Source organism: Rhizobium sp. Rhizsp82, from assembly GCF_047325115.1.
Lineage (GTDB): Bacteria > Pseudomonadota > Alphaproteobacteria > Rhizobiales > Rhizobiaceae > Rhizobium.
In genome coordinates this window covers 796014-853684 of sequence record NZ_CP168569.1, presented here as the reverse complement: position 1 = coordinate 853684, position 57671 = coordinate 796014, and the positions used below count along the sequence as shown (strand labels likewise).

At 58.2% G+C, this 57671-nt stretch carries 51 protein-coding genes and 10 pseudogenes (2 of these 61 cut by a window edge); 25 read left to right on the top strand and 36 right to left on the bottom strand.

The window, feature by feature from the left end; all coding sequences use genetic code 11:
- A protein-coding gene (locus tag ACEN84_RS04325; protein ID WP_413708725.1) for a putative bifunctional diguanylate cyclase/phosphodiesterase crosses the window boundary here: on the bottom strand, window positions 1-557 show its start. The gene continues 1618 nt to the left of window position 1, outside the view; the window shows 557 of its 2175 coding nt (coding positions 1-557); it begins with the start codon at window positions 555-557; the stop codon falls past the left edge of the window.
- A 526-nt stretch (window positions 558-1083) separates the two neighbouring features.
- On the opposite strand from ACEN84_RS04325, the gene ACEN84_RS04320 reads away from it, so the two are divergent.
- The 4 genes from ACEN84_RS04320 (at window position 1084) to ACEN84_RS04305 (ending at window position 4731) form a co-directional block, all read left to right on the top strand.
- Window positions 1084-1428, top strand: coding sequence for a DUF2147 domain-containing protein (locus ACEN84_RS04320; protein ID WP_413708724.1), 345 nt, complete (start codon window positions 1084-1086; stop codon window positions 1426-1428).
- 189 nt (window positions 1429-1617) lie between these two features.
- Entirely contained in the window at window positions 1618-2670 is a 1053-nt protein-coding gene (locus ACEN84_RS04315) for a type III polyketide synthase (RefSeq protein WP_413708723.1), read from the top strand.
- Window positions 2667-3173: an isoprenylcysteine carboxyl methyltransferase family protein gene (locus tag ACEN84_RS04310; RefSeq protein ID WP_413708722.1), complete on the top strand. Its 507-nt coding sequence runs from the start codon at window positions 2667-2669 to the stop codon at window positions 3171-3173. Before ACEN84_RS04315 ends, ACEN84_RS04310 begins: the two co-directional genes overlap by 4 nt.
- Window positions 3133-4731, top strand: coding sequence for a DHA2 family efflux MFS transporter permease subunit (locus ACEN84_RS04305; RefSeq protein ID WP_413708721.1), 1599 nt, complete (start codon window positions 3133-3135; stop codon window positions 4729-4731). The genes ACEN84_RS04310 and ACEN84_RS04305 overlap by 41 nt, the downstream gene beginning before the upstream one ends.
- 636 nt (window positions 4732-5367) lie before the next feature.
- Here ACEN84_RS04305 and ACEN84_RS04300 read toward each other — a convergent pair.
- From ACEN84_RS04300 to ACEN84_RS04285, 4 genes and pseudogenes are all read right to left on the bottom strand, one after another.
- Entirely contained in the window at window positions 5368-5658 is a 291-nt protein-coding gene (locus ACEN84_RS04300) for a DUF1778 domain-containing protein (RefSeq protein WP_199629807.1), read from the bottom strand.
- Entirely contained in the window at window positions 5648-5788 is a 141-nt protein-coding gene (locus ACEN84_RS04295) for a hypothetical protein (RefSeq protein WP_413709046.1), read from the bottom strand. Before ACEN84_RS04295 ends, ACEN84_RS04300 begins: the two co-directional genes overlap by 11 nt.
- Window positions 5789-5929: 141 nt before the next feature.
- Window positions 5930-6100: pseudogene (locus tag ACEN84_RS04290) on the bottom strand (AraC family transcriptional regulator); the annotation flags it as partial.
- Window positions 6101-6152: 52 nt separating this feature from the next.
- Window positions 6153-6662: pseudogene (locus ACEN84_RS04285) on the bottom strand (alpha/beta fold hydrolase); the annotation flags it as partial.
- Window positions 6663-6772: 110 nt separating this feature from the next.
- On the opposite strand from ACEN84_RS04285, the gene ACEN84_RS04280 reads away from it, so the two are divergent.
- From ACEN84_RS04280 to ACEN84_RS04265, 4 genes and pseudogenes are all read left to right on the top strand, one after another.
- Complete coding sequence (locus ACEN84_RS04280; protein ID WP_112720112.1) at window positions 6773-7003, top strand: hypothetical protein; 231 nt, start codon at window positions 6773-6775, stop codon at window positions 7001-7003.
- A gap of 160 nt (window positions 7004-7163) precedes the next feature.
- Window positions 7164-7379: a hypothetical protein gene (locus ACEN84_RS04275; protein WP_199629787.1), complete on the top strand. Its 216-nt coding sequence runs from the start codon at window positions 7164-7166 to the stop codon at window positions 7377-7379.
- Window positions 7380-7630: 251 nt separating this feature from the next.
- On the top strand, window positions 7631-8182 hold the full coding sequence (locus ACEN84_RS04270) for a transcriptional regulator (RefSeq protein WP_413708720.1): 552 nt from the start codon (window positions 7631-7633) through the stop codon (window positions 8180-8182).
- Between the two features lie 130 nt (window positions 8183-8312).
- A pseudogene (locus ACEN84_RS04265) lies at window positions 8313-9835 on the top strand (aldehyde dehydrogenase (NADP(+))).
- Between the two features lie 416 nt (window positions 9836-10251).
- Here ACEN84_RS04265 and ACEN84_RS04260 read toward each other — a convergent pair.
- The 3 genes and pseudogenes from ACEN84_RS04260 to ACEN84_RS04250 form a co-directional block, all read right to left on the bottom strand.
- The gene (locus ACEN84_RS04260) at window positions 10252-10443 is read right to left on the bottom strand and encodes a hypothetical protein (RefSeq protein WP_199629809.1); all 192 of its coding nucleotides are present in this window, start codon (window positions 10441-10443) and stop codon (window positions 10252-10254) included.
- A 157-nt stretch (window positions 10444-10600) separates the two neighbouring features.
- Window positions 10601-11467, bottom strand: a pseudogene (locus ACEN84_RS04255) (nucleotidyl transferase AbiEii/AbiGii toxin family protein).
- A complete protein-coding gene (locus ACEN84_RS04250; protein WP_199629790.1) occupies window positions 11454-12245 on the bottom strand; it encodes a type IV toxin-antitoxin system AbiEi family antitoxin domain-containing protein in 792 nt (263 codons plus the stop codon). The pseudogene ACEN84_RS04255 and the gene ACEN84_RS04250 overlap by 14 nt, the downstream one beginning before the upstream one ends.
- Before the next feature lie 501 nt (window positions 12246-12746).
- Here ACEN84_RS04250 and ACEN84_RS04245 point away from each other — a divergent pair.
- Together ACEN84_RS04245 and ACEN84_RS04240 are read left to right on the top strand one after the other, a co-directional pair.
- Window positions 12747-13106 carry a hypothetical protein gene (locus ACEN84_RS04245; RefSeq protein ID WP_413708719.1) on the top strand — a complete coding sequence of 120 codons (360 nt, stop codon included), beginning with the start codon at window positions 12747-12749 and terminating at the stop codon, window positions 13104-13106.
- A complete protein-coding gene (locus tag ACEN84_RS04240; RefSeq protein WP_112720119.1) occupies window positions 13103-13438 on the top strand; it encodes a hypothetical protein in 336 nt (111 codons plus the stop codon). Before ACEN84_RS04245 ends, ACEN84_RS04240 begins: the two co-directional genes overlap by 4 nt.
- Window positions 13439-13540: 102 nt before the next feature.
- On the opposite strand, the gene ACEN84_RS04235 is transcribed toward ACEN84_RS04240, so the two are convergent.
- Entirely contained in the window at window positions 13541-14272 is a 732-nt protein-coding gene (locus tag ACEN84_RS04235) for a GntR family transcriptional regulator (RefSeq protein WP_112720120.1), read from the bottom strand.
- Between the two features lie 225 nt (window positions 14273-14497).
- On the opposite strand from ACEN84_RS04235, the gene ACEN84_RS04230 reads away from it, so the two are divergent.
- Window positions 14498-15511, top strand: coding sequence for an SIS domain-containing protein (locus ACEN84_RS04230; protein WP_413708718.1), 1014 nt, complete (start codon window positions 14498-14500; stop codon window positions 15509-15511).
- A gap of 84 nt (window positions 15512-15595) precedes the next feature.
- Window positions 15596-16408, top strand: a complete 813-nt coding sequence (locus ACEN84_RS04225) for a PfkB family carbohydrate kinase (protein ID WP_413708717.1) — start codon at window positions 15596-15598, stop codon at window positions 16406-16408.
- Window positions 16409-16474: 66 nt separating this feature from the next.
- On the opposite strand, the gene ACEN84_RS04220 is transcribed toward ACEN84_RS04225, so the two are convergent.
- The 7 genes from ACEN84_RS04220 to ACEN84_RS04190 form a co-directional block, all read right to left on the bottom strand.
- Entirely contained in the window at window positions 16475-17221 is a 747-nt protein-coding gene (locus ACEN84_RS04220; protein ID WP_148195220.1) for an amino acid ABC transporter ATP-binding protein, read from the bottom strand.
- Between the two features lie 17 nt (window positions 17222-17238).
- Window positions 17239-18123, bottom strand: a complete 885-nt coding sequence (locus tag ACEN84_RS04215) for a DMT family transporter (RefSeq protein ID WP_413708716.1) — start codon at window positions 18121-18123, stop codon at window positions 17239-17241.
- Window positions 18113-19084, bottom strand: coding sequence for an amino acid ABC transporter permease (locus ACEN84_RS04210; RefSeq protein ID WP_112720125.1), 972 nt, complete (start codon window positions 19082-19084; stop codon window positions 18113-18115). Before ACEN84_RS04210 ends, ACEN84_RS04215 begins: the two co-directional genes overlap by 11 nt.
- Window positions 19085-19110: 26 nt before the next feature.
- Window positions 19111-20391, bottom strand: coding sequence for an NAD(P)/FAD-dependent oxidoreductase (locus tag ACEN84_RS04205; protein ID WP_112720126.1), 1281 nt, complete (start codon window positions 20389-20391; stop codon window positions 19111-19113).
- Between the two features lie 69 nt (window positions 20392-20460).
- A complete protein-coding gene (locus tag ACEN84_RS04200) occupies window positions 20461-21288 on the bottom strand; it encodes a transporter substrate-binding domain-containing protein (RefSeq protein ID WP_112720127.1) in 828 nt (275 codons plus the stop codon).
- A 1125-nt stretch (window positions 21289-22413) separates the two neighbouring features.
- A complete protein-coding gene (locus ACEN84_RS04195) occupies window positions 22414-23448 on the bottom strand; it encodes a hypothetical protein (protein ID WP_413708715.1) in 1035 nt (344 codons plus the stop codon).
- Window positions 23449-23642: 194 nt separating this feature from the next.
- On the bottom strand, window positions 23643-24053 hold the full coding sequence (locus ACEN84_RS04190) for a GFA family protein (protein WP_203431301.1): 411 nt from the start codon (window positions 24051-24053) through the stop codon (window positions 23643-23645).
- A 245-nt stretch (window positions 24054-24298) separates the two neighbouring features.
- On the opposite strand from ACEN84_RS04190, the gene ACEN84_RS04185 reads away from it, so the two are divergent.
- Window positions 24299-25999, top strand: coding sequence for an adenylate/guanylate cyclase domain-containing protein (locus ACEN84_RS04185; RefSeq protein ID WP_413708714.1), 1701 nt, complete (start codon window positions 24299-24301; stop codon window positions 25997-25999).
- 456 nt (window positions 26000-26455) lie between these two features.
- Here the strand turns inward: ACEN84_RS04185 and ligD are convergent, their stop codons facing one another.
- Window positions 26456-27493: a non-homologous end-joining DNA ligase gene (ligD, locus tag ACEN84_RS04180; protein ID WP_413708713.1), complete on the bottom strand. Its 1038-nt coding sequence runs from the start codon at window positions 27491-27493 to the stop codon at window positions 26456-26458.
- Between the two features lie 1173 nt (window positions 27494-28666).
- Here ligD and ACEN84_RS04175 point away from each other — a divergent pair.
- From ACEN84_RS04175 to ACEN84_RS04150, 6 genes are all read left to right on the top strand, one after another.
- On the top strand, window positions 28667-29386 hold the full coding sequence (locus tag ACEN84_RS04175; RefSeq protein WP_413708712.1) for a Fic family protein: 720 nt from the start codon (window positions 28667-28669) through the stop codon (window positions 29384-29386).
- 157 nt (window positions 29387-29543) lie between these two features.
- Window positions 29544-29741 (top strand): hypothetical protein, encoded by a 198-nt coding sequence (locus ACEN84_RS04170; RefSeq protein WP_413709045.1) that lies wholly within the window; start codon window positions 29544-29546, stop codon window positions 29739-29741.
- 1726 nt (window positions 29742-31467) lie between these two features.
- Window positions 31468-31665, top strand: coding sequence for a hypothetical protein (locus ACEN84_RS04165; RefSeq protein WP_130279666.1), 198 nt, complete (start codon window positions 31468-31470; stop codon window positions 31663-31665).
- A gap of 629 nt (window positions 31666-32294) precedes the next feature.
- Window positions 32295-32417, top strand: coding sequence for a hypothetical protein (locus ACEN84_RS04160; RefSeq protein WP_413708711.1), 123 nt, complete (start codon window positions 32295-32297; stop codon window positions 32415-32417).
- A gap of 648 nt (window positions 32418-33065) precedes the next feature.
- Window positions 33066-33842: an SOS response-associated peptidase gene (locus tag ACEN84_RS04155; protein ID WP_413709041.1), complete on the top strand. Its 777-nt coding sequence runs from the start codon at window positions 33066-33068 to the stop codon at window positions 33840-33842.
- Window positions 33843-33870: 28 nt separating this feature from the next.
- Complete coding sequence (locus ACEN84_RS04150; protein WP_413708710.1) at window positions 33871-34185, top strand: hypothetical protein; 315 nt, start codon at window positions 33871-33873, stop codon at window positions 34183-34185.
- A gap of 1056 nt (window positions 34186-35241) precedes the next feature.
- On the opposite strand, the gene ACEN84_RS04145 is transcribed toward ACEN84_RS04150, so the two are convergent.
- Window positions 35242-35475, bottom strand: coding sequence for a hypothetical protein (locus tag ACEN84_RS04145; RefSeq protein WP_413708709.1), 234 nt, complete (start codon window positions 35473-35475; stop codon window positions 35242-35244).
- A gap of 563 nt (window positions 35476-36038) precedes the next feature.
- Between ACEN84_RS04145 and ACEN84_RS04140 the strand changes: the two genes are divergently transcribed.
- Both ACEN84_RS04140 and ACEN84_RS04135 read left to right on the top strand, forming a co-directional pair.
- Window positions 36039-36956, top strand: coding sequence for a Ku protein (locus ACEN84_RS04140; RefSeq protein ID WP_413708708.1), 918 nt, complete (start codon window positions 36039-36041; stop codon window positions 36954-36956).
- Between the two features lie 11 nt (window positions 36957-36967).
- Window positions 36968-37777: a Ku protein gene (locus tag ACEN84_RS04135; RefSeq protein ID WP_413708707.1), complete on the top strand. Its 810-nt coding sequence runs from the start codon at window positions 36968-36970 to the stop codon at window positions 37775-37777.
- 272 nt (window positions 37778-38049) lie between these two features.
- Here ACEN84_RS04135 and ACEN84_RS04130 read toward each other — a convergent pair whose 3' ends face one another.
- On the bottom strand, window positions 38050-38466 hold the full coding sequence (locus ACEN84_RS04130; RefSeq protein WP_112716942.1) for a low affinity iron permease family protein: 417 nt from the start codon (window positions 38464-38466) through the stop codon (window positions 38050-38052).
- Between the two features lie 378 nt (window positions 38467-38844).
- Between ACEN84_RS04130 and ACEN84_RS04125 the strand changes: the two are divergent.
- Window positions 38845-39180, top strand: a pseudogene (locus ACEN84_RS04125) (Na+/H+ antiporter NhaA); the annotation flags it as partial.
- A 94-nt stretch (window positions 39181-39274) separates the two neighbouring features.
- Window positions 39275-39733: pseudogene (locus tag ACEN84_RS04120) on the top strand (hypothetical protein); the annotation flags it as partial.
- Between the two features lie 202 nt (window positions 39734-39935).
- Here the strand turns inward: ACEN84_RS04120 and ACEN84_RS04115 are convergent.
- Both ACEN84_RS04115 and ACEN84_RS04110 read right to left on the bottom strand, forming a co-directional pair.
- On the bottom strand, window positions 39936-40994 hold the full coding sequence (locus ACEN84_RS04115) for a GSU2403 family nucleotidyltransferase fold protein (protein WP_413709040.1): 1059 nt from the start codon (window positions 40992-40994) through the stop codon (window positions 39936-39938).
- A 230-nt stretch (window positions 40995-41224) separates the two neighbouring features.
- Complete coding sequence (locus ACEN84_RS04110; protein ID WP_112716944.1) at window positions 41225-42331, bottom strand: Fic family protein; 1107 nt, start codon at window positions 42329-42331, stop codon at window positions 41225-41227.
- Window positions 42332-42538: 207 nt separating this feature from the next.
- On the opposite strand from ACEN84_RS04110, the pseudogene ACEN84_RS04105 reads away from it, so the two are divergent.
- Together ACEN84_RS04105 and ACEN84_RS04100 are read left to right on the top strand one after the other, a co-directional pair.
- Window positions 42539-44897 (top strand): annotated as a pseudogene (locus tag ACEN84_RS04105) (hypothetical protein).
- 660 nt (window positions 44898-45557) lie between these two features.
- Window positions 45558-46178: a hypothetical protein gene (locus tag ACEN84_RS04100; protein ID WP_413708706.1), complete on the top strand. Its 621-nt coding sequence runs from the start codon at window positions 45558-45560 to the stop codon at window positions 46176-46178.
- A 297-nt stretch (window positions 46179-46475) separates the two neighbouring features.
- Here the strand turns inward: ACEN84_RS04100 and ACEN84_RS04095 are convergent, their stop codons facing one another.
- The 15 genes and pseudogenes from ACEN84_RS04095 to ACEN84_RS04025 form a co-directional block, all read right to left on the bottom strand.
- Window positions 46476-47738: a type II toxin-antitoxin system HipA family toxin gene (locus ACEN84_RS04095; RefSeq protein ID WP_112716948.1), complete on the bottom strand. Its 1263-nt coding sequence runs from the start codon at window positions 47736-47738 to the stop codon at window positions 46476-46478.
- The gene (locus ACEN84_RS04090; RefSeq protein WP_112717548.1) at window positions 47735-47962 is read right to left on the bottom strand and encodes a helix-turn-helix domain-containing protein; all 228 of its coding nucleotides are present in this window, start codon (window positions 47960-47962) and stop codon (window positions 47735-47737) included. Before ACEN84_RS04090 ends, ACEN84_RS04095 begins: the two co-directional genes overlap by 4 nt.
- 150 nt (window positions 47963-48112) lie before the next feature.
- A pseudogene (locus ACEN84_RS04085) lies at window positions 48113-48666 on the bottom strand (HNH endonuclease); the annotation flags it as partial.
- Between the two features lie 95 nt (window positions 48667-48761).
- A pseudogene (locus ACEN84_RS04080) lies at window positions 48762-49256 on the bottom strand (intradiol ring-cleavage dioxygenase); the annotation flags it as partial.
- Window positions 49257-49309: 53 nt separating this feature from the next.
- Window positions 49310-49546: pseudogene (locus tag ACEN84_RS04075) on the bottom strand (aldo/keto reductase); the annotation flags it as partial.
- Window positions 49547-49698: 152 nt separating this feature from the next.
- Window positions 49699-50196, bottom strand: a complete 498-nt coding sequence (locus ACEN84_RS04070; protein ID WP_413708705.1) for a GNAT family N-acetyltransferase — start codon at window positions 50194-50196, stop codon at window positions 49699-49701.
- A complete protein-coding gene (locus tag ACEN84_RS04065; protein WP_413708704.1) occupies window positions 50193-50483 on the bottom strand; it encodes a DUF1778 domain-containing protein in 291 nt (96 codons plus the stop codon). Before ACEN84_RS04065 ends, ACEN84_RS04070 begins: the two co-directional genes overlap by 4 nt.
- 568 nt (window positions 50484-51051) lie before the next feature.
- The gene (locus ACEN84_RS04060; protein ID WP_413708703.1) at window positions 51052-51999 is read right to left on the bottom strand and encodes an ABC transporter permease; all 948 of its coding nucleotides are present in this window, start codon (window positions 51997-51999) and stop codon (window positions 51052-51054) included.
- A 1-nt stretch (window position 52000) separates the two neighbouring features.
- Window positions 52001-52978: an ABC transporter permease gene (locus ACEN84_RS04055; RefSeq protein WP_162708696.1), complete on the bottom strand. Its 978-nt coding sequence runs from the start codon at window positions 52976-52978 to the stop codon at window positions 52001-52003.
- Window position 52979: 1 nt separating this feature from the next.
- A complete protein-coding gene (locus ACEN84_RS04050) occupies window positions 52980-54461 on the bottom strand; it encodes a sugar ABC transporter ATP-binding protein (protein WP_413709039.1) in 1482 nt (493 codons plus the stop codon).
- The gene (locus ACEN84_RS04045) at window positions 54461-55474 is read right to left on the bottom strand and encodes an ABC transporter substrate-binding protein (RefSeq protein ID WP_130279691.1); all 1014 of its coding nucleotides are present in this window, start codon (window positions 55472-55474) and stop codon (window positions 54461-54463) included. The genes ACEN84_RS04050 and ACEN84_RS04045 overlap by 1 nt, the downstream gene beginning before the upstream one ends.
- Before the next feature lie 142 nt (window positions 55475-55616).
- Window positions 55617-56501 carry an SMP-30/gluconolactonase/LRE family protein gene (locus tag ACEN84_RS04040; RefSeq protein ID WP_413708702.1) on the bottom strand — a complete coding sequence of 295 codons (885 nt, stop codon included), beginning with the start codon at window positions 56499-56501 and terminating at the stop codon, window positions 55617-55619.
- A gap of 3 nt (window positions 56502-56504) precedes the next feature.
- Entirely contained in the window at window positions 56505-56696 is a 192-nt protein-coding gene (locus tag ACEN84_RS04035) for a tautomerase family protein (RefSeq protein ID WP_112716998.1), read from the bottom strand.
- A 111-nt stretch (window positions 56697-56807) separates the two neighbouring features.
- Window positions 56808-57548: a response regulator gene (locus ACEN84_RS04030; protein WP_413708701.1), complete on the bottom strand. Its 741-nt coding sequence runs from the start codon at window positions 57546-57548 to the stop codon at window positions 56808-56810.
- Window positions 57549-57671, bottom strand: the 3' end of a protein-coding gene (locus ACEN84_RS04025; protein WP_130279694.1) for a GAF domain-containing protein. It continues 1155 nt past the right edge of the window; only the last 123 of its 1278 coding nucleotides appear in the window; the start codon falls outside the window, past its right edge; the stop codon is at window positions 57549-57551.

Sequence of the window (57671 nt, the reverse complement as noted above, 5' to 3'; positions counted from 1 at the left end):
ATTTCACCACTGTCCGAGACTATAGGCTTGACGCTCAATATCGCAGGCCGGTTGCTGATCCTGACAATGTCGCTTTCGCCGATGCTCAGACTTCTGTCGGACGTTCCGGCTGTATCCCCGTCCGCCAGCCGCTTTCGCAGCTTCTTCACGAGTTTAAGCGCATCCGGGGCGACTGAGGCGAAAGCAACGTCTTCGTTCGCCTCGATCGCGGAATACCCATACGCCAGCTGGTCTGTCGGACCCAACACGAACGCGGCGTCGTGACCGAAGTAGCTGTTCATCCATCGCCCAAGGTTGGCAGCCATCCACTCTCGATCACCCTCAGCAACATGCGTGACAGCGTCGTCCCAGACGGTCGCACTCTCCTGGTCATGTGCGATCGAGTCCTGCATCTTACCGACGACAAGGGCAAGCAAGCTGTCTTGCCGCTCAACGGTTGACCGATCCGACTGCACCACAGCGTACATCATGGTCCCGTAAACGGTGCCGATGATGATCGCTGCGAACAGGGTCGCTAAGATGATCTTGAACGGGAGAGAAGGCTTCAGGTACGGCATTTAATGTTCCAGCACGATGGGTACGACCCAGATTGATAGCCTGCGCGGGTTAAAACATGAAAAAAGCCGCATGTATGATACCGTACCCAAAGCCCGCAACCGGTCACCCAATTGACGTGGTGCGTAGCCTCAAAACAATTGCTCTCCTGCCGACTTTCGAACCCGAATTGATCGACGTATCGCCCATAAGCTCCTCGCGGATGGCGATGTTCGGTGGGGGCGGACCATTCTTAGCGGGGGTCGCTTATCCCTTGGAGTGCTAAGTGTCCAACCAAGCTGGCTTTCCCATTCTCGTGATGGGGTGCCTGTGATCCTGATGCTCGTTGCCCCGTACGATACCCACCGTGCGGCGACGAGGTCATGAATCTGATCAATAAGCTGACTGTTTGCTGTCCAACCAAGCAATGAAGATGATCACGCCTGACTGCGCTCGCCGTGTCGGACGGGACTGAGGGCCTTGACAATTCGGCCTTGCTTAAGATCGTCGCCGCTACATACTTGATTGGTTGAAAACAAGGAGCGTACTATGTTTCGCGCGTTTACGGTCGCAGCGGTATCTTTAGCTCTTTCCGGTGCGGCAATGGGCGCCGACCCAATAGTGGGCAGCTGGAAAACGCAGAATGGCGAACTCTCCGTCATCGACCGTTGCGGCTCCCAATACTGCATCGTCGCCAAATCGGGCAAGTATGCCGGTCAAAAGCTGGGGTCGTTTCAGCCCGATGGCGGTTCGTACAAGGGTCGACTTACGGACCCGCGAAACAACGCGACCTACAGCGGCAAACTCGCAGTCTCGGGCGATAGGTTGAAACTCCAAGGCTGTGCAACGAGCGTCCTCTGCAAGACTGAGACTTGGACGCGCGCTTCCCAATAGTGCCCCGAGCGTAAGTGCTCCTCCGCGCTCCGTCCTAGTTCTCGCGTGAAGGCCCGCCTTCGATCGTCTCTGACATCTGATTGTGAAATGATGGGGCCGCCACGAAACTAATTCTTCCTTAGAATCGTTGTAAATCGTGGCTCGACCCGTGGTGGAGAGGGCTTTCGCTGTCAAATTTTGAAAGCCTTCATGTCTGAAACCGCTAAGCTGATATCCATTGGAACAGCTGTTCCTCCTCATGTCATCGACCAGCACGAAGCCGCTGTCGCCTCACACAGAGCTTTTGCCGCACGCTTCGGCGACTTCGATCGGCTTTCGAAAGTCTTCAAGAGCGCCGGGATAAAACGCCGCTACGGAGTTCGGCCGATAGATTGGTATCTGAAAACGTCCGGTTGGCAGGACAGAAACGCGGCCTACATCGAGGGTGCCAGCGAGCTCTTCTTTGACGCGGCCGGCAAGGCCTTAGAGGCCGCGAACCTGGCCGCATCGCAGGTCGATTTTGTCGTAACAGTCTCATCGACCGGTATTGCCACACCCAGTCTCGATGCTCGCGTCAGCACCAGGCTCGGTTTTCGTGATGATATCGTGAGGGTGCCGGTATTTGGGCTGGGCTGCGCCGGTGGTGTGTCGGGTTTTGCGATAGCGGCGCAGCTGGCGTCTTCAAAGCCGGGCTGCATCGTCCTGATGGTGGCCGTAGAGACCTGCACGCTCGCTTTTCGGTTGGATAAGTTGACCAAGGCCAATATCGTGGCAACCGCTCTCTTCGGTGATGGCGCAGCAGCCTGTGTCATCAGCGCCACCAGCGATGGTATCGCCGAGGTCGAAATGAGTGGGCAGCACAGCTGGCCCGACACGCTCGACATCATGGGATGGAGCGTCGACGCCGAAGGCTTGGGCGTCATCTTCGACAGAGCTATCCCGCCCTTTGCCGAGGCTAATATTCGACCGGCGATCAGCGCTATTCTAGCTCGATCAGGTCTATCGCTGTCGGACATCGATCGGTTCGCGTGCCATCCCGGCGGCGCCAAGGTCATCGACGCTCTCGAATCCGCCCTTGCACTGGGTCAGGGGACACTCAATCACGAACGAGAAGTATTGTCTGACTACGGCAACATGTCCGCACCGACGGCCATATTTGTCCTCGAACGCTTGATTGGCGCGGGACTTCCCGCTCGCACTGTACTGACAGCTATGGGACCCGGTTTTACGGCAAGCTGCGTATCTCTGAAGGCGGCCGCATGATCCTTTCCATCCTTCTGCTAGCGGCGGTCACGTTGGAGCGGCTTGGTGAACTATGGCTGGCAAGGCGCAATACGAAGCGGCTGTTGGCGAAGGGCGCCAGCGAGGTCGCAGGCGAGCATTACCCACTGATCGTACTGCTGCATGGACTCTGGCTTGTCGGATTGTGGATGCTCGCGTGGGATGAGCAATTGTCCATTGCTTGGTTGAGCGTCTTCGCTTTTCTGCAAATCCTTCGGTTCTGGACACTTGCGACGCTTGGCTGGCGGTGGACGACGCGCATCATCGTCGTCCCCGGAGAACCGCTCGTATCCGCGGGCCCATATCGCTTCCTGCGACACCCCAACTATGTCGTCGTGATCGGGGAAATCGCGGTCCTGCCTTTATGTTTCGGCATGCCACTTTACGCATTGGTATTTTCGGTCGCCAATGTCATCGTTCTGAATATCCGTATCAAGGCGGAAAATGCCGCCCTCAGAGGGTTGCCGCGTGCCGATACAATCTGATGCCGATCCCATCAAAGCTCGCCCGCGCTTGGTCTGGGCAGGTTTCATCGCCATGTGCGTGGGCATGTTCATGGCTATCTTGGACGTGCAGGTCGTGGCGACCTCTTTGCCGTCCATTCAGTCCGCGCTCGATATTGATCCGGATCAGATGAGCTGGATCCAGACTGCCTATCTCATTGCGGAGGTCATCGCGATCCCTCTGACTGGCTTTCTGACACGGGTTCTGACCATGCGCTGGTTGTTTGCGCTCTCCCTGGTGGTTTTCGTGATCGCCTCGGCAGGATGTGCGGCGAGCATCAGCTTTGGCCAACTCGTCGGGTGGCGGGTCCTCCAGGGCTTTGCAGGCGGCACGCTGATCCCGTCCGTGTTCTCCGCGGTGTTCCTGCTCTTCCCGGACAATCGGCAGGCGCTGGCGACGACAATCGCTGGCGTGCTGGCGGTGCTTGCACCAACGGTCGGGCCGATCGTCGGGGGCTGGCTGACTGAAAGCTATTCCTGGCACTGGCTTTTCCTCATCAACGTCATCCCCGGCATCCTCGCTGCCGGTGTGGCTGCCAGATCGCTTCCCCGCGAGCGCACCTCCGTTGCGCCAATAAAAGGGTTTGACGCTCCGGGACTGGCTTCCATGGCTACAGCGCTGATCTGTCTGGAAATCGGATTAAAGGAAGCGCCTACCAGTGGATGGCTCTCATTAACCAGCGGCGGGCTGTTTGTTGTCGCTTCGATTTCTGCCGCGTTTTTTATCTGGCGGTCGCTCCGCATTGCCTCTCCCTTGGTAGAGCTACGGAATTTTGAGGATCGAAACTTTTTAATCGGTTCGGCGCTGAGCTTCGTGCTCGGCATCGGACTTTTTGGGTCCGTGTATCTGATGCCTGTCTTTCTTGCCTTTGTCAGGGGACACAATTCTCTGGAGATCGGTATGACGATGCTGGTAACCGGTATTGCGCAGCTTTTCACCGCCCCAATCGCAGTCGCCCTGGAAAAACGAATGGATCCGAGGCTGCTTTCCGCTGCAGGCTTCACCCTCTTTGCCGTCGGAATAGGTGCGAGCGCATTTCAGGATCCGACATCGGACTTCGATGCGATGTTCTGGCCTCAGGTGGTGAGAGGAGTCTCCATCATGTTCTGCCTTTTACCCCCCACCAGGCTAGCACTCGGCAACCTTTCAGCGGACCACGTCCCAGACGCCAGCGGACTATTCAACCTCATGCGCAACCTTGGCGGCGCGATCGGTATCGCGCTGATAGACACCGTAATTTACACCCGATCGGAACTGCTCGGTCAGAAGATCTGGAACGGTCTGGAGAAAGGAAATCTCTCAGTTGCGCAATTCGTCGGCGTACCGACCGCCATGATAGCGGGCCATAACGGGTCCTTTGACGAACAGGCGACATCAACGCTCGATCCGCTCGTTCAAACCGCCGCGACGGTCGAAGCGCTCAACGAAGCTTGGGCAATGATTGCCCTGATTACTGTCGTAGCTATTTTGATTATACCCTTCGCGAGAAGCGTTGCATCACATCCTGATGCAAGCTCGAACCACCTTGAGAGGGTTTGATCATGGTGGTCAGAGCCAGATTGGGAGCATTACTCCGAGGTCGCCGGCTCATCCACCTCGGTTCGCGGCTTGTGAGGTGGCATTTCGTTTTGAACAGAATGACGGCTGAGCAGTCCTGAACGCGGCAATCGGGTCGTTCATTTCGCCGGAATGGCTGATGAAGGCCGCTTCGGCCTTTTCCTCTCTAGCCGGGCCTCCGCAGGCGCCGGCTCCTTATATGTTCCCTGGTGGTATAGCTCATCCTGAAGATGATCAATGGAAGCCCCCGCCCTCTCCTGTAAGACACGGGCAGCAAAGCGCTGCGGGGGGAAGAACCCGGCCTCTCAGTCCCTGTCCAGCAACCGCGCGATCGGTAGCCAACTCGAGCAAGTCTGAAGCCAGCACACCATGGCTCGCAAGACCGCGTGTCAGTGCATCAGGCACAGCCGCATGCTCGACTGCCGAAGGCGCGATCGTATAGAATGTAAGAATATGGTCGGCACCGCATCGTCGGTAGCACAGAAGGTTTTTGAGGCATTCTGTCCGTGGCTCTGTCGGGCAAAACGGAGCAGAAACTCGTTCATCTGACGGTCGCCGCAATCGAAGACTGCCCGACCCTGTCACTTAGCGATCGGTTCCCATGCCATGCAGGTAAAGTCATCGGTTGCCAGGCAAACCGGCAATCGCCGCGCGCAGCTTGGCGTTAGGTTTAGGCGGATTTTCCAGAAGCTCAAGGATGCAAACATGATCGCGCTTCGACACTTTTATCGTCTCGGCTTCCTCGATCACAGCCTCTGCTTCTCGCAGGGCGGATTGCGTCACGAAATCCCTCAGATCGGTATTACGAAGCGCCGCAGCACGCAAGAGTTTAGCCTTGGCCGTGGCAGCCACCCTCAAACTCATACGCTCACTGTTCTCGTTTGCTATGCTAGGCACGTCAGCCTCCATCTTTCGACGGAATATAGGCGAAAATCTTCTCGTCGCCAATGCTGTGCGCCTTCAAGGCGTACAGGTCACCCAGGCGCATTTCTATATCTTCTTGGCTTACCTCAGGGCGTGAAGTCTGCAGATAGTCCAAGCGTTGGATTCGACCAAGCAAGGTCGAACGGCATTCGCTGGGCAAGAACAGGACCCCCAATCAAGGAATACTTGCTGAGTTGCGTAGAACCTGCCCAGCTCCTTGCATTTTTGCACTTGATCTTCGAATAGGCCAAGGGCCTTAGACGCTGTCGGCACCCAAAAATCGACTGGCATGGTCGCGCGCAGGCGTGATACCTAGCGCCTTCTTGAACACGACGATGAAGGCCGTCGTCGATTCATACCCCAGGTCGCCTGCCACCCGATGAACCGTCGCACGCCGGAGCCCGATGACGAGATGGAGGTGGCGTCGTCAACGGCTGAAGCTCGACATAAGCCCCCTCTGGCCTCGGGCCATTATTGTGCCTGATGAACGAGAGCAGGTCGGGGTTGAGAACATCCGCATGCCTGGTTAGCATGCCGTGGGGGTAGCCTGGATAGGTTTTTAGCGAGCCGTTCTTGAGCAGGTTGACGGCGCGCGGCACTGAACTCGCGAACGGGACGACCTCATCAGCCTCGCCATGCATCACCAGCACCGGCACGGTGATCTTTTTAAGATCCTCGGAATAGTCTTCGAGCCAGGAGTCGACTGTCGCGTAATGGGCAAGAGCGCCGCCAGCCATGCTCTGGCGCCACCAGTTCGCAATGACGGCTTCCGAGGGTTTGGTACCATTGAGTTTATAGCCGTAGAACGGATTCTCAGCGACGAAACGGTAGAATTGCGACCGGTTGCCCAATACGCCTGCCCGGATCGCTTCGAACCATTCCGGCGCCTGGCCCGTCGGGTTTTCCTCGCTCCGGTACATGTTTGGCGTCAATGATGCGACCAGTACCGCTTTGGCGACACGTTCCTGGTGACGAGCCACATAACGAGCATCTGCATTGAACGGGCGTGTTGTGATCGTAAACAAGAATGAAGCACAACGACGCCGTCACCGGGAACTTGCTCCGCGCCTGCGAGTTCCGTTCCATAAGGAGTAAGAGCATGACCAACAATTCAATCCCAAGCTCTGCAAAGCTTCCGCCGAAGTCTTTGAGCGAAGACACCCAGGACAACGAGCTGCCGGAGACAAACGCCGACGACCGCCGCGCGCCGCCGGTAAATATGGGCAGCAGCCGCGAGGCCGGTGACGGCGTGACGGACGCCGATCCCACCACAGGCCGTGCTGATGCGAAGGACCGCATCCCTGCCCCGCAGACCGCCAACCGGGAATAGTCTCGTGTAGTTGCGTAAGCGTTACACGAACACCAACGACGGCAGGCGGACCATCATATCTACCCGAGGCCGTCCTTAGGGAAATGACGTTCGTCCACCGGCATGGGGAGACGTATCCTCTGACGGATTCCGTTCCGCGATGTACGAATAGGAGAAAGAGATGTCTAAGATCGATCCCAACGGCGCCCCGAAGGATGCGGCGATCAAACGAAGCAGCGCAGGCCGTCCTGATGATTCCGACCAGCCTATCGGAGTTACAGAGGGGGAGGCGTTCCGAATAAGGGCTAAGCTTGACCGCTCGGACGACGAAGAATGCAAGGATGACGTCCGCGAAACTGCGGCGCAGCTTGCCCCACCTAAACACGGCACCGCATGATGCCGGGGACGTTTTCTGCATTGAGCATATTCGCCTACGATCTCGATGACCGAGGCGAGCCCATACAAGCATGGGAGACCGTCGTCAGCGGCACAGAAGAAGAGGCCATTGCCGAGGCAAAAGAAGCTGCGAGCCGCCACGCTGGAGTGTTAGTCGTGCGGCGAGACGGCCGTCCCGCAGTCGGAGAAGAGGGCGACCCCGTGGTCGTCTTCCGGGCTGGGAGAACTGGCGACTTCGACTAGAGATCGACCATGATCGTATTCCTGGATTTCGAAGCTTCCTCGCTCAGCAAGCATAGCTATCCGATCGAAATTGCTTGGGTGTTCGAGGACGGCCGGTCGCGGTCTCTGCTCATCGCTCCGGAGCCGAACTGGACGGACTGGTCGGAAACCGCAGAAGGCATTCATGGCATTTCCCGAGAAAAGCTTGCTGATCAAGGCGTCCCGGTTTCGTTGGTGGTCCAAGAGATGATGGCAACGCTGTCCGATCATGATCTCTACGCGAGTTCGCCGTCATGGGACGGAAAATGGCTCAGCGTCCTGCTTCGCGCCGGAGGGGTTCCGAGACACAGTCTGCGGGTGCGAAAGTCCGACGATCTCTTCGTGGAGGTTGCCTTGATGCTGATTGAAGACAGAAATGTGCGTGGCGTTGACGCCGCTGCGCTCGTCGCAAAAGTCATTGCGCGGAGCGAGCCTGCTAGACCGGCCCACCGCGCGCTTCAGGACGCCGCCCTAGAACTTGAAAGATTGCGTCTGATGCGGGAGGCTATCGAGAGCTTGGCTATCGCGCAGGCGCGCACCTGAAACGCCTTGACATGGAAAAAACCGGATACCGCAAATTCCCGGAAAACACCCTCCAATGATCGAAGCGGGTCGAAATGTCCAATGAGCAAGACTATATGAAAAGTCATACTTTTCATCGGAGGTGTTTACAATGGCAATTAAAGGGAACCTTTTGATCGCAGGATCAGAAGAGCGCGGCTCGAACGGCGAGTTTTCGGGGATCGAAGCTGCGACCGGAAGGTCCCTGGCCGTTTCTTTCGGGGGCGCCGCGCCTGCCGACGTCGAGGATGCTACCCGTCTGGCGTGGGAGGCCTTCAGCATCTATCGCGAAACGGACCTCGAAGCGCGAGCCTCATTCCTCGAGACGATAGCGACCGAGATCGAAGGCGTCGGCGATGAGCTGGTCGAGCGCGCTATGGCCGAGACTGGCCTTCCGCGCGGGAGGCTGGAGGGGGAGCGAGCCCGTACGACCGCCCAGCTTCGGCTGTTCGCAAAGGAGTTCCCGAAGGCCGGTTTCAGGAGCTCCGCTTCGACGCGGGCGATGCCTCGCGAAAGCCGGTGCCCAAGCCGGACCTTCGCCTGCGCAACATTCCCATCGGGCCTGTCGCCGTCTTCGGCGCCTCGAACTTCCCTTTGGCCTTTTCGGTTGCGGGCGGCGACACAGCCTCAGCCTTGGCCGCCGGCTGCCCGGTCGTCGTAAAGGCCCACTCGGCGCATCCAGGGACGTCCGAACTCGTGGGGCGCGCAGTACAGCGTGCCGTCCAGAAAGCCAACCTGCCCGTTGGTACGTTCGCTCTTCTGTTCGACACGGGCTTCGACGTGGGGCAGCAGCTGGTCGCCGACCCGAGGATCCGCGCGGTCGGCTTTACCGGCTCCCGCAAAGGTGGGACCGCACTTATGAAGATCGCATCCGAACGCAAGCAGCCGATCCCCGTCTACGCCGAGATGAGCAGCATCAACCCGGTCATCCTGTTTCCGGGAGCGCTTGCTAATCGCGCCGAGGAGATCGCGACATCTTTTGTCTCGTCACTGGCGCTCGGCGCCGGCCAATTCTGCACGAACCCCGGTCTCATCCTGGCCGTACACGGTAAGGGGCTCGACGCCTTTATCGCGAGGGCCAGGGAACTGCTGCCGGAGACCGGGGCGCAGACGATGCTGACACCGGCCATCGCCAAGGCGTTTCGAGAGGGCGTCGGCCGCCTCGAACGACATGCCGAGGTTTCCATGCTCGCCAAGGGAAAGTCCGGCGGCAAATACGACGGAGTGGCCGCGCTCTTTGAAACGTCGGCCGCCTCGCTCCTCGCACATCACGAACTGCAGGACGAAGTCTTCGGCGCGGCCGGGCTAGTCGTGCGCTGCAAGGATTTCGATGAGCTGGAGAAGGTGATTGACGCTCTCGAGGGCCAGCTCACCGTCGCGTTGCATGTCGACGATAGCGATATCGACGACGCTCGACGTCTTGTTCCGAAGCTTGAGATGCTGGCGGGGCGGCTGCTCGTCAATGGCTTCGGCACCGGGGTTGAGGTGTCGCCTGCCATGGTGCACGGCGGCCCCTATCCGGCGACGGCCGATGGCCGTTCTACCTCGGTCGGAACACTCGCAATTTATCGGTTTCTGCGACCGGTGTCCTATCAAGACTTTCCAGAAGCGATCCGCCCGATCGCCTTGCGGTAACGATCTGCGCGCGGTCCCCGTGGGACCGCGCGCCAACCTTCTGAAGCGCTCTGCTGTGGCGCGGGACGCGCAGACAAATTATCGTGACCCATGGTTAAGAATGCGCAGTCCATCGTCGTGGAGACTTCACCAAGGTCGGCGCGGTACCATTCTGCTTGCCCTGGGGAAGATCTGCTTTAAGAGAGGACGGGATCGAAAAGCGTAGAAGGACGAGGCTGCGCTCGACAGGTCGAGATCCGCGGTTAATTGCAATTGCCCACCATGCAGAGGTATGGCCCGAAGGTGATTAAGCTCGGTCGAGTTTGCCAATGAACGACCGCAAGGCCGCGGAGTGATCGTGCAGCACATAGCGGAGTTCTTGCTCGGGCGAGGAGTTCGCTACCTATTCGCAAATATCAGATCGCGCAAACCATCTGTCATTTCCGGGCTAGGACTCTAGCCGCCGCACTAAGTATTTCGCTGAACGAAAGCTTTGAAACGTTGTCAGCGAGATTGAGGGAGGCAATCAACGGATCTTCAACCGCTTGTCCGACTTCGTCATGCGGAACAGAGGCGCTCAACTGATCGAACCAGGCCTTGTCCGTAACGCCGACGAAGAGACGGACCAAGGATTATCCTCTCATCTCGGCTGTGTTTGCAAGCTATGACGTTCTGGCAATCCACATCGTCAGTGCTGCAGCCCGAGAGCCAGCTACTGCAGAGCATAGCTTGCAGATCGTGGTCTTGTTCCTTTTCACTTCGGCGTCCCCATCCCTCCTCCGTATCTCATGTCGCAAGCACCCGCCCGAGATCAGACAACAGCTTTTCGCGTCGGCCCCCCGAAAGTTTGGCCAAGTTGTCGACTTTCCAGCGCACCGCCGGCAAGTCCGCGGCTCCAGGCACGCCTAGCAAGTCCCACTCTGGCTCGCGGGCCTTGAAGGAGAGAAGAAAGCGCCGGTGCTCGGCAGCCATCTTGCCAACGACCTCTGCGATTAGAGCTTAACGAGCATCGTATAGCGCCTCCAGGGTCACGGGCTCTTCCGTCATGCCGGCAAACCCCGCGTCAAACTCGTGGCGCAAATCCTTGCGCGTCGGCGCCAAGACCTCGCCCATCGGCCTGTTGTGGCTCAGGATGTAGACAATGAAGGCACGCCGCAGCTCATCGGATATTCCCTCATTCGCGAGCAGACGCCTGATATCGAACAGATCTCGTGGATGCTGCCGATCCAAGGCTGCGACGATCTTGCCGGCGTAGAGGTCCGGGAAGGACACAACAGGCACCTCGGCATATCCGAACAGCTCTTCGACCCGGTCGCAAACCGCCCGTGTCTCGGGAGAGTAGACGCAGCCACGAATGACAGACGTCACCTCGATTTTGATCTGTACGCCGTCGGAGGTAACCAGCACCTTTGTTGCATCGGATATTCTGGCAGCAATCCGCCGTATGGCGGCATCGATATTGGCGAGAGAAGTCGCGCGATCTTCGACCGGCAGATAGGTCAGATCGATATCGACCGACAGACGTGGAAGGTCTCTAACGAAAAGATTGATGGCCGTGCCACCCTTCACTGCGAAGACGTTCTCCTCTGCAACGAGCGGAAGAACTCGAACAAGGAGGCAGACTTGCGCGCGATCGGCTTCAGACGCCGGCATCGAGTGTCTCCGGCACAGTGATCTGATACTTGCTGTCCAGCCGCCCGCCGACCACGATCTGGCGCTTGCCACGACCGAGGTCGATACGTTTGAGATCGAGCCGGCCGAGCCATGGATGGGCGTGCCGCTCGGCAAACCAGAGGAACAGCCGCTTCACCTTTACGCTGCGGCACGCTTCCAGCACGGCCTGAACCCGCTTCGGGCTTAGAGTGCGAACCGACTCCATTAGGACGTCCGCTTGATGAAACGTCTCCCGGGATGGGAGCAGGTCGAGAAGCTCGCAAAATGCTCGCTCCGGCGCGGAGACATGAAGCTCCCACCCCCAGTGTCCCCATGCCAGGCGCGTCCTTCCAGGTGCGTCGGCATCAAAGAGCTTGTCTGCCTTATGTTCGACGAACTGAGCGTCGGTCGGTATCCGCTCTACCCAGCCAGGCAGACTGCCATAGGCATAGAGGTGGATTTCTGGCTTGCCTGAAAAGCGGAGGTAGTGCGTCAGGCCTTGTAGCTCGAGGGCACTGCGGCCGCCTACGTGCACGGATTTGCCCAGAAGTCGCTGGAGCGAGATGATCACGCGCTGCCAGGCTATCGCCTGATCAACGTTGCCTGTCGGTCGCTGATAGACGCCACGAACGACACCTTCCAGCCAGCCCTGCGCCACGTATTTTTCGCGCCACTGCCGACGGTATCCGTGTTTTTCCAGCCACGCGGTGTCAACCACCAGCCCCTCGGGGACCAGGCGGCGAAGTTGGTTTATCTTTTCGTTTTTTTGACCTACCATTAGTAGGTAAAATTAGCATGAGTCCAAACTGCGGGCAAGTTCGAAGTTTCGCATTTTCGACCCATCAACGGTAGGCAAAAAAACCTAATATTCAAACTAGCAATGCACGGCCGACGAGAAACAAGCGAGCCGACCGACGCGGGCCGCTTACAAGCCGTTATACGCGAGGAGAGCAAAATCAACTAAAGGTTCTCTCAAGACCCGTTAACCTCTGCATCTTACCGACCGAGTGCCCGCTGTCACGAGCCAACTGCGATTGCTGTTAGCGGGTTCTGAGGCACGGGATGAAGTCGTGTAACCATTTCGGTCGTAGCCGCTTGGTGCCGAAGACGTGGACCACTCGGGGGCGTCCGAATGAAACATATGAGCGCTCACGGTCATGGGTGACCCTGAGGGCCTTTCCTTGTTTCTTGCCCGTGGAAATTGTTTTCATCGGAACCATGTCGGCTCATCGACATTCCCCTCTCCGAGCGCGGGCCGTGTCAATCGGACGTGACAGGGATGGTGAACATCACGGTTTTTCCGATTTCCCGTGATGGCCAACGAAATGGCAGACGAGCGCCCCACCTGTCCGGCATCGCCTCACCTCTGCTTGCCGGAGTTCACATGATCGACGATCGTCTACACGTCGGGCCCGTTGAGTTCTGCTGCCAGGACGTGGTTCTTGTCCGTTCAGACGGCATACCGCGCACGTGGGATGACGCCAATGCTTTCACCGCACATAGAAACTGGCGCGATGGTCTGCGAACGCAGTCTAGCGTCGACCGTTTCAGGCGCGCCGACGAAACCGAAGTCTTCGGAACGATGGTCACTGGAGGCTACCGGCTGCGCTGCGTCGATCTTCGCGGACAAGACGGATGACGGCAAAACAGGTTCATGAGAAGGCGTTCCTTGAGACGCCCGACGGCCGTTACATCATCGTTCGCGGACGCCTCTGGAGAAAGACAAATCCCCGTCTGCCTGAAGAAGAGCGAAAGCTCCTCGTGTCAAAACTGATGTCGGCAAGGAGGGCCGTTAAGGAAGCCGTCGGACGAGCCGATGAGCTTCACACCGCAAGGACAGCAGTTAACGCCGCAAAGATTGCGCTAGGGGAGCGCGGACCCGTCTGGTGGACAGATGGAGCGCCGGACTTAAATCGACATTTGGTCAAGAACACCCCTTACGCCGACTGGTTCGAAGGCGCGAGAGGCTGAAACATTTGCCGCGCGCAAGGTCTGGGAAACCCTTGCAGGAGACAAAGCAAAAAACCGGCTGGACGATGTCGACATGCCCGGGTGATCTTCGAAAGAGCTTGTCTACTTTCGCACGAGGCTAAAGGAAAAGTGGCTGCCCCGGTGATAGTCAATCGCGTAGATCACCGGCACGCCGGAAGCGTTGAAGCAGGTCTCGGTGATCAGCAGCGCAGGCCCGAAATCCCTCAGATCGTGGCGTTCGATGACATGTTCGGGAAGCATGACGGCACTAACCGAAGCCGAGGACATGCGGGGACGCTGCTTGTATTGATCGAGCAGCGAAAGCAACGAGCCGCTCCAGTCGATGTCATAGAGACGCATCGGAATGATGCTGCGAGGCACGTAGTCGACGCAGTACATGATGGGCTCATCGTTTTCGAGGCGCAGGCGTTCGATACGGATGACGCGATCCTTGTCGCCAATTTGCAGGTGCTTTGCGGTTGTCGCTTGCGGCTCCTCCTCCGAAATCGACAGGACCTTATTGATCGTCTTATAGCCATAGGCTCGCGTCATGTCGGTGACGCTTTCAAAGACCGTGATCGGACGGTCAACCTGAACTGCGGAGATCGCTGAAACGAAGCGGCCGCGGCCATGCTCGACGTATATCTCCCCTTCCTGTTCGAGCAGCTTTAAAGCTTCCCGAAGGGCTGGCCGTGAGACATTGAAACGCGCCGTCAGCTGGGCTTCGGTCGGCAATCTGTCACCGGGCTTCAAGCCCTTGTCACGTATAAGCTCGGCGATGCGGTCGCGCAGCTGGATGACAATGGTGCGCGTGTCGCGAATGGAATCGTCCAATCCAGTGCCTCACTAGGTTCCATTATGGTCCTTTTTCTTGTCTGACGAATTTTGCCAGGTCAAGGCGTTCCTGTCGAGCCGCGCGGGCTGCCAATCACTTTAATGCGGCTGACCTGACCCTGGAGCTCGCTTGACACCCGCAACGGAAGATGTCAGTTGTCTTACAACATTGAAAGCGTGCTTCCGAAACGACGCCATACGGCGTCATCAACCGATGAGAGTTACATGTTAAATTTCGACGAGCAGCGGTTCCTGCGTATCCAGTCTGGCGCTGTAGGCCTGGCCCACCGCATCGACGATGTGATCGCCTCCTGCCTTGAGGCCGGAGCCGACAACATCTTCTTCCTGGGCACTGGGGGCGCGGGCATCCTGATGCAACCGGCTGCCCAGCTGCTACAGCGCAGGTCGCGCTTCCCGGCATTCCTGGATCTCACCGCCGAACTCTTCGTCGGCGGGTCGGCAAATCTCACCAAACAGTCTATCGTCGTCATGCCTTCGCTTTCGGGTACCACGAAGGAAAGTGTCGCGCTGCTGGCCAAACTGAAGGAGGTGGGTGCGACGGTGCTGACGATGGTCGGCCACGAGGAGACGCCTCTCGGCAAGGGTGGGGACCATGTTTTCGTGAACTTCGCCGAGGACGATACTTCCTGCGAATCCTTTTATCTGCAGTCGCTCTTCATCGCGCTATCAATCATGAAACACCGTGGCGAGATCGCCAATTATGATCAGCTCAAAGCAGAACTGACGCAGCTGCCGGCCTTGCTTCTGGAAGTGAAGCGGACCTTCGAGAGCAAGGCGGAGGCTTACGCCAAAGCCTTCGCCGGCTCGGACTACCACATCGTCACCGGCGCAGGAAATGTCTGGCCTGAAGCCTTCTATTACGGCATGTGCATTCTGGAAGAAATGCAGTGGATCCGTACCCGCCCGGTCCACGCCTCCGATTTCTTCCACGGAACGCTGGAGCTGGTCGAGAAGGATGTCAGTGTCATCCTCTTCAAGGGCGAGGATGCCTATCGTGCGTTGGCTGAACGCGTCGAAAATTTCGTGCCGAACTACACGGATAAACTGACGGTTCTGGATACGGCCGAATTCGAGCTCCCGGGCATATCGGCGGATGTCAGGGCGCTCGTATCGCCGATCCTGCTTGCAACCGTTTTGGAACGGATTAGCGCGCATCTTGAAGTCATGCGCAATCATCCGTTGACGACGCGCCGCTACTACAAGCGCGTCGCTTATTGATCTGCTAAGCTCAGCGCAAGCCGCGACACGATCGTGTTCGCGGCTTTCGTCGGCGTAAAGCCCAGCATCAAAGGTAGACCTAGAATGGCGCATTTTCGTTTCGCAGCCGTTGGCGACAATTGCGTGGACCGTTTCCAGGCGCCGATCAACCAGTCGCTGATCGGCGGTAATGCCGTGAACGTCGCAGTACAGCTTGCTCGTCTTGGACACAGTTCCTTTTATTTTGGAGCGGTTGGCAAAGACGTTGATGGTGAGCGCACGACGAGGGCATTGAAAGATAATGGTGTCGAAACGTCGTGTTTGCAGCTGCGTCCAGGTAACACTGCCTATACCAACATCGAGCAAACCGCCTCTGGCGACCGGATCATTGCCTATGAAGATTTCGGCACATGCGCCGGTTACAGGCCGAGCGAGGAGGACATCGCTGTCCTCAAGACCATGGACCACGTGCATCTCGGCTGGCTGGATGACGCCGGTGAACTGCGGCGCAGGCTTTCGGGCGAAGGTGTGAGCCTGTCCCAAGATATTTCCGTCAACGCTAACCCGGAGAACCTCGGCGTCGCTGGCCTGACCGTGGCCTTTGCCTCGGCTGGCGCACGCGGCGCGCCGGCCGACAGCTTGCTCTCCTATCTGCTTGCGAATGGCGCCGCTTGTGCGGTCGTCACCTGCGGGAGCGACGGTGCGCTGGCGCGTCGCGGAGAGGAATTCGGGGAATCCTCAATCGCGCCGGTCACGGTCGTGGATACGACCGGCGCGGGCGACAGCTTCATCGCCGGATTTCTGGCGGCCTTCGTGGCACAGCAGCCGCTGGTCGCCTGCCTGGAGCAAGGCCGCGACTGCGCGGCCATCACCTGCACCCATGTTGGCGGATTTCCCCAGCAACCGCTGCCGCTATAGCTTCTCCGCAAACAGCGACAACAACAAGAAGGCGGCAGGTCATTCGATCTGCCGCACCTTTCAGGTTCAGTGCAGGATCTGGCTGAGGAAGAGCTTGCTGCGGTCGTTTTGCGGGTTGTCGAAGAACTCGGCAGGCGCTGCCTCCTCCACGATCGCACCGCGGTCCATGAAGATCACTCTGTCGGCGACCTGACGGGCAAAACCCATCTCGTGGGTGACGCAGACCATGGTCATTCCCGTTTCGGCGAGTGACACCATGGTCTCAAGCACTTCCTTGACCATCTCCGGATCAAGCGCCGAGGTCGGCTCGTCGAACAACATGACCTTCGGCTGCATGCAGAGAGCCCGGGCAATGGCGACGCGCTGCTGTTGACCGCCGGAAAGCTGGCCCGGATATTTGCCCGCCTGCTCGGGAATGCGCACACGCTCGAGATAGTGCATGGCGATTTCCGTCGCCCTCCTCTTGTCCATCTTCCGAACCCAGACGGGAGCCAGAACGCAGTTCTCAAGTATCGTGAGGTGGGGGAAGAGGTTGAAGTGTTGGAATACCATCCCGACTTCGCGGCGGATGTCGCCGATATTCCTCTCGTTTTCCGAAAGCTCGGTACCTGCGACGACGATACAGCCTCGCTGATGCACCTCAAGACGATTGATGCAGCGGATCAGCGTCGACTTGCCCGACCCCGAGGGGCCACAGATAACGACGCGCTCACCCTTGCGGATCGTCAGGTTGATCTCGTTCAGAGCGTGGTATTCGCCGTACCATTTGTTGACACCGGTAAGCTCGATTTCAGGCCGCGGATTGAACGTCAAGTCATATTCTCCCTAGACTATTTGAGCACAAGCCAGCCGGAGAAGATGATGATGACACCTCCGACGATTGTGTAAGTTTCAATCGGAGCACCAAACAGCACTGCTCCGTAGAGGCAGCCCCAGACAATGTGGCTGTATTGGAAGGCTGCAACGACCGACGCGTCGCCGATACGGAAGGCCCGCACCAACAGAGCATGGCCGACGTAAAGCAGGGTTCCAGCGAGAACAGCGACCAGCAGCGCGCCCGGTCCGATGGCATCGAACCCGCCTGTCGCCATCGCAACGATGAAGGCCGTGACGGTCAGCATCACCAGCATTGTTGCAACGAGCGCATCGTCGGATTCCTCGGATTTCGTCTTCCGCAACAACGCGAGCGAGAGCGCAAAGAGAAGAGCGGAGCCGATTGCCGCCATGTGGCCCAAATTGAGCGCAACGGCACCCGGTCGCAGCGCCACCGCGACGCCTGCAAAGCCGAGCCCCACACCAAGCCATCCGATCAGCGACAGCCGTTCGCCAAGAGAGACGAAGGCCAGAATGGCAACAAGAACCGGAGAGAGGAAAGCAAGGACATAAGCTTCAGCTAGAGGCAGCGCTGCAAACGCGTAGTGGATCAGCAGCGTATCACCAGCAAGCAACAGCGCGCGTATCAGCGCCAGTCCCGGCTGCCGGGGTACGAGTTCGCCCAGCCGGCGGGTGAATACTGCGCGGCCGCTGACGAGGAGGAGCGCCGCCAGGGTGATGAGGAAGGTGACTTGCGGGACCCGGAACTCGGCGCTCAAAAGTTTGACGAGCGCGTCGGTGCCGGAAAAGGCTGCAAAGGCGGTGATGACAATGGCTGCGGCCCGCAAATTGGCGTTGGCGCCGGTCCCAACTGCCGACGCCGACCGGATGCTATCGGACATTGAAGCGGCCAAAACGTTCTTCGATCCTGGCCTGGAGGAACTCAAGGCTAATCGACAGGAGCCAGTAGATCATCGAGGCGGTGATCAGCATTTCGATGTGGCGGAATTCCGTTTGGCCTTGGGTGCGGGCGAGATACATGATTTCCCACACACCAACGACGGAAACCAGCGACGAGTCCTTCAGCATGGCGATGAACTGGTTGCCCGTCGGCGGAATGATGACGCGCATCGCCTGCGGCAGGATAACGAGAAACATCGTCTGGTTGGGACTTAGGCCAAGGGCGGTAGCACCTTCCGACTGGCCGCGCGGAATGCTCTCGATGCCGGCGCGGAAGATCTCCGTCATATAGGCGCCGTAGCAAAGCGAGAGCGCCAGAATGCCGGCTGGAACGGCGCCGATGACATATCCGACCTGCGGCAGGCCGAGATAGATGATATAGATCTGCATCAGGAGCGGCAGGCCGCGAAAGAGTGAGGTGTAGAAGGTCGCAAGACCATAGACAACGCCGTTCTTCGAGAGTTTTGCGATCGCACCGGCAAGCGCAATGACCGTAGCGATAACGATCGAGATCGCCGAGATGTAGAGTGTTGTCGTGACGCCCTGGGTGATCAGGAAGCCAATCTTCTTGGCGATGAAAGCAAAGGACAGATCGAAGGAGTAAAAGAACATCATCAGCAAAGCGAAAAGCTCTACCCAGACACCGACGATCTGGTGGCGCCGAGAAAGAAGCCGCAGAAGCCTGACGTTGACGGCGATAATGAGCGAGAGCAGGACTGCCGAAACGACACGGCTTGTCTGAGGGCTGTCAGAGACCCAGCCGATGGCGACCGGAAGGAGCTTGCCGATCCAAGCCGAGCTGACGCCGAGCGCATAGAAAAGTGCTGACAGCAGCGCCAGCATGAGAAGGATGCCCGTGCGTCTCGTGGCATCCGGATAGTTCAGTATCAATCTTCCAAACATTCGGATTTTCTCCCGCGGCGTTTTCTTCAGGCGGCTCTCTCTCGCCACCAGTCCTGCGCCTGCAATTTCCAATAGGTAAGCTGTGCCGCCGCCAGCCCCGCAACGCCGCCGGCCCAGACGAGTCCGAAGGGCTGGAAGAGGCGGTACCGGTCGGATTGCCCGAGAATGCCCTCGGCGACCACCTTGCCGCCGATTGCCGTGGTGTTGAGGCCATGGCCCCCAAACGCGGTACAATGCCAGACCCCTGGCATCATCTCGCCGATCTGGGGCATCAGGTGGCGGGCATAGGACATCAGGCCCGACCAGGCGAGCTCTGTCTTCAGTCCGCTCAGCTGCGGATAGGTGCCGACCATCTCGTGGCGCAATTGACGCGCGAGGGCGCCAGGCGATGCGGCGCGCGTTGTGATGCGACCGCCCCACAGCAGACGCTTGCCTCCGTCCACGAGCCGGTAGTAGTCTCCAGCGCGGCGATTGTCGCCCACTGCGCAGGACGTGGCGATTGCCGTGGAGATCAGTTCCGGGTTTTCCTCGGAGATCATCACGTAGGTTGCAATCGGCAGGAATGAGCGCTTGAGCCTGCCCACGAGGCGACCCGTATAGCCGCCGGTGGTCAGAACGGTCCGACGCGCCCTGACCCGCCCGCCGGCGGTCGTTACAATCTTTTCGGCGCTGGCAAGCTGACAGTCAATTGCGGCCGAGTTCTCATAAATGCGCCCGCCCAGCCGCTCGATTTCCGCCGCCACGGCCCTCAGATAATTGAGCGGATGCATGTGGAAGGATTTCTCGCTGCGCAATGCCTGGAAGTAACGCTCAGACTTCAGCATGGTGCGAACCTGATCGCGATCCATGAATTCCAGTTCGCTGCCGTAGTCGCGGTTCATTTCCTCGGCATACAGCTTGAGGCTTTCGCCGCCGTCGTAGCGCAGTGCGCTGATGATGCCGCGCTGCGGGTTGGCATCGATGATGTCGAGATCGCAGATGGTGTCACGAACGAACTCGACGCCTTCGACAGATAGACGATGGATATTCTTGGCGGCCTCGTCGCCGACGACGCGCGCAATCGCTGAATTGTCTGTGGCAAACCCGGCGCTGACGAAACCACCGTTGCGGCCGGAAGCACCGAAGCCCACGGATTCAGCTTCGAGCACCAGGACAGAAACGCCAGCGCGCGCAAGCTGCAGCGCCGTGGTGAGGCCGGCAAGGCCCGCGCCTACGATCACCGTGTCGCACTCTGTCGGGCCGCTCAGCGCAGGGCGAACGGTGGTGTCTGTCATGGTGCGGCGGTAGTAGGTGTCAGGGTAGGACATGGTGGCTCTTTCAGGACGAACGGCAAATGGAAGGGCCCGGGCAGTAAGATCGCCCAGGCCCAGTCTCGCTTAGTCAGCACTGTAGTCGGCGCCGTACCACTTCTTGGTCAAGGTGCCGAGCGTGCCGTCGGCCTTCATCGCCTTGATGATTTCGCCTATCTTGGCGGTCCATTCGGCGTCGCCCTTTTCGGCAATCACGACGAGCGGCTCGCGGAACGCGTACTCGCCTTCAATGACGCGCAGTGGGTAGCCGTTCTTGATGGCGTTCTTCGCCGTCTGCTCCGGCGCTACCACGGCGTCGATACGTACGCCAGGTCCAAGGCGCAGGTCATCGAAGGGCAGCATGGAATCGGCGAACGTGCGGATCTCGCCAGCAGTGACCTTGTACTCGATCGGCGGCAAGCCGGGGGCATCGATCTGCAACTGGTGACGCATGAAGTCTTCGGAAGTGGTGGCGGTCTCGACACCGATCACCTTGCCATTGAGGTCAGACACGGTCTTGACCGGACTGTCCTTGTGGACAACGTAGACATAGGGGCTGTAGTAGTAGATGCCGGCAAAGTCGATGACCTGGGCGCGTGCCTTGGTCGGGGTAACGGAGCCAACGCCGACGTCATACCTCCCCTGCCAATGTCCACCGGTAAGCGTCGCCCAATCAGGCGTCTCAAAACTGACCTCGACGCCAAGGCGCTTGGCAATTTCGTGCGACACGTCGATGTCGAAGCCAACCATCTGATTGTTATCATCAAGATAGCTTTGCGGGGGCCAGCCGCTGTTAGTGGCAACGACCATGGCCTTCTTCGACATAACGCGGTCGAGCGTCGCACCGGCATGAGCAACGGAAGCAATGGCGAGCGCGACCGCGCCGATCGCCATGCTCTTCAACGATTTTTTCATATTTCCTCCAAGACGTCAGCCCTCGTTCCGTTTATGTAAGATGTCTGACAACACCACTAGATGGCATCGGTTATGGGGTGTCAAGACCTCCCCTTCCCCGAGTTGATGAATCTTGAGCACTACCCCATGTCGCTTACGAATGGGAATGCACACCCCGATGTTGGTCACCGGGGCCATATATCCGGTCATCGGACAACCGCCGCCTTCTGCAGATTACCTCGACGGCTAATGTCGATATGCGGCCGTAGTCCGCCTGGCCCAGGCCTCATCGTAATGCATTCGATCGGATGTTGCTCGCCGGCGACAATTAACGGGTTCCTCGACAATTCGAGCAACCGTAAGATTGTAGCGAGGTAGGACCTTGTAGCTCAAAAGCGCAAAACACCCTCGAGAGAAGGTCCACATGTGCCGGCGTCTGACGCGGATTTTTTGCATGACCTTGAGTGTCTTCCATATTTCGGACAAACACTTCTTGCAGCAAAAGGCGTAACCTGAGCCAATCGGCGCTCGGGGATGTTGTCCTCCGAGAGTGTGTCCGTGTACGGTGACGCGGTCGGTGTGCTTGGCGCCTTTCAGGGGGCCAGCCGTTTATGACGATGCCCGGCAAATCGTCGATATGAGGTGGGCCTATTGGAGAAGGTCTGAGCCGGTTCTGCTGCAGGTTGGCGCGTACGCTTGACCCTCACGTGGGGTTTTGTTGAGCCATAGAACTGCGCCGCATTTTTTGAGAACCCGCCGGCTAACTGCGCAGGCTTGATAACGAGGCAGTGATCACCACCCGAAATACGGCTACCACCCAAGAAACGCGGCCTTCGTTTGCGCTTGACCGGCGAACAGATGCGATGCCGTCATTTCATCGCGGCGACGATAAAACGAACCCGATTACAGTCTCGTTCTTATCGACATCCTCAGCAACCTGAACCTCGCCGTCCTCAGGCGCTGCTTCTCGGCCAGGTCCTCGGAGACTGTCGCGACGCCAGCGCCACATTGTGCCGTCACAAGGCATCGACTGTCTCCGGAAGCCAAGTTCGCCGCGCGACAGTGGAGCCAGAAAGCAACGTCTATCGGAGCCGTGCTAGAGTTCGCGGTCTTCATGCGGCAATAGCAGCGTAGCCTGCCTGGGCGTTACTTACCGCCACCCTTTCCCCCGTTCCCGTTACCACCGCCATTGCCGCCGTTACCATTGCCACCACCGTTGCCATTTCCACCGCCACTGCCCTTGCCACCACCATTCCCATTTCCGCCGCCATTCCCATTTCCGCCGCCGTTGCCGTTTCCACCGCCATTGCCCTTGCCACCACCATTGCCATTTCCATTGCCGTTTCCGCCGCCATTGCCGTTGCCGTTTCCACCGCCGTTTCCTTTTCCACCGCCGTTGCCGTTTCCGCCGCCATCTCCATTCCCGTTGGAGTTGCCACCCTTGCCAGAATTGCCCTTGCCCTTGCTGTCATCGGCAGTGTTTGCACTGGTGTCGTCAGCGCCCTTTTTCGATTTGCCCTTGTCGTCAGGCGCGGCATCCGGTTGGCCGGACAGCTTCGTGGCCCCGATAGCTGGGACAACCGCAACGGATGGCGCGACGGACGTTATGGATGGCTTCGATACCGCTCCTGCGACGTCCATACCGGCTTTCCTGTCCACAGTCGCGCTCTGTCGGGGTCCAACATTGGCTTGTTGGCCGCTTGCGAAAGACGTGACCTGTACAAGCCCGCGGTCGACGGCGACCGATGCCTTGCTCTTGCCAACCGTGACATGGAAGATCGTACCCTTCACGACGGCAGCCAGGTATGGCGTCTGAACTGTTGTATGCGGCTGGCTCCGCTTTTCAATCTCAAGATCGAGCGCGCCGACCTGCTGGAAGATCTCGGTTTTACGAGGTGACAGGAAGCCGCCCGGCTTGGTCGTGATCGCAGCCATTGTGTTCGGCTGGAACCCGATACTCTCGACCCCACGCACGAGCTGAGCACGCCCGCGGGGGCCTGTGGAGATCCAAGCTTTATTCGGCACCACATCACCAGCACGCAGGTCGGTCCACTGTTTCTGGTCAATGGTATACCGAACCTGGCTCGTGGCCTTGGCAACCTGCCAGTCATCCCCGGACGCATGGGCGCCAAACGGTGCCAGAAGAAAGACGAAGAGTAGCATTCGAGCGAAGAAAGACATGGAGACCCCCCAGATATTGAGGGTACCTAATCACGACCGAACTTAAGAATGGTTTTAAATCGCCATGTCATTTGGAGGAATGTTGACCCTTGGTACGATACCAGACAGAGCATAGGCGAGAGCCGCGGTCAGCCGAAACATCGACGACAGCCCAGGCGCTCACCCAGTCCTCGATGACGGAAAAGCTGCAAACTCTAAGGCTGCCCGACAAAGATTTCGGCATCATGGCCAAATAAAGCCCACGAAGGCGCAGACGCTGTCCATATCACGATGTTTGAGCCCAAATTATCCCGATCATCGAGCGCCCCGACGCGGATGACCCGGTAATCTGGCTCTCCAACGGCTTCGCAAAACATGGGCGTCCCGCAGTTTGGACAGAAACTACGCCGGATCACGTTTCCACTGTCGCTTCTGCTCTCGTAGGTGGCAAGATCACCTTCGACCGCAATACCAACCGCTTCGACGATGATGTTGACGGACGCATTACCGCACGCGAGATACTGGCAATCCCGGCACCAGCATGATCGACGCGCCAGAACCTGTCCGCTCGACTTGAACCTCACTGTTCCGCAGAGGCAGCGCCCACTTATGTCGTTTTGCTCCATGGCGATCTCACGACGCGCTTCTGTTAAAAACGCCGCCTCACTAGGAGGCTGACGGTGGGGACACAGTAACCTCCGCGGCCGCGTCATTCAAACGTCCTCAATCCGGTTGACACGACTTATGAGCGGCCTATCGGCCTTTAGTCTTGGATCGCTCGCAGGCCTGGGGCCTGCACGGCAGCTTCAATTGACCGGGTCCTCTTTGCCGCCCCTCGCACTGTTGGTAACATAGCGCCGCGGAGGCAACCGTGGAACGTCGTTTAGCAGCAGTGTTGGCAGTGGACGTGGTCGGCTACAGCAGAAAGATTAGCGAGGCCGAGACGGCAACGCTGACCTCCCTGCGGGAGTGCCGCGAGAAGCTGAGGAGCGGCCTGGATGCCATATCCGGTCGCATCATCAATACCGCAGGCGACAGCGTGCTGGCAGAAGTGCCGAGCACGGTGGAGGCCGTGCTTTGCGCCCATCAGTTTCAGGAATGGGTCCGCGATAGAAACGCCGGACGGTCGCTCGCGGAGCAGATCGAGTTTAGAGCCGGCGTTCACCAGGGCGAACTCGTCGAAGAAAATGGCGACGTCTTTGGGGACAGCATCAATATCGCCGTGAGACTGGAGGGCATCGCTGCTCCAAGCGGAGTCGCGATATCTGACAGGGTCCACGAAGACGTCGCCGGCAAGTTCGACCTTGACTGGACAGATGGGGGCGAAATTCAGCTCAAGAACATATTGAAGCCGGTTCGTACATGGTTCCACGGCGGCATTCCCAGGCGAGCGAATGATCCATCACAGGCGTCGCGACCATCCGTGGCTGTTCTTCCCTTCCTCTGCAGCACAGAGGACGAGACGATGTGCGACGGAATTACAGAAGACGTTATTGTCGGCCTGGCTCGATTCACGTCGCTATTTGTCAGTAGTCGGTCTTCTTCATTCACCTTCCGCGACAGCAAGGAAAGCAGCTCTGCGATCGCTCGAAAGCTCGGGGTCTCTTTCCTGGTCGAAGGAAGCCTTCGGAAGTCGTCGGACAGGATCAGAATTTCGGTCCGACTTGTGGAGGCAGCGTCCGACTCCACGATCTGGGCCGAGCGCTATGATCGCGCGATAGTCGACCTCTTCGAGCTCCAGGACGAAATTGTCAGCACGCTCGTTGGTACGCTGGCTGGCAGGATCGAGAGCTCCCGAACCGAGATGTCGCTGCGTAAGCCGCCAACCAGCCTCCTGGCATATGACGTTCATCTACAGGGACTTGCCCGTTTTCGCGCATACGACGCTTCGTCCAATGCGGACGCGGTGGTGCTATTTCGCACTGCTATCTCGCTCGATCCACACTATGCCCATCCGCACTCATTTCTCGCACTCGCATTGCTGGCCCTCGAAGGCTACGGAGGCGCCAGCCCTGAGACGCGAAGCGTCGCGATCGAGCTAGCGCGCAAGGCTCTGGAGATTAGCCCGCAGGACGCCACCTGCCAGCGCATCCTTGGTCACGTCCTCCTGTACGACCGCCAATACGATCTCGCCGAATACCACTCCATGCGCGCCGTTCAGTTGAACCCGAACGACTCCGACTGCCTCATGTCGCTGGGCTACCTGCTGGTGCAGAGGGGGAGCGCGGAGAAGGCGCTAGCTTTTATGGAGCAGGCGGTTCGTCTGAACCCATTTCATCCTCCTTGGTACCATGCCCAGATCGCCGGTGCGTACTACACGCTCGGTCGATATGAGCGCTGCCTGTCGGAGACCCGGAAGATGCCTCACCAGGGAGGATGGTCATTCCGCGCCGCGGCGTCCTTGGGCAAGCTTGGCCGAAGTGCTGAAGCTGCTGTCGAGGCGGCAAAGGTTCGTGCCGCGAACAAGGATTTTTCCGTATCCGGCTTCATGCGCTCGACCATTCTCTTGGAGCGAGAAGAAGACCGCGAGGACCTGCGGCAGGGCCTTCTTCTCGCGGGGCTGCCGGAGTAGCCGCTGTCTTGACCTTGGGCGCCCAACTGCGGGCTCGGGAGAAGAATGCCGGGGGAAACCAAGCTTAAGCGCTTCGCCAATAGCTGCAGCCGCTGACGGCCAACGGGCGCACATCCGGGTTCGGACACGATTCTCCGATGGCTCGAGAGCCACCTGCCGCCGAACCGGTCCATCTTCCTGGTCCAGCTCCGGCAAAGACGAACGTGTCTTCAATGCCTCCAGCTGGTCGGGCAGACGGACCGTCCAGTCCTCCGTAATGGCTTCCTCTTCGTTTGACAGGGTTCTCGCTGACTTCGATCCACAGCGCGACATGGTCGCCGGTGAGCCTCTCTCGGGAGCACGGCCTGTCACCAGTCGTGCCTCCAGCTCGCCCACATAACGTCGGACCCGTGTCGAATGTGACGGCACGCGCCTGCCAGCGAATCGGTCGATCGCACGCGCATATACCCCTTGCGATCACGCCTCGATCACGAGAACGGCTGCGTTGTCCTGCACGTCGCGCAGGCCTTTGTAAGAGGCATGCCGAAGCTTGCCGTCATCGGTCCAAGCACGGTATTCGATCTCGGCTATCAGGGTTGGCCGCGCCCAGGCGACATTCTTTCGTGGTCCATCGTAAAAGAGCGGCGGCTTCTTCATGGCCAGCTTGTCGAGCATCTCGCGCAGTTCCGCGGCGTCCTTGGATTTGAATCCCGTACCGACCGAACCGACGTACTGAAGGCCGTTGCCCTTGTGCGCGGCCAGCAGAAGGCTTCCGACGCCGCCACGGGCGACGGCCGACTTCTCGTAGCCAACGATGAAGAAGCTCTCGGACTGGATGCACTTCACCTTGATCCAGTCGCCCGTCCGTCCTGAGCGATACGGACTATCCGGGTGTTTGAAAATCACGCCTTCCAGCCCGTGTTCGCATGCCGCGTTAAAGATCGAGACGGCGTCGCCCTCGATCTGCTCGGAAAACCGGATCGCCCCTTCCCGGCCGTCGAGCAGCTCCTCCAACAGATGCCGCCTGCTCGACAGTTCCATCTTCTGGAGGTCATGCCCGTCGAGGTAGAGCAGGTCGAAGGCGTAGAAGACGGAATTGCCCGAGGGCAGCTTGCCACCCCTGCCGCCCAGCGAACGCTGCAATGCGGCGAAGTCAGATCGTCCCTGTTCGTCCAGGACAACGGCTTCGCCGTCGAGGATAGCACTCGCGACGCCGAGATCGCGTGCCGCGTCGGCGATGCCGGGGAAGCGCTCCGTCCAGTCATGGCCTCCCCTTGTGAGGAAGCGGACGCCGCCGGGTTCAATGTGGAGTGCGCCTCGATAGCCGTCGAACTTGACCTCCGCGATGAAGCGCGGGTCGCCAGGAGGCCTGGGCTTCAGGAGCGCCAGAGCCGGTTCGACGCGCAACGGCATCGGGTCCAGAAGCAGGCTCGGCTGCGTTGGGTCACGTCGCTTGTGAGCCGAGCTCTTCAGCGGCTTGTCGTCGGCTAGGAGAGGCTGCGGTCGCTTGCTCATTCGGACCTACACCAGAAGGCGGTTACGCATGATTTGCCCAGTGCGGCGGCCAATGCTACACTCAAACAGTGTCGTCCGTTCCCGGATGGACCACTCTCCAACTGCCCCGCTCAGTCGGGGCCTTCTTTTTGGGTCAGCGGCCTTGCGCATCTTATCCATGTCGCTGGCAAGCACCTGCATTCCAGCCGCAGGCGCGGCACGCTCGCAGGCGCCCCGGGCCGTTTCTGCATACAGCTCCAGCGTATCAAGTGAGGTCGCGGGGGCACCGTGGAATACCGGATCGATCCTTCCGGCTTGCGGCCACCCGCCACAAAGAAGGAGCGCGGTGAGGTCGCGGACGCGACACGCCTGCCGATACCTCCCTGCGTCTATCTGGACATGAAGCGGACGGACTGGGGCTTTCAGATCCGGTTTGGTCATACGCAGTACCCTTCGGTGATACAAAAGAGTCACATGGGACGTGACTGGTCTAAGTCGAGTCGGATCCCCGCAAATCGTCAGCAAGCGCCAAACTCTGGCGGCCCAGCTTGGATTTGCTCTAAGGCACGAGCAGATTGATCTCCTTATTCTCAAGAGGCTGTTCCAGAAGGTATCTCCAAACGACATCGCGTCTATCGTCGAGGCGGGGCCGACTGGTGCGTCGGCGCGCAGGTTCTGGTTCTTCTACGAGTGGCTCATACAAGAGCGCGTCCCGTTCCCGACGCGGAGCAGGGCAACTACGTGAAGGCCCTGGATCCGAGGAAATACTTCACTTCGCAGCCCGTCAACTCGCCCCGGCACCGGGTTCGCGACAATCTTCTCGGAAATCCGTGCTTCTGTCCGGTGCTGCGCCGAAGCGACTTCCTGTCGAATACGGTCGACCATTGCTGGAGCGATACCGCGAATGAGCTCGTCGGCACGATCGACCGGCAGGTCGTCGCGCGGGCGGCAGCTTCCTTCTGCTGGCAGACAGTCAGGCATCGTATCAGATCGAGGGCGAGCGCCCGCCGCGCAACCGTCTGGAACTCTGGGTGCGCGCGGTCCGCAGGCGGGTCGCAGGCGCCTGTCCATCAACGAACTGGTACGACTTAAGCACATCGTCATTGAGGAGGACCGATTCATAAAACATGGCCTTCGTGATGCCAGCGGGTTCATCGGATGCCGTGACTGGAACAACGATCCGAGCCGGAACACGTGAGCGCCCGTCACGAGGACGTCGCCGACCTTCTTCAGGAGATAATCGAATGCGGGGAGCGGACGGCGAGGAGCGACGTCGACGCTGTTCTACAGGCTTCGGTCTTGGCGTTCCCGTTCGTCTTCATTCATCCCTTCGAAGACGGAAACGGAAGGCTTCATCGGTACATGATCCATCACGGTCTTGCAGAACGCGGCTATGCACCAAGGGGCATGATATACGCCGTTTCGTCGGTACTCCTAAAACGCCAGGCAGAGTACGGGGAGGAATTTAGGGCCTTCACGGGGCCGCTGCTGCCGTTCATCGAGTGGGCGCCCACGGAACAGCGGAACGGTCGCGTACTCAACGAGACCGCCGATCTGTACAGGTTCGGAGACTACACCGAGATCACGGAGTTCCCTGTACGAGTGCGTCGTGAGGACTATCGAGCACGACCTGCCGAGGGAGATCCAATAGCATGCTTCGACGAGGCAAAGGGGCGGATACAGAGCTTCAGGGAAATGCCGGACGAGATGATCTCCTCGCTGATCAACTTCATCTATCAGAACAAGGGCATCCTGTTGAAGAAGCGCCGTCGGCGCGAATTCGAGAAGATGACCGACATGGAAGTCGAGGCGGCGGAAGCGGTGGTGAGGGACGTGTTCGACATGGATGTACCAGGAGACGGACCGGAAGACTCGGACGATCACGATCCCCCGGCGATGCGGGGCAGGCGATGACGGACCGGCTGCTCCGCTCTAAAAAGAGAGGGAAGCGTCCTGCTGCATCTTCAGCGGCGTCCCTACCCTCCTGAAACGCCGTCCGCAGCTCGATCCAAACCGGATTTGGGAACGCCAACTTACCTGCCTACGGCCGCCATCCAAAGAACGCCCGCGCTTGATCCGACATCGTGTTCCGTATCGATTCGATCTCTTCGATAACGGCCGCGACCTCCTGCAGGAACGGCAGATTTGTCGACATCTGGTTCGGGTCTTCCTGCGCCTTAAACAGGTCTTCGTCCGCGTCGATGATGTCCTGATCGAGGAACTGAATACCTCCGCCGCCTGCTCGCGCCGCGTCAGGCCGTGGCCGTAGTCTTCGACGAAGTTGTGGCCTTGAGTCATCTGCCGCAGCTCTAGAAGCCCTTCGGCTGGCTGGTCAACAGGGCTGCACAGAAAACATCGCAAGGCCGTGGTGGCCATGCGTCGGCGCGGCATCATCAAGTAGAAATACAGGATGCAGATCACATAAAAGTTCCAACTGGGCGACGTGGCCGAGACCCGTCGCGGTAAACTTGGCAAGATCGTCCTTGTGTCGGCCTGCGAGAGCGGTGACGGTGGAGCCGGCCGTAAAAGACTTACAAGGTGGTCAACAAGGGCGGCAGCCACGTTTGGACGCCGGAATTCGGCATCGAGCGAGTGATCGAGTGGTGAGCGACGGCGGCAAGGCCGGGTGACCGACCACAGCTCGCCGAATACCAGCATGCGGTCTGCCTATATCGGGATCCAAAGTGGCGGCGCTTGCGTCCGCGCCACCTGCGGCTTCACCCGCTATGCGGGATCTGCCTGGAAGCCGAAATGGTCGAGCCATCCGCGGTCGTCCAGCACAGGCAGCGCCATGACGGCCTCGATGCCGTTTTCTTCGATGAAAGCCAGCTTCATTCACTGTGCTGGGATTGTCGAAATGCCATCAGCTACCCCTAAGAAGGGCGGTCGGCGGGATTGAATGTGAAGTGCCGAACGCTATCTGAAGACTTAGCTCTTCGGACAGTGATTGTTTGCCGTTTTCTCGGTCATTTTCGGAAAGCTCCGCTGTCGGGAGCATAAAATGCCAAACGCAAAAACTGTTGCAGACATGAGTGTCGAAGAGCGAGAAGCAATACTCAGCGCTCTATCAGAGCGACTTAGCTTCTCTGCTTCCATTGCAAATCACGACGGTGACCCTGATTCGCAGGTCTTGCGCGCGCTCAGCGAGAGGCTACGTCGGGATGGCGCAGAGATCGCTAATGACACTTGCGATGCGGCGTCTACGGTGGTCCTAGAGGCTATCGAACTTCTAGCGAAATTTGAGATCGGCCGTCCACCCGACTCATCTACTGTCCACTAATATCCCGCCCATCCACGTTCCTATACCGACCTCCAACCGCAGTTGTTCGCCGGCTAGATAGAGCGAGCCATATATAAGGCGGGCCTCACATCACCGCTTTTCACGTCGGTCAAGCAGATCATTTACTTGCGCCTCCTCTTCGCTGGTAAGTGGTCCGGCGGCAAGCCAGCTTAGAAGCAGTCCTATTCGCTGGAGCGATTCGCGCGGTGTCTTCCCAGATCTCAAATCTGCGGTGATCTGGTCTCTCAGCATGCGGTCTATTCTGTTCATTCTGCCCTCCCAATGCAGATGAAGCCCGCAAAGACGCTTTGCTTTGCGGGCCTCATAAAGCTCAGATGCAGTCGGGAACGGTCCCCAGAAACCAAACTACCGCCGGGCAACATCACGTGGTCACAATTCCGAGGAATTAGCGAATGAATTCGACTGATAGACCCACCGGCTAAGGGCCTCGATGATCCATTTGACACGGGAGCAGCTTGAGTTGCTGGATATGCTCGCAGATACGAGAAAACGGTAACGCGTTCCCAACGTTTCCACAAATCTCGTCGCGCTCGAAAAGCTCGGCCTGATTGGACATGACTCCAAGCCGACAGAGGATGGATGGCAAGTTCTGGAAATCAGTTGCAACGGTCGAGTGGTAGTCACTGATTCTGCCGCCTGCCTTTCTCCATCCTGTGTGATATATTGCTCCTCGATAAGGATTGGAGGGGCAGCAATGGGGGCGGCATTGGATCTCACGGTCGTCGACCAATGTATCATGGCGATCACCAAGCGCTTGGCAACGCTGAAAGATGAACGGGAAGGCTTTGTCAGTGTGAGTGATATCCTAGAGGCCGATCGGGAAATCGATCGGTATGAACGGTGGAGATCTATTCACCAACGATTACGCGACTTGCTCGCCGAAGATTTGTGAGCAAACGCCGCCAATTTTCGCGTAAAAACCCCACCGCCCCATCATCGCCAAAAGCGCACGGTTGCAGACGATCTCAGAACAGCTCCGCACCTTACGGGAACATCTCGGCACCCCCGCCGCCCCATCATCGATTAGGATCAGCTCGTGTTTCGAGACCGATGGCGGTCATGTTCTCGCCGGTAAGCATCGCCGGCAGGGGTGAGTTTGCAGCGAGGTTTGAAGCTTCGATCCTCGACTTGAATCCATCCGTTGAACATGGCGATGTTCACCGATTTCCTGCCGACGCCGTGAGGAATGTGCGTAAAGCCTCGGGTATCGAGACCGCGCAGGAGAGACATCATTCGGGATGATACAAGAGGTTGCATAGAGGTCGAACCTTGGCCGCCCAGGATGGTTCCCTTTTTTGTTGAACACAGAAGGAGCCCGCTATGGGGTACAAAGCAGGCTCCAAAAAGCTCAGAAGGTCGGCCTCCAGGAACGGGCCGCACCGGGCGATTAGTACTAGCTCACACATAGGGAACAATGGCGAGTGAATTAAATTGATCTCAATTTGCTAATTAAAAAAATATTCCAAACCAGCCTGTGGTAAGACAACGAATTGAATAAATTTTCGGATTGGAGCTGCTGTGATGAAATCACTTTTCCCTGGCCTGTCGTCGAGGCAGATTGTCATCTTCATGATCGAAACTAGCGTTGTGAGTTCCGGACTGTTCGCCGTGCTCGCGCTGACGGTTCAGCTGCTCTACAGCTAACGCAAAAGGCCCGCGTCCTGTCACGGCAGCGGGCCCTGAGCTGGATGGGTCTATCCAGGTGGTGGGGCGGCTCCAAGTCACCCCGCCGGGAACCAACTGCTTACAGCGGTACGGCTTTTGTAAGGCTCCGATCGCCTTTGCGACCGGCCATCAGCGGCGTCTCCCGTAACCGGTAGGCGCCGCTTTTTTTGGCCACGACCAAAAATCAAAGAACGATCCATGGAAGACACCGCAACGGGCAGGCGCCTCGATCGCCGCAGAGGACCGCGCGACGAGCGATCAGCTGAAGGTTCGGCTGGACGACGAATTAGCAGGCCGATGTGTGCACCCGCGCTGCGCGAAGAAGGAAGCTTGCCGGCGACGGCGCGGAGCTTCATATGCCGGACCGTAACGGGGACAAGTGGTCTCACCTTGGAAGACCAAATGTGAAAGTGGAACTTAGAAGCCAAAGAAATGATACGACAACAAGAGCTTACGGGAATCGATGGTGGGTGCGGGAGGGGCCCGTGACCATGTCCGTTCCCTGATGCTCTGTCCTCGGAATACGGGTTGGGATCGTCTGGCTTGCGCCCCGCCAGTTGGAATGAAACGTTGGCACACCAGTGCCGTTGGACTACGGTTTCCGCTCGTGCAGGAGGATGGCGAGCAATGTGCAATTTGTATCGCATGGAAGATCGGGATTGGGTTTCGAAATGGGCTGCAGATGCTGAGAGCCTGATAAACCTCATGCCGGCCTACCAAATGAACCCGGATCAGCTCGGACCGATTATCCGCAACACCAGCGACGGAAGGAAGCAGCTTGTCCACGCGAGGTGGGGCCTGCCCTCACCCGTCTTCGTCCAGAAGAAGGCTGCTGAGACGCGCGCTGCAAAGCTTGCTGCCAAAGGCAAGTCCGTAGACATGAACGAACTGCTACGGATGGAGCTGGATCGCGGCGTCACCAACGTCCGCAAGCTCAACTTGCCGCATTGGCGGCGATGGTTCGGAGCCGAGCACCGCTGCCTCGTTCCTGTAACGACCTTTGCGGAACCCGACCCTATCAGCCAGGAGCCTGGAGGCAAGACGCCGAATGCCTGGTTCGGCCGCGCCGATAGAACCGATCTTATGTTCTTCGCAGGCATTCATGTGCCGCAGTGGCAAAGCGTTCGCAAGGTAAAGGACGGGCTGACGACGGATGATCTCTATGGTTTTTTAACAACCGATGCCAATCACGTGGTCGCTCCAGTCCATGAAAAAGCGATGCCGGTCTTGCTGCTGACTAAGGACGAGACCGACGTCTGGATGCGCGCACCCTGGGACGAAGCCCAGCACCTGGCACGTCCCGCGCCGAACGACGCGATCCGCATCGTGGCAAGGGAGCCATACGGCTCGACGATCGTCGATGTGGCCGGCGAAATGCTGACGGAGCCGGATCTCTTCGGCTAGAGCGCGCGAGCGACGTTCATGAGGATCAGTGACCGATGGGCTGTTGATCCTGCTGACGCGGCTCGAAGCAAACTCTGATCAGTCCCGACAGGAAAAGCGGGCAGCAATCTTCGGAAGTGTTGAAAAGCCCTCGCGGCCGGTGAAGCGCAAGCCGAACCCTGAACGCGGTCTGATCCTCCAAGGTTTTGTGGGTAAACGGGTAATGAATTTCTCCGCGGCGCTTATCGAAGAACCATCAGGCAAACGGTCGATGCGATGTCCCGCAACCGACGAAAGAAACAATTGGTTTCTGGCTCGTGCCGTAATTTATTCTCGCTCCGTGAGGCGGAAGACATCATCTTGATCAACGCGTTTCCGGAGCGGTGAGCAGATTCTAAGAGAGCACAGCGATGAAAAAGCCCACGCGAGGGCGGCGCGCGGGCTCTGATGATCTCTGCAATGGGTCGAGGGAGAAGAGATTGAACGCGTTCGGTGGGTTACCGACAACGTTCGCCGTCCTAACTTTAATGTCGGCAGCAGGTTCGACCGGCTCGCCAAAAAAAATTCGGCTGCGATCCGCGTTGACAAAACGGGCTTTCATATTTTAGCAATTTGCTCGTTGTGGACCTGAGAGACCCACAACACGAAATGATGGTGTGCATGAGAAGGCTTCGGCCATTAGGGCAATGGTGGTTCCGAGGCCTTCTTCTAACACATACCGACGTGCAAACCCGCGCCGAGTGACGGACGTAACAACAACCGGGGGTCACGCGGTGTGCGGGACCACGTCGGTTAGGCACGGCGGCCATGACCTTATGCTCTAGCATGGCGCTTCCGGACACGGAACCAGACGGGAGAAATCCGTCATCCCTCACGGCCATTCCCGCGGGCGACTGAGGTCTTATCTCCAGCAGTACGCCGATGGCACGGAGACGCGGAGGCTTCGCCCCGTTACGGGAAGCCGTCCATCGCGAGCGGCACGGGAGGTGCTCGGTGAAAACTAGCAATTGGCCGCTCACCACACCGACAGCCGTTACATCATCGTCCGGGGCCGCCTTTGGCGGAGGTCGACACCCGATCTGACTGAAGGTGAACGCAAGCGTCTCGTGGCGGAGCTTTTGTCTGCACGCAGGGAAGTAAGAGAAGCCTAAAGGCAATCGATGCTGCAAAGGTCTCGCTCGGGGAGCGAGGGGCGGTCTGGTGGTCGGATGTAGCCCCGGCCCTGAACAGGCGTCGGCAAAGACGACGCCCTATGCCGTCTGGCACCTCGAACAACCCTCGGAACGGTTCAGCGTTCTCCCTCCCACGCGCAATCGGGGCCTGATTGCGGCTTGACTATTGGCGAAGCCGCATGTCGGCGGCCGAGCGCCTCACGGTGCGAGTGAACGAATGCAGCTTTGAACCGAGCACTCAACAGGCGTCAGTGGACGGCATAGGACGACGTAGCATTCACACGGGTTGCTGCAATCCCGACGACGTCTGAGATGAGGGTGGCGGCCAGCATTTCGAGGGATCGGCAACCGTTCGCGTAAAGCTTGATGGCCGCGTCGCAAAGGAACGAGGACGCATTATCGTCCCAGCCGACACCATAGTGCTGATACCAGGCGCTGACGGCCTTTGAGATCAGGACGTGATCTTCCGGAACATTGGACATGGGTGCCTCGTCGATACGGGTGAAGCGGTTGTCAGCAAACGCAGGAAGTTTTTGCTGGTTCCACCTATTCAGTGCAGGCTTGCGTGACAAAGCGCAAGCGCTCGTCGAACGGGGTCTGGCGCTTGCTGGTCAAAACGGCGATACGGTTATGCCGAGCAGGCGCCGAATGGCCGGCGCGGCTATTTCACCGCGGGATCCAGATGACGGCAACTTTGGCCTCTTTTGCCGCTGCTCGCATCATCTCCGTTCACGCTGATGCTCGGCTCTACCGATTGGCTGCCTGGCGGCGGCCTAGTCCTCGGCTGGTTTCGGTCCCCCGCTCGGCCTTTCGCTCTGGATGCGTCGCAAGCTGCGCAATTTTCGGCCTTTAAGAGATCAAGGCCGAAGCAGGGCTCGAAGGCTACGCTAACGGAAGCCTTTTCCAATTGTCAGACGGTAACAGGCCAGTGAATCAATCTTAGAGCGAAAACGCCCTAAGCCTTTGAAAAATGATTCGTTTCGAGTCGGAACGAATCACCCGTTTCGGACTTGAGTCGCAACTGGGTGATTCGGAGTATGGCGTCATGGCAGGTGGTCAGCGTGCCCAATGGAAAGGTTTCCTGAAGTTTGGCGAGGTCTCTTGCGGCGCCGCCCTGTACACCGCGGCCAGCACCTCGGACAGGATCTCGTTCAACATGATCAACAAGGCGTCCGGCAACAAGGTCAACCGCATCTATGTGGACAGCGAGACTGAAGATCCGGTGCCGCGCGAGGACCAGGTCAAGGGCTTCGAGATCGACAACGGTCAATATTTGCAGATCGATCCGGAAGAGATCGCTGCCACCATTCCCGAAAGCAACAAGACGCTATCGGTCGAGGCCTTCATACCCTGCGATGAGATCGACGATGTCTATTTCGACAAGCCCTACTATCTCACGCCTGACAAGATGGGCGGAGACGCCTTCGTCGCGCTGCGTGACGCCATGAGAAAGTCGAAGGTTGCGGCCGTTGCCCGTGCAGTCCTCTTTCGAAGGATGAGGACCGTCCTCATACGTCCCCACGGCAAGGGCCTCATCGCCACCACCCTGAATTACGACTACGAGGTGCGTTCAAGCGCCAAGGCGTTCGAGGAGATGCCCAAGCTGAAAATCGAAGGTGAGATGCTGGATCTCGCCAAACACATCATCTCCACCAAGAAAGGCGAGTTCGACCCAGCGACTTTCAACGATAGGTACGAAACCGCCCTTGCCGAACTGGTCAAGACCAAGATCGAGGGCAAGGCGCTGCCCAAGCCGAAGAAGGTCGAGGTCTCCAAACCCAACGACCTGCTTGCGGCTCTTCGCGAGAGTGCAGGATTGCTAGCCTCCGGCGCCAACGGCAAAAGCAAGGCGACGCGCACAGCGGCCAATGCCAATCAGGGGTCTTCCGGAAAGGCTGCACGTGGAACGGCCTCGAAGGCCGCCCCGTCATCGAGATCCACGTCGCACCGGAAGGCAAGCTGAGGAGATCGACCATGGCCCCGTATCGTTGGAAGGGTTATCTGAAGCTTTCGCTGGTCACGTGCCCGGTTTCGATGACCTCTGCGACATCGGAATCGGAGAAAGTCCGGTTTCATACGCTCAACAAATCGACGGGAAATCGCGTCGTCTCTCAGTATGTCGACAGCGTAACCGGCAAGCCTGTGAAGGACGAGAACGAAGCCAAGGGCTACGCGCGTGGCGAGAACGACTATGTCATCCTGACAGACGACGACCTTGACCGCGTGACGCTCGATACGGTCAAGACGATCGATATCGAGAAGTTCGTACCCGCCGAATCCATCGAATGGGTCTATCTGGAGAAGCCGAATTACCTCATGCCTGACGACCCGGTCGGCAACGAAGCGTTCGCCGTCATTCGCGACGCCATGAAATCCGATGGCGTCGTTGGGGTCTCCAAACTCGTTATGGGCCGCCGGGAGCGTGCCGTCATCCTGGAGCCGCGCGGCGAAGGCATCGTCCTCTGGTCGCTCCGGTTCGGTGATGAGGTCCGCCCGGAAGAGAAATACTTCGACGATATCGAAGACGAAAGCGATCCCGACCTGGTGCCGCTGGTGCAGAAGCTGATCAAGCAGCAGACATCGCATTGGTCACCTGACATGGTCAGCGATCCGATCCAGGAAAGCCTCCTCAAACTGATCGAGGAGAAAAAGAAGGCGCTGAGGCCGAAGAAGTCTGCTAAAGGCAAGACGTCCGAGGCGTCTCCGAAGTCGAACGTGGTCAACATCATGGACGCGCTGAAGAAGTCGGTGGCGGAAGATTTGAAGAGCAGGAAAGCCGGGTAGGTACCTGCGTTCATAACACGTCCAAGCGAGCTGAAATCGCTCTGGAGCTTCACGAGGCCCAAATGCAAAAGATTGCAGTCTCAACAGTATGTGCTGCTCTGGCGCTTGAGGGAATGATCACCTTACAGCTCTATGACCTCGACGCCGCCTCCGGCGCGCTGGCGGGAGCAACGGTTGGTGGTCTCGGCGTCGCCATTGCAAGAATCCGGCGCTCAGCGACCCGCCGAAACGTCCGTCGAGAGCGTCGGCGTTCTTGATGCAGCTCCGTTCTTTTAAACGGGCCGACGCTCACGCTCTTCGGCCTTGTCCTCTGCGACTTCCTCGACGCATTGAGCCCTCTCCGCCAGCTTCTGGCTCATTTCCCTAAGCTGCTGCTCGTCCAGCTTCTCGATGCCGACGAACTTGTTCTGCGCTTGCGATGTCAGGATCAATTCATCGAGCTTCGCCTGCAACGCCTTGCCGTCCCGGTTCTGCGAGTTCTGCAAAACAAACACCATTAGGAAGGTGATGATCGTGGTGCTCGTATTGATCACCAACTGCCAGTTTTCGCTGTAGTCGAAGACCGGACCCGAGGCGGCCCAGACAACAACAAGTGCGACCGCAAGTACGAATGTTGCCGGCTTGCCAGACAGATCCGCGATCAAGGTGGCAAATTTCGAAAAGCCTCTGGATATAACGTTATCGCTCATGGAAATCTCGCTGTTGCCCGGCCAATGATAACGCAAACAGGAGCAGAGCTGTTCCAGTTGGAGCAGGTCTTGGGACTTTAGTCTGGGTTCGGACCCACCCGACGTCGCAGACCGTTCCTCCGTGTCCAGCGCAGCGTCGAATGGAACGCCCCACACTCCCTTGCCCCGGTACTCGAATTGAGGGTGACGTACTTTGCGAGCTCTTTGCCCTTTGCATCCCTGCCGATACGGGCGACCCCGCGGCGCAGACGAGGAGGGCTTTGAGCTCGCATTTGCCGGCAAGATGAACTTCAAGCGTGTCGCATTTATTCGGCTTCTTACACTGCTGCTTTAAAGAGGCAATGACCTTGAATCATCCGTGAAGGTGAACGTGCCATAATGGCGATGGTATGTTCAATTTTTCCTGTTTCGGAAGATGAAGGACAGTTTCTGACCCGATCAGGCGTGAAGTACATCTGGGCCTATCTCGGGCTTGGGGCTCTTCTGTGGTACGCCGTCTTCCTGTCGGTGACTCACGCCACGCTCGCAGGCGTCGTCCAGGCGCTTCATACCGCTGAAAGTCACACACGGCGATTTCGAAGCTGGGCACGAGTAGTCTCCGCTCCACAAACCCGAGCACGCACTCCAGAAGCCGGTGGCTTTCTCCATCGTGTCGGCACTGCGCTTCGCAAATGCCGTTGTCTCCTTCATGGGCGCGTCCGCAAGCGTGCTGGCGGAGCCAGTTACTTCGGCGTCGCCTCTGGACTTAACCTCGGGAAGCTCGCAGGCGCACTTGGAATCTGGCGCTTCAGGTTAAGTCCGGGTCCGCGAAAACTCTGGCTCCTCCTTCTTTGCACAGAAGCCGTTCAAGCTGATCCTGCCCGACTTGCTCGATCTCTACAAATACCTCGACGCTTACATCGACCGCCATCGTGGTGTTCTGCTCGACGGAGCCTGTTCGTCAAGACGCTCAAGACCACCAGCCTTGATGCGGCCTACAACTCGACAACCTTCTGCGATGCTTGGCGGACGGTCATCCAATGCTATGGCATCTATAATGCCTATACCGGACGGGGGTGCGATCAAGGGCTTGTTGCCGCATGGACCCCATAACCTGCGCGACATTCTTGCGACGCATATTCTGAAGTAGACCGGATCCTACGAGCAGGCAAGCTACGCCATTCAGGACACGCCCGACGTCGTGCAACAGCACTATGGTCGCTTCCTGCCACAAGACAAGGCCGCACTTGCGGCCAAGATCCTCAATCAGGCTTGGGAAGCTGCATAAAATCGAATGAGATGCTCGCCTTGGATGTCGGCTACACCCTACGTCCGAGCCGAGCTCGTCGTTTCGCTCTTAAGGGATGTGAACCATCGCTTCCTATAAGGTCGCGGCGGTCTATTGATTTTATTTGCTTTTCAGGTGGGGCCGCACAATCTGATGCGAATGAGTATTGTCATAGCGGTTCTTTTTGAGCAAGGCCTAACCTTTATCTCTTGAGAATACCAACCATTTGATTGATAGCGTCCCCATATTCCTTGTGCATGGTTTCGGCTGCTTCCGAGATGGCCAGCTCCCAAGCAGGTCCGCGATCCCATGCCTCTTCCAGAGCGTCAGCCAGTGATGGCCCATGGCCCGTGACCGGCAGGACCTCGAATAGTATTCCTGCCTGTCTAAGGTCTTTATCCCGTTTGGCCTGGCCGCCGGCGTCATTCTGACGGCGGCCGGCAATGATAAGCTTGTGCACCGCGTACCTGCAAGGATCAGGGATAACAACTGAAATACCGGCACCATGTAGCAGGATCGAACGAACGGGATCGCGGATTAAGAAATCCATGAATCTTAGCGGTTCGGCTGACGCGCCTTCGAGAGCAGGCATGTTGGCGGGTTTGTCCGAATATTCTTCGGCTCCCCTGTTTGTCGTCATGAACTCGATCCTGTAACCGCTCTGGTTCCGGAAGGCATGAGATCGAGAGCTGCCGCTGATATGCGGCACTGCGCGGAACGTTGGATCAAGCCCTTTCAGGAGATCGAGGATCGGCGGCAGCGAATCTGCCACCTCGGCGGAGATCGCGAAATCCTGGGCCAGGTCTGCATCACCTGTTAGGATCGCCGCCGAAGGCAGACGGATGCCAAGATATGCCGAGTAGCATTGAAAAGCGACAGTGCCGATGAGAACACCGCGCAGCCGGAAGAGACCGGCCTTGGCAAGCGCCTGTACGATATCACCGGTAAAGCGATCAGCGGCAATTAAACCGGCTTCGCGCGTTAGCGTAGAAACGTACTTGCGGCGAGCCTTATAGTCAGACTTCTCACCCTTGAAGGTTTCGACCCGTTCCGAAATCAGGGGGTCGTCGGCAGGCCCGACATACCGGCGCTTCTGCCCACCCTCCCCGTCGGGCTGGTCGAAATACCAGTAACGTCGGCCATCAACTGCTACTGGCACGAATCTACCCGATGGAGGGAAGTCTTCCACCCAATCATCATCAAATGCCCGTTGCTGGAGTTCCGCGACCATGGTGCGAAACATGAGATCAATCTGCTTAATCATGCCACTCTCTATATCTTTTTTGCAAATCTAGTATAGCAAGTTTTGCGGCTTTCCCCAGTGAACGCTGCCCGCCTCTGCCAGTGCAAGACACCACCTACCGTGATCCTCACTATACTATCTTCTCGGACATAATATAAGGCCGGTGTCGAGATGCTCGCCTTGAAGGGACTCGAACAGCCGTTCGCCTAGATAATGACTTCGGTGGTGTTCATTGGAGTGGTAGCGAATTATTTCTGCAAGGACAGTGAGTACCGAGTATGCCGACGTTCACCCGTACGCGTCAGTGCACCGATCTCCACGAGTTGCTGAAGGTCGCGTGTTGCTGTAGCGCGGGATGTATCTGTGATCGAGATATAGTTTTCGGCACTTAGACCTCCCTTGAAGCCAGCCGTGCCTTCCTTGAAGATGCGCGCGACTACCTTTTCTTGCCGCTCGTTCAGCTTGTCCCGAAAACGATCATAGAACTTTGCTTTCTGGATGAAGAAATCTACGCGCTCAAGCGTCGCCTGTTGAGCATCCAGAATAGTTTCTGAAAAGAAAATGACCCAGTCGGTGATATCAAGCGTGCGCTGGTGTCGCTCAAGCTCTGAGTAATAGGCCTTCCGGCGCTTCTCGATTGTGAAAGCGAGTGAAATGAGACTTGGCTGCCCTATGTTTTGCGCCAGGGATTTCTCGGCGAGCGCGCGTCCAATTCGGCCGTTGCCATCCTCAAATGGATGTATGCTTTCAAAGTAAAGGTGTCCTACTGCTGCGCGCGTCAGAGCTTGAAGCGACGTTTGACCATCTGGCCCGGATTGATTGAACCATGTGATGAAGGTTTCCATCTCAGCGGCAACCTGGCGAGATGGGGGCGCTTCAAAATGGATGGTGGGTTTGTCCAATCGACCTGATACGATCTGCATGGCGTCTTCATGCGTGCGGTAAGCACCAACCGTTTCAATATATCGGTTTCCGGCCATCAGCATTGAATGCCAATGGAACAGTCCCTCATGGCCCAGCGGCCTATGCCAGCTTCTATAGACATCCGCCATCAGCTCGGCGATCCCCCGCTCTTGGGGGCGGATCTGTCTATCATCAGTGTTTAGCCCGAACTGCCGGCGGAGTGATGACTGGACACTCACGCGGTCCAGAAATTCCCCCTCAATCTCTGAGGTCTTGACCGCTTCGTCGCTCAGCAACTCAATGCGAAGTTGGTTGCTGTCGTCATCGTTGAAATGTCGAACAGCACCGATAACCTCGCCGGCGGACTGCAGGAATTTCTGCTCCAACGGTACCAGGCTTGCGGTGTCGTATCTGAAGTTTGGCCAGTCAGTGTTTTGCCAGTTCCATGTCATGAGTTATAGAATCTCTCTCTATAACTCATGAATATCGCCATAAATGAGCTATTGCAAGCCCTTCTATCGCTCAGCACCACAATCTGCAGCTCTCCATTCAAGAGGCAGCGATCGGCAGCTAACCTCTTGCCCTAAACATATTTTGTTAATGGGCGCCCCCTATTTCCGCTCGCCCTCGGCACTGGTGCCGAGCAAAAAGGAATAAGCATGACCAAACTCGACCTTTCATCACGACATTTTCAGCGAAAAATTTCGGAATTCTGCGAGCTTCGTATCGCTCCAGTCGCATCCAGGCGGGTGTTCGAAAATATACGGCCCTACCTGGCCAGTTTGATTATCTACCGCAAATCGCCCCCGCTTCTGAATGGCCATATAGACTGGAAGATGATCGGTCAGGCCTGCGGGATCGAAGCCGAGTTGACGGCAGAACTGAAAAAGCAGCTCCGGTCAGGCTTGGATGCAATCATCCGCTGGCTCGGCGCACCACCAGCGACCGAAGAACGACGACCACCAAAGCCGGCAGTTAGCACGCGTAAAATGACTCCCGCCAAAAAGGCAGCTTCCGCACGCCCCGCCCGACAGCAACAACGCGCGACGATCGATGGCGCCTTTGTCCGGTCTGCGTCAACATCGCGCGGCCCAGCACCAAAACCGATAAGCCCTTTCCCAGAAGCACTATTTGAAGCGACAGAAGATCCGGCGAGCTTTCAGGACGCATTGGTCTACCATATGCGTCGGTTCGGCGACACCTATTGGCAGCTTTACCGCGCCGTTGTTCATCTGAATGAGACCTTCGACAAGAAGACGCTGCTATCCTGGATCCAGGGAGAGCGCGTGCCCCGATCTGTTGCCAGTTTCAACATCCTCCGCCGTATGGAGCGACGATATCGACTTTCAGAGGGATATTTCAAAGAAAAACTGCCGCATCAGGCGCGCTCCCTGTATGGTCACGATCTCGGTGACATCTGCCCAGCTGAGCGTCGACGGATTTCATTGCACCTGCCCGAAGACTTCAACAGCCTGCCCTTTACCAAGCGCGAGGAGATCCTCGATTGGGTGCGCCGGGTGATCATTTCTGGCTCTACAGAATATCGCCGCTATCAGGCGGCGGCCAGCAAGCAGCGATATGCAATCCGCTTTCCCGGCGTCACCTATGGCAGCAGCTTTCTTTCCTCTCGATCGTTGGCCTCGGCGGCCGGCGCCAATCAGAACGTTGCCGCAGAACTTGATGATCCTGATCTGCTTTCTGGCGTTATCGACGCACCGCCGAGACTTGCCATGGAAATGGCTGATCTCATCCGCTTCAAGACTTCGACGCTGACGGCGATTGGGTTCCAACGGAACGGCGTCTGGGGTGAAGAAACGGCCTCCCAGAAGATTGAGCACCTCGGTTTGATGTTTGGTGCGCTTGCTGCCTCGCCAAACGGTCGCGTGAAGGGTTTCGGCGTGCCAGTCAGCCAGTTGAGCTTCGGCCTTCTCGTTTTCCCCGGCGTTTGGGATTGGTATCTGCAGTTGCGGGAACAGCGACGTGGCTTCTACACCAAGTGGGAAGAAGACATGCTGATGGTCGCCCAAGCCCTATCTCGCGCGGAAGTCGGTTGGATCCGGCAGCATCCGGAGCTGCTTCGGAATGTCAGGCCCATTGCGGGCTTGATTGAGCAGGAAGAAATCGATTTCGCGGCTCGCGATTGGCATGGCGCCTGCGATGCCTTTCACCGACATGCCGCTAACCGTTCCAAGGAGATCCAGCGCGTGATGCGCGTGCATCGCGATCCATTTGAACCGATCATGTGTGTACTCGAAGCGGACAGCCCGTTGGCGGAATATCGCAAGATCACAGACGAGATTGTGAAACGTATGCCGGATGAGAACAGATATCCACGACCGGCCGCCGAAGCCGTTAGATCATTCCTATTACTTCGCCTGGGCCTGCACCTTGGGCTCAGGCAAAAGAACCTTCGCCAACTTCGTGTCTGCCCCCGTGGACACTATCCGACGTCAGAACGCCGGCTGGAGGATCTGAAATGCGGTGAGCTGCGCTGGAGTGATCGCGACCAGGGGTGGGAGGTCCTTATCCCGTCGGTCGCATTCAAAAACTCCGGTTCATCCTTCTTCGGACAGAAGCCGTTCCGGTTGATTTTGCCCGACCTTCTCGATCTCTACAAATACCTTGATGCTTACATCGACAGGCATCGTGGAGTTCTGCTTGGCGGTGCGAAAGATCCCCAAACGCTATTCGTCAAGACGGTGAAGACGACCAGTATTGATGCTGCTTACAATTCGACCACATTCTACGAGGCTTGGCGGACTGTCATCCAACGTTACGGCATCTATAATCCCTATACCGGACGGGGTGCGATCAAGGGCCTCCTGCCGCATGGACCGCATAACCTGCGGGACATTCTGGCGACGCATATTCTGAAGCAGACTGGATCCTACGAGCAGGCGAGTTATGCCATTCAAGATACGCCCGATGTCGTGCAGCAGCACTACGGCCGCTTCCTTCCGCAAGACAAGGCCGCTACTGGCCGCCAAGATCCTCAATCAGGTTTGGGAAGCTGCGTAAGATCGAATGAGATGCTCGGCTCGGACACTCAGAACATGTTGCATCTGGGCCGAGCGTCCTCGTCTCCGCCTTGAATGGATTCGAACCTACGATCAGTGAGCGGATTTTCCCGCTGTACTGAATTGGCTACCTTTTCACATCATTACGGGCCTCAAAACGCGTGCTACTAACTGGTCTGTTATGGTCTTCACTTGACCGATGGCGTGCCGCTTGTCATACATGAGGCGGCCTTACACGCAGGCCGGTGTGCCCGCCACGCAAAGCTATGTCAGCGTTCCATCTCTGAATTGTCACACTGTGCCGGCAGGTCTGGCCATTAGCGGGCACATGGTCGGATCAATTCAGGAACTGAATACGACCGAAGCAGCAGCAATTAGCCACCTCAAGCTTCTTGGAAAACGTCCCGCCCGAGCCACCAGGGTGGCGCTACATGAAACTCTGAACTTCATTGCCATACACCTCGGCATTGCGAATTAGACACAACTCGTCACCGCCAACAAGAATGGGTGGATCCCAAGCTCCGAGCAGGTGCGACCATCGAAGCAGTGGTCGCGAAGCACGTTTCACCGGCGGATTTTACGATGGAAGTACCGACGCAAGTGCGCGTCGCTGGGGGTATCTTGAACAAGGACGAGTGTTGCAGCCGAAGACCAGTGCCCCGTGTTCGACGCCGACTTACTCGAAGAAGCGCTGAGCCTAGGCAACAATCGGATGTCGCAGGTTCGCAGCAAGATCTCGTCCGAGTGGCCAAGGAGGTCGACAAGACCTGATGGGGACGGCAAAGCTCGCCATCCGCTATGGGACCGCGACTCCGACACCTGGTTTTGCTTGCATTGCGATGGGAAGATCACGGGCGTTCAGATCGCTAAAAATCTGTGGCATTGCCCCGAATGTGGCGCTGTCCCAGTCGACATTCTCGACACTGCTTTCTGGTGCGAAGATGAAGGCAAGTCTCTCCCGCCGATCGGCGATAAAGCGAAATCAGACATTAGCAAACCTGAATTCCACGTAGTCGATGACCGTCCAAAACTTGAGTTGAACGAACGCAACATCGTTCTTCTCATGAGAAGCGCACTCTTAGATGACTCGACGAACGTAAGCGAACGACTGGGGGCGCTGTTGGCCGAAATCACCGTCGATGAAGACAACGACGTTTGGATTCGGTCGAAGAGCGATTTGTGGCCGGATGATAAGGCGCCAACTCAGGCGATCAACGTTGCAGCACAGCTCGGTATCGAAATTGAGTGGGAGACCATGTGGTCGAAGATACCTTTTCACTGACCAGCTTTGGGTGAGCAGACCTCAAGCACCACCGAATACCTGCAAATGTTGCTAGAGGCATATGCGCATTATGCTGTCCCCTCATACAGCGACGCGTAGTCGTTTCAGGCCAACCTCCTCGCTTGAATATCTACCGAGGAGGTTGGTCACGACAAAGCGTACACTCCGGCCCTTCGAAACGAAGGTGGTCTTGCATCTCAGACGAGGAAAGCGGTTTCCGGAGCCGAAGGAAATGATTTGAACCACCGACCCTTTGATCGAAGGACAAGGCGCTGGATATCCGCGACCACTAACTGCTTAAGATACATGCTCCGCGGCTCTCTGTAGCAAACCAGCCCGACTTGAGATGACCTTGCGAATTGCACTCAGGATGGGGTGCCTGATCCCCTCGTGGGCCAGTTCTGCAACAAGGGCGTCGGCCTCGCTCACAATCCTTTCCGCCATCTGGGCAAGATCGCGGACAAGGATGCGCTGAGAAGATTTGGTTTCGGGCACGAGTGTCGCCCAATGCTTCAACTGGATCGTGTCGGGCACATCGCGGCCACCAATCTTCATGGCGAGCCTCTTTGACAAGCGGGGATAAACAGCCGTGCAAACGACATCGTAGATCGGCGCCAGATCCGGTTCATCGGAGCCATAAAGCAGGGCGTAGTTCTTGCCGTGGGCATCAGCGTTGCCGACGAGATAGTGGAAGATCAGCATGCGGATGAACTGCAACCGATCCGCGACGGGCCTCGCGCAGGCGTTGTCGATCAGCCCGAGAGATCGTTCTGTTCCCGGTCCTCCCTCGGCCTCATACTTCAGCTCTGGCGGTACGCTAAGGGCCTGGCAGAAGTCTTCCTGGTGTAGGCGCTCAATGATGCCGTCCGCAGCTTTCGTTCGATCATAACGCTCAACCAGGAGAAAGGCAGTCGCCCCGTCCAGGCGAATCTGAACATGGGGTACGGGCAGCTTGAGGCGGGCGGCCAGCTGCATACAAAAATACTCGTTCTCCACCGTGCCTTCCAACGCCTGGATGACTGGTTTCAAGATATGGGTCGTTGGTCTTCCGTCTCTTGCCAAGGCGATAGAATCTCCATCGACAATGACCGCCAGTTTGTCCTGCGCGCCGGCGAGCGACAGGCGGATGCCCTCGTCTCCGCCAAGCAGAGGCCGGGTCCGCAGCCTGCTGAGAACCTCGTCCAGACGTTCCGAAGTGAGAATTTCGGCTTGGGACTGGCCGGGAGGTTCGGGCGCTGTGCCGGTGGGATAGATTGACAAGGCACCTGCGCATTCGCCGCCGATAACTTCCAGTAGCCCGAAGGCATTGCCTGCCGAGAGGCCGAGCGCACCAGCTAGGCGTTGCCGCGCGCCTTCGTCCGGCAAGAGACCGGAAAAAAACGGGCGCACGACCTGATCACCAAAGGGTTCTTCTTGCAGGGGCATCGAGAACGAGATCGCTCGCGATCGTTGGTCCAGGAGATACGCGCCATCGTAGGCGAAGATCAGTAGGCCGTCGTCAAGCCGGCCGAGCACGCCCGCCTTGGTGTCGCGAAAATAGACGTCCAAGACGCGGGTCATGATCGCGGGCCCTGGCGACGCCCAACGGAAACAAGAAGACCAAGACCGGCCAAGACTTGCATCGCACGGCCAATCTGGCAGCTTTCTTTGCCGGCCTCAAGTTCACGCAGAAACCGTACGCCCACACCAATCGCCCCGGCCAATTGCTCCTGGGTTAACCCTTGCTGTCTGCGCTCCTGACGGATCAGCATGCCGAGAGTTTTTGTATCTTTGATCTTGTCCATAATCACCCCTATCGGGATGATTATATCATCGGAGGGTGCAAAAGAAAGACAAAAGAACCGATCGGGATGATTTTCGGATTTTTTTGGCCAGCTGACCGAAATAGACCCGCTCGGGATGAGACTACATCGCACGACTTACCCTGGCGCTCACTACTTGAAGCAGTTCTCACGGTGCCATCTCAGGAACTGGGGATGTGGCCGCTCGAAGACCCATGCTAGCACGGTCGCCTTCCCAGTCTTGTTGAGGAGTCCTTGAATGCTGTCAGGATCATTCGCCTGACGCGATATCAGGATATCAAGATCGTCCGAAAGACCAATCAGACCGCGATCAAACATCCAGTGTGCGGTGCCCGAAAGAGCAATTCCGTTGGAAAGAATGTCGGGTCCGCTCGCTTCCACCGGCCCGATATGTGCGGCGTCGACCTCCGATGGCGGATCGTTTGTCATAGGCGTGAAGAACGAGCCGGCGAAACAGCCGATTTCGAACGATCCGCGACGAGAGTTGCATAACCCGGTCGCGCTCCTGCTCGAACATGAACGGCGCTTGAGCTTCATCTGCAAATCCATCGGCCGCATGCGTCCCCCGGCTCATCCAGCCGAGGCAGTTCAGGCTCATGCTCGTCTATGCCAATCGATACGATGCGGTTGAAATCTGCTGCGGACATCGGCCGGACTGCAGCCTGCGCCCTGTCGGAATACGGCCCTCTTCAACATCCACGCCATCCCAGCCTGGATGTACCAGGCCGCGGAGACCATAACTGCCGATCCGCCGCCCCAGAAAGACGGAAGCACTCTGCCAAGCATTTCTGGGTTCTCCAGGGAAATGGAGCTGGGTGGTGCGAACGCGCCTACCCGGACGCTGGACTTTGAAATGAAAATGACGCGTTCGGCCGGGATAAAGCGCCGGCATGATGGTGGTGGACCACCAGCGCCCCTTGGTGTCGGCGAACTGGTGCCCACGCAGACGGAAACCCACGGTGTCCTAGTCGCCGTTTTCGTCCGCATGCCAAATCTCAACGCGGCTGCCGCCAAGCGGCTCGCAGCGAATGTCGAGTACGAACTGCGACCGTTATTCGCTCGCCTCCGGGTGCATCCGAATAGAGATCCCGGTTCAGCGGCGAGTTCGGCTTGAAGAAGGGGCCGCCTTCCCGTTCAAGGGTCGGTCCGTCTCCATCGTTATATGCGGGCGTGAGCGGCAGTTCGGGAACGGCCTGCGCAAACGCCTCATTCTCACCACCTCAACGAGCGGCAGCGTCAGAAAGGCCGTCAGAAGCGCGCGTCTAGTGGAAGGCAAGGCCGGCCTTCCCGTGATTGTGCCAACGTGATGGCGGGTTAATCAATGCGCCGTTACTGCAGGCGCTGCGCGGCATTTGTCTGTGCCTCTCGGATCAGGCCGGAATACATATTCTCTTTGCCGATATACCACGGCATCGTGCCGATGGAGCCGAAGCCGGGAATTGTTTTCATGTGCGCGACCATACGAGCCCGCATGCGCTCGTCCGGAAGAGGTCCTGTCATCGCCTGGACATCGTAACTCATGTGGTCGGAATTGGACGTGCCGCAGAGGACGCTCGTGACGGCGGGGCCGTGACCGATTTTTATCTCCATCCTGCCGCACCTCCTTGACTGGCTGATTGCAGCACTTGTTCTGTTCACTTGCACCTTCTGGATGGAACGAACATCCCGCGCAGCGATGCCGCTCAGCGTTGCTGAAACCGAGCACTCGATGATAGCGTCTACGCGCCCAACGCGTTGCTGAGATCTTTCAATCCGATCATCAGCATCAGCGGGTCAGACGGAGATGGGAGAAATCCAACGACCTCGTAGAAGGTACGTGCGTCATCTGAAATCGCATGCACCAGCACGCCGCGGATACCAAGTATTTCGGCTGCGTTGAGCAGGCGCAACCCTGCATCACGCACCAATGCCCGACCGATACCGCGGCCCTGATAGGTCCGGTCGATAGCCAGGCGACCAAGTACAGCGACTGGGATCGGATCTGGCATGTTTCGCTTAAACCGGCCTGGAACTTCTGGTGTCCTCACCGCGCCGGAGGCGAGAGCGTAATAGGCGACGACACGATTTCCGTCGCAAAACACGAAAGTACGCGACGCACCGCTTGCCTGATTAACTCGCGCTCGTCGGCGCAGCCAATCATCCAGTTCTGAAACGCCGGAATCAAATCCGACAAGTTCATGATGCTCGGCCAAAGGGGCAGGCGAAGTGAGGGTCACGCCTCATCCCATGGAGCTTGGGTCAACATTGTGCGTTTCAGACGCGCATTCGGCTTCGCGGGCGCATCGAGTCGGGTAAGGTATTCGGCATACACCTCAGGACTTACCGTGAAGACGGCACGGTCAAGCAGTACTTCCTCGGCGCGGCGTTCAGAGGCTTCCAGCATGAAATCTGTGCGTGTCTTGCCAAGCAGTTCAGCCGCGCGGTCGATAAGATTGCGCGTTGCGGGCTTGATACGGATATTCAATGGAACGCTTGCTTCCAAATTTTTGCGTTTCGTCGGCATGGGCAACTCCAATGTGATAATGCTATAGCGTAACGACACTATCGTTACAAGCCCCGTAACGGTCGTGTCGTTACGGGATTGTGAGCTGACACGTACAATGGGCTCTCGATGGGGTGCGAACCACCGGCCCAGTCGTAATAGAGCTATCCAAAGAAATTTCTTTGTAGTGGGCGTCAACCTCGCTCATTTGGATTCACCACTCGAAGCTAGGAAGCAGGCTCATGGCTATGCCTGAGACCTTTGTGCGCGGGATCCTCAACTCTTCGGAAAAGATTACGCTGATCTGACCGTACGGCTCGCATATTACGGACTTCCGCCGTGCAGGGCGATGACTACCACCTAATTGAACGTTGCCAGCAAGCATCTCCGGTCAAGCTGGCAAGATGCCATGACCTCGGGGCCACAACCGGCACCAGCACCGCCCTCCTGCACGCACACAGTTCCGATGGTCAGGCTGTTAATCAGCGCCGTTGGATTATCGATACGCGAAGTGCCGAACAGGAGCTTAAGTGATAACCGGAAACAACAGCCGCGCTCCCACGGTTAACTGACAAACGGCACCAGCCCCTTACCGCGTCGGCTTCTGGCCTCCTGCTGCGGTGATGACACCGACAATGATGAGGCCGGTGAGTAGCAGGCGTATGCCTGCGCTGACGCCAAAGGTGTTCAGCATCGTCAGCAGCAGCACGAGAAAAAGCGCCGCACCCCAGATGCCGGGAACATTCGCCTTGCCGCCGGCCACCGACGTGCCGCCGATGACGACCACCGCAATGGACGACAGCAGGTATTCATTGCCGATATCAACATTGGCACCGCGGAAATAGCCGGCCAGCAGTGCGCCGTTCAATCCCCCGAGCATGCCAGACAGGGTATATGTCATAAAGCGGATGCGGCCGACATTGACGCCGGCGAGCCATGCGGCGCGGATATTCTGCCCGATTGCCAGGACGGACCGGCCATAGATCATGCGGTTTAGGGCAATCGAAGCGCCCACCGTGAAGAGCACCGTGAACATAGCCAGTACCGGAAAGCCAAGAATCTGGATGTTGGTGAACTCGGCAAAGCCAGGCGGCGGCTTGATTTGCAGCCCGCGGCCATAGCTGATGTCGATCGATTGGATGATGAAGCTTGCCGACAGCGTCGCGATGATCGGTGGGATGCGCAAGGCCCAGATCAGCAGATAGTTCGCAGCCCCTACCGCAGCGCCGCTGGCGAGCGCCGCCAGCAGGCCGATCACGATCATGCTGTCCTGCCCGTCCATCGTCTTCATGGCGACGGCACTGGCGAGACCGATATTGGCCGGCAGCGAGAGATCGACATTGCCGGGGCCGAGTGTGATGACGAACATCTGGCCGATACCGACGATGACCATGAACACGGCGAGCGAGAGTGCTGCCGTAATTATACCGCCGGCACCGTAGCCGCCGGTAAAGGCGATCGTCGCCACCCAGGCGGCCAATGCGCCGATGAAGGACCAGATCCAGGGCTTTGCAGCAAGAGCCTTTAAACGCGCCATATTACGCCTCCTTGCGGCTGATGAGAGCACGCGCCGCAAGCACGATGATGAGGATCGCACCGTTTGCCGCGACCTGCCAATCCGGCGGAATATGCATGAAGGTCAGCAGCGATGACGCGGCAAGCGCGAGCGTCAGCGCGCCTATGACGGCACCGATCGGCGATACGCGCCCGCCCATGAATTCGCCTCCGCCGAGAATGACGCCTGCGATCGACAAGAGCGTATAACCATTCCCGATATTGGCATCTCCCGACGAGGTGATCCCGATCAGCGTCAGCCCCGAGAGGACGCCAAAGCAGCCGGCAAGCGCAAAAAGCGTGACCTTGGTGCGCAACAGAGACCATCCGGCGCGCGCAAGCGCCGCCGGATTGCCGCCCGACCCGCGCAAGATCACGCCATAGGAGGTGCGCATCAGCCCGAAATAGACAATCAGGGCGATGATCACGGCAGCAACGATTGGAAAGGGAACAATGGGCGGCTTGAAGGATGTGATCGCCTGCAGCCAGTCCGGCGCCTTGCCACCTGGCTTCGGCAGGACCAGGATCGCCAGCCCCTGCCAAATGAAGCTCATGCCCAGCGTCACGACGATCGATGGCAGGTTTCGCAGGTGGATCAATGCCCCCAGTAATGCATAGATACCAATGGATCCAAGCAGAATGGCGACGCCGAGAAGCGGCGCATCGCGCAGCCAAGTCGCAGTGACGCAACCGACGAAACCGACAAAAGTGCCGATCGAAAGATCGAGCTCGTTGCCGGCGATCACGAACATCTGCGCGATGGTCGCAAGCGCAATCGGAATAGCGAGGTTCAGCATGAGACTGAAGCCAAAATAGGAAATCGCGCGCGGATTGAGCCAAGCGATCGCCATCAGCACGAGCGCGAGCGACAGTGCCGGCAGCATGGCGCGCAAGGCCCTCGTCCTGCCGGCGCTATTGCGGGCCGCACGCGTGACGGAACGGTCGAGCGAAACGAAAGTCATCCTAATGCACCTCGGCGAAGGAGGATTGAATGATCTTCTCCTCGGTCAGCTCGTCACGCGTCAGGTTAGCGACGATGCGACCGTTCTTGAAGACATAAACGTGATGGCAGTTGTCGAGTTCTTCCGTCTCGGTCGTATACCAGATGAAGGTACGACCGTTTGCCGCTTCCTGGCGGATGAGATCATAGACCTCGAGCTTGGTGCCTATATCGACGCCGCGCATCGGATCGTCCATCAAAATGATATCCGCATCGGAACCGAGAGCACGCGCAAACAGTGCCTTCTGCTGGTTTCCGCCTGAAAGCGACAGGATATTGTTGCTCATGTCCGGCGTGCGGATGCCAATACGGCTCTTCCAGATCTCCGCCAACTCGGCTTCGCGTTTCGGCGAGATCAGCAACCGGTCGCACAGACGCTTCAGCGAGCGGATACCGATGTTCTCGGCAATCGACCACTGCGGAAAAATGCCATCCGATTGCCTGTCTCCGGCAACAAGCGCCACAGGTGCCGTCACCTCGACACCGGTTGTTCCGCGGCTGGCTGCTCTGAATATCGAAAGCAACAAGTCGGTCTGCCCATGACCTGCAAGTCCGGCAAGGCCGATGATCGAGCCGGCCCGGGCGACGAGTTGCGTGCCATCCTTTTGCTGGGCGGGCTTCGCCCTCACACGCGGCGCGCCTGCCGGTTGGACGGATGCAATTACCTGCGCCGCAATCTTTCCCCGGTGCGCGGCGCCGCCCATGGTGGCGACCAGCCTATCCCGGTCGTACGCACCGGCCACGTCGGCTGCAACGACCTTGCCGTCGCGCATGACGACGATCCGATCTGAGTTCTGCAGCACTTCGCCGAGCACATGGGAGATCAGGATGCAACTTCCTCCCCCCGCCACGAACCGCCGGACGAAGGCAAGCAGCTGTCCGGCAGTGTGGGCGTCGAGCGAAGAGGTCGGCTCGTCCAGAATGACGAGATTCAGCGGATCCTCCGTTACCGTGAAAGCCCGGGCAACCTCGACCATCTGGCGTCGGCCGATCGAGAGATCCGCCACGACATCGGAAGCATCGATGCCATGGTCGGGAAATATCTCGTCGAGGCTAGCGGTAATGAGCGAAGCAGCTCGCCGGTGCCAGCCGAAGCCACGCAACGCAGGATGACTGATCCGGGTGTTTTCAGCCACCGAGAGATTGGGACAAAGCGAAAGCTCCTGGAAGACGCAGCGGAGCCCAACCTTTTGTGCCCTGGCAACCGAATAATGCTCCTCGACCGTCCCAGCAATCGTCATCCGGCCGCGGTCGATCGTCAACGTTCCCGCAAGCATGTTCATCAGCGTCGACTTGCCGGCGCCGTTATGGCCGACAAGCCCGACACACTCGCCGGGATTGACCTGGAAATCCACGCCATCAAGTGCCCTCACGGCGCCGAAATGCTTTTCGGCGCCGCTCAGGCTGACAATGGGCCGGATGTCCTCAGCCGGTACTGGCACCATCACTTGATATTAGCCTTGATAGCTTTCATCGCATCGTCCTGCGTGTATTCGGTGGTGGCGACGCTACCAGCCGGGATATCCGCCAGATGCTTCTCAAAATCATCCTGAGTAAAGGCGAGATAAGGCACTAGAAGATCGTGCGGAATGTCTTTGCGGCCATCGAGCACCTGTTGGGCTACCCAGAAGGCCAGCGTTGAAACGCCGGGAGCGATCGACGCCGACCAGGTGGTGTAACCATCCTTGGCCTTCTGCTCTTTCCACCATTGCAGCTCGTCCTGTCGATTGCCCATGATGATGGTCGGACGCGGCTTGCCGGCTGCCGCAAAGGCCTGCGCGGCACCATAACCGTCGCCGCCTTGTGTAACGACGCCGATGATGTCCGGCAGAGAAGGCAGGACGGTCGCCACGGCCTTCTGCGCGGTGGTCTGGTCCCAGTTGCCCGTCACAGAGCTGACGATCTTGAATTCCGGATGAGCGGCGACGCCCTCCTGCAGACCCTTGTGAATGGAATCGTCGATGGATGTGCCTGCCAGCCCGCGGATCTCAAGCAGGTTTCCACCATTAGGGTGGAGCTTCTTCATCTGCTCGATTTCTTGCTTGCCCATGTCCTCGAAGTCGACGACGACACGGTAGGCGCAGGGCTCGTTGACGATACCATCGAAGGAAACGACGACGATACCTGCATCGCAAGCCTGCTTGACGGCGCCGTTCAGCGCATCCGGCGAAGCCGCATTGATGACGATGGCATCATATCCCTGCAGGATCAGATTCTGTAGCTGCGCTGCTTGGGTCGGCACCTCCTGATCCGCCGTCGTAAAGACGTCGGCGGCGCCGACGATCTTATCGGCAACGGCCTTCTTGGTGACGATGTCATAGCTCTTCAGCATCGCCTGTCGCCAGGAATTGCCAGCGTAGTTGTTCGAGAACGCGATCTTCTTTCCGCTGGTATCAGCAAGAGCCGTGCCCGATGCAAGCAGCGCTGCAAGGCCGGCGAGTACGAAAATTTTATGCATTTCAATCCTCCCAAGTTTTTCGCATTGAGCGAAAGGCTCTTCCCCCGGTTCCGGCCCTCCGGCAACCGTCATCCGGATGCCAAGGCATCCGTGGCGCCGATCCTCCATCGACGGCCATTCCTGCTAACCGGTTTCCCGGACTTCAGAACAGTCTCAACCCCGGCACGCGCACCCTCAGTCTATGCAGCGAACTCGAAGCAGTAATATAAAGGCTTTTCAAATCATCGTCACCGAAGGCAAAGTTGGCCGTCGGCTCCGGCGTGCGGATGATGCCGAGCGCATGGCCAGACGGGTCAAAGACGTGGATGCCGCCCGGTCCGCAGCAATAGATATTGCCGCAGCTATCGATCTTCATGCCATCGGGCGCGCCCGGTTCCTCACCTTTGGTCTCGGCCCACACGGCGCCTCCCGACAGCTCACCCCGCGGCGAGATGTTGAAGACGCGGATATGCTGGCGCTCCGTGTCGTTGATGAAGAGACGCGATTCATCAAGGGAAAAACAAAGTCCATTCGGCTGGGCGAAATCGTCGATAAGCAGGGTCAGGTTCGAACCGTCGGGGTCGACCCGATACACGCCTTGAAAGGCGAGATCCTGCGGCCGCGGCACGCCGTAATATTCCATGCGCCCGAACGTTGGGTCGGTAAAATAGATCGCTCCGCCCGTCGCGACGACGATGTCGTTCGGGCTGTTCAGCTCCTTGTCCTTGTAGTGCGTGGCAATGATGCTGGTCGAACCGTCGCGCTCGAGGCGCGAAACACGGCTCGTTGCATGTTCGCAGGTGAGAAGACGTCCTTGCCGGTCGAGTGTATTGCCGTTCGCCTTGTGGCTCGGCCGCCGGAAATCCTCGATGATGCCGTTGGGCCGGCGGATATACATGCGGTTATCAGGCATGTCGCTGAAGACAAGCCATTTTTCGTAGGGATGCCAAACTGGACCTTCGGTGAAGCCGAGCCCGCTTGCCAGCGTCTCCAAAGCCCCATCGCCGACGACATCCGCAAAACCGGGATCACGCGCGCTTTTCGCCATATCTCAGCTCTTGGTCGCCTTGACGGTCTTTCCGGCGACGTACCAATCCGTGTCGGCAACATCCTCGAAAACGACCCAGATCGCTTCCTTGGGCAGCTCCGCCACCTCGCTGACCGCCTCGGTGACACGCCGCGCGATCTCGTTCTTGCGGTCCTGAGAATGTCCTTTGAGTATCTGAATATTGACGAAGGGCATAAGGTGTTCTCCCAACATTCTTATCATTGTGCCGACAGTAAGCCACGGATGCGGAGTATCCCGCTACGCACGAAGACGCAGAACGGAGTGTGTATTCGCACAGTCTACCCGCTATTCTTTCCGGGTTGCGGTCTGTGCGAGCCACGCATCAAGGCTTTCCTGGGCCCGCCGCAGCGCATCGGCATTAATAAGGCCGCGCGCAAGCGCGAGGCAAATTGCCCGCGTTCTCGAGTTGAACAGAGAACCGCCCTCACCCGCGCCCTCCTCGGGCACAGCGACGCCAAGCTTTTCGTAAAGATGACGGATGCGCGCCTGCGCACCGCGTGTGGAGAGGCCACGCCGCGTGGCGATCGCCTTGTCGGTCAGCCCGAGCGCGACGTCGAGCAAGCTCTCATATTCGCTGTCGGTGATCCCTTCCAGCCGATCCTGCACCCGATGCTGAATGCCTCTGACTTCCCGGTCGATGATGCAGTGTCCCTCGGCGAAGACCCCTCGCAACGCCGACCGCATGCCCTCCTCCGAGGCCGATTTTAACACATAGCCGTAGACCGTGCCGGGCGGCACGATGCGCGCGACACCGCGCACATAGGATTCGTCGGCAAAGTTCGACCAGAAAAGAATATGAGTATCGGCGCGCCGGTGCCAGATCGAGCGTGCGACCTCGATGCCGGTTGCCTTCGGCAACTGCAGATCAAGCACGACATAAGGCGGCTCCCGGTTACGGGCGAGATCCATCGCCACATCACCGCGGCCGGTTTCGATGACCTCGACATTGCCGAGCCAGAGGTGTTCGATGATATTGCGCACGAAGGCCCGATGTAGCCCGTCATCTTCAGCGACCATCACCAGCATTTAGAGGCTCTCCATCGCAGCTGGCGCGATTTCGGGCGGCAGCGTTCCGGCAAAGACCGATTCGCCGGCAAGTGGCACTTCGAGCGCCACCCGTGTGCCGGCCTTACGGCCGGAGCGGCCGAT

Excerpts from the sequence above, each read along its gene's own strand:
- ACEN84_RS04320 (WP_413708724.1), top strand. The coding sequence starts at position 1,084 with ATGTTTCGCGCGTTTACGGTCGCAGCGGTATCTTTAGCTCTTTCCGGT.
- ACEN84_RS04315 (WP_413708723.1), top strand. The coding sequence starts at position 1,618 with ATGTCTGAAACCGCTAAGCTGATATCCATTGGAACAGCTGTTCCTCCT.
- ACEN84_RS04310 (WP_413708722.1), top strand. The coding sequence starts at position 2,667 with ATGATCCTTTCCATCCTTCTGCTAGCGGCGGTCACGTTGGAGCGGCTT.
- ACEN84_RS04305 (WP_413708721.1), top strand. The coding sequence starts at position 3,133 with ATGCCGCCCTCAGAGGGTTGCCGCGTGCCGATACAATCTGATGCCGAT.
- ACEN84_RS04300 (WP_199629807.1), bottom strand. The coding sequence starts at position 5,658 with ATGGAGGCTGACGTGCCTAGCATAGCAAACGAGAACAGTGAGCGTATG.
- ACEN84_RS04280 (WP_112720112.1), top strand. The coding sequence starts at position 6,773 with ATGACCAACAATTCAATCCCAAGCTCTGCAAAGCTTCCGCCGAAGTCT.
- ACEN84_RS04275 (WP_199629787.1), top strand. The coding sequence starts at position 7,164 with ATGTCTAAGATCGATCCCAACGGCGCCCCGAAGGATGCGGCGATCAAA.
- ACEN84_RS04270 (WP_413708720.1), top strand. The coding sequence starts at position 7,631 with ATGATCGTATTCCTGGATTTCGAAGCTTCCTCGCTCAGCAAGCATAGC.
- ACEN84_RS04250 (WP_199629790.1), bottom strand. The coding sequence starts at position 12,245 with ATGGTAGGTCAAAAAAACGAAAAGATAAACCAACTTCGCCGCCTGGTC.
- ACEN84_RS04245 (WP_413708719.1), top strand. The coding sequence starts at position 12,747 with ATGGTGAACATCACGGTTTTTCCGATTTCCCGTGATGGCCAACGAAAT.
- ACEN84_RS04240 (WP_112720119.1), top strand. The coding sequence starts at position 13,103 with ATGACGGCAAAACAGGTTCATGAGAAGGCGTTCCTTGAGACGCCCGAC.
- ACEN84_RS04230 (WP_413708718.1), top strand. The coding sequence starts at position 14,498 with ATGTTAAATTTCGACGAGCAGCGGTTCCTGCGTATCCAGTCTGGCGCT.
- ACEN84_RS04225 (WP_413708717.1), top strand. The coding sequence starts at position 15,596 with ATGGCGCATTTTCGTTTCGCAGCCGTTGGCGACAATTGCGTGGACCGT.
- ACEN84_RS04215 (WP_413708716.1), bottom strand. The coding sequence starts at position 18,123 with ATGTCCGATAGCATCCGGTCGGCGTCGGCAGTTGGGACCGGCGCCAAC.
- ACEN84_RS04210 (WP_112720125.1), bottom strand. The coding sequence starts at position 19,084 with ATGTTTGGAAGATTGATACTGAACTATCCGGATGCCACGAGACGCACG.
- ACEN84_RS04205 (WP_112720126.1), bottom strand. The coding sequence starts at position 20,391 with ATGTCCTACCCTGACACCTACTACCGCCGCACCATGACAGACACCACC.
- ACEN84_RS04200 (WP_112720127.1), bottom strand. The coding sequence starts at position 21,288 with ATGAAAAAATCGTTGAAGAGCATGGCGATCGGCGCGGTCGCGCTCGCC.
- ACEN84_RS04195 (WP_413708715.1), bottom strand. The coding sequence starts at position 23,448 with ATGTCTTTCTTCGCTCGAATGCTACTCTTCGTCTTTCTTCTGGCACCG.
- ACEN84_RS04190 (WP_203431301.1), bottom strand. The coding sequence starts at position 24,053 with ATGGAGCAAAACGACATAAGTGGGCGCTGCCTCTGCGGAACAGTGAGG.
- ligD (WP_413708713.1), bottom strand. The coding sequence starts at position 27,493 with ATGAGCAAGCGACCGCAGCCTCTCCTAGCCGACGACAAGCCGCTGAAG.
- ACEN84_RS04165 (WP_130279666.1), top strand. The coding sequence starts at position 31,468 with ATGGGGGCGGCATTGGATCTCACGGTCGTCGACCAATGTATCATGGCG.
- ACEN84_RS04160 (WP_413708711.1), top strand. The coding sequence starts at position 32,295 with ATGAAATCACTTTTCCCTGGCCTGTCGTCGAGGCAGATTGTCATCTTC.
- ACEN84_RS04155 (WP_413709041.1), top strand. The coding sequence starts at position 33,066 with ATGTGCAATTTGTATCGCATGGAAGATCGGGATTGGGTTTCGAAATGG.
- ACEN84_RS04145 (WP_413708709.1), bottom strand. The coding sequence starts at position 35,475 with ATGTCCAATGTTCCGGAAGATCACGTCCTGATCTCAAAGGCCGTCAGC.
- ACEN84_RS04140 (WP_413708708.1), top strand. The coding sequence starts at position 36,039 with ATGGCAGGTGGTCAGCGTGCCCAATGGAAAGGTTTCCTGAAGTTTGGC.
- ACEN84_RS04135 (WP_413708707.1), top strand. The coding sequence starts at position 36,968 with ATGGCCCCGTATCGTTGGAAGGGTTATCTGAAGCTTTCGCTGGTCACG.
- ACEN84_RS04130 (WP_112716942.1), bottom strand. The coding sequence starts at position 38,466 with ATGAGCGATAACGTTATATCCAGAGGCTTTTCGAAATTTGCCACCTTG.
- ACEN84_RS04110 (WP_112716944.1), bottom strand. The coding sequence starts at position 42,331 with ATGACATGGAACTGGCAAAACACTGACTGGCCAAACTTCAGATACGAC.
- ACEN84_RS04095 (WP_112716948.1), bottom strand. The coding sequence starts at position 47,738 with ATGACCCGCGTCTTGGACGTCTATTTTCGCGACACCAAGGCGGGCGTG.
- ACEN84_RS04090 (WP_112717548.1), bottom strand. The coding sequence starts at position 47,962 with ATGGACAAGATCAAAGATACAAAAACTCTCGGCATGCTGATCCGTCAG.
- ACEN84_RS04065 (WP_413708704.1), bottom strand. The coding sequence starts at position 50,483 with ATGCCGACGAAACGCAAAAATTTGGAAGCAAGCGTTCCATTGAATATC.
- ACEN84_RS04060 (WP_413708703.1), bottom strand. The coding sequence starts at position 51,999 with ATGGCGCGTTTAAAGGCTCTTGCTGCAAAGCCCTGGATCTGGTCCTTC.
- ACEN84_RS04055 (WP_162708696.1), bottom strand. The coding sequence starts at position 52,978 with ATGACTTTCGTTTCGCTCGACCGTTCCGTCACGCGTGCGGCCCGCAAT.
- ACEN84_RS04050 (WP_413709039.1), bottom strand. The coding sequence starts at position 54,461 with ATGGTGCCAGTACCGGCTGAGGACATCCGGCCCATTGTCAGCCTGAGC.
- ACEN84_RS04045 (WP_130279691.1), bottom strand. The coding sequence starts at position 55,474 with ATGCATAAAATTTTCGTACTCGCCGGCCTTGCAGCGCTGCTTGCATCG.
- ACEN84_RS04040 (WP_413708702.1), bottom strand. The coding sequence starts at position 56,501 with ATGGCGAAAAGCGCGCGTGATCCCGGTTTTGCGGATGTCGTCGGCGAT.
- ACEN84_RS04035 (WP_112716998.1), bottom strand. The coding sequence starts at position 56,696 with ATGCCCTTCGTCAATATTCAGATACTCAAAGGACATTCTCAGGACCGC.
- ACEN84_RS04030 (WP_413708701.1), bottom strand. The coding sequence starts at position 57,548 with ATGCTGGTGATGGTCGCTGAAGATGACGGGCTACATCGGGCCTTCGTG.